Genomic DNA, 57,671 nt, shown 5'->3' with positions numbered 1-57,671 from the left:
TTTTAGTTATTTTTAGGATTTAAAAATAGCAATAAATAGTGACTTCAGCTCAACTCTACGACGAATTAAATTTTGTCAACCATTCCCGCGAAAAGCGCTTGTACTATGCCAATTTGGTAATCTCTACCCCTACACTTATTCCTAAATTATTGGATATTTTGTTTATGGTGGATGACAAGGTTTCGTGTAGGGCCGCTTGGGTATTGGAGTTTGTAGGTGGAGAAGATTTGGAGGCTTTGATTCCATTCCTAGATAGGTTCACGGAAGATATGGGCAAAGTGCATCTGGATTCGGCTGTAAGGCCTGTAGCCAAAGTATGTGAATACCTGATTAAAGCCTATTACGACAAAACTCCAAACCGTATCCAAACCGAATTGTCCCCAACCCATAGGGAACGCATTATTGAAGTCTGTTTTGACTACATGATCAATGATCAAAAAATTGCGCCAAAGGCCTATGCCATGCATACCCTTTTTATGTTAGGCAAGGATTACGATTGGATCCATCCGGAACTTGCCATGATCTTGGAGCGTGATTTTCAATTGCAAAGTGCAGGATATAAGGCCCGAGCACGGCATATTCTCAAAAAAATAAAATCTTAGATTTTGTAAAGAAAAGTCGCCCCAATTCTTCCAAAAACTTCATAATCTGCACTTCGGTCTTACACCTAAAAAGATTATCTTTGCAACTTCTAAAAAAACATACATCATGTCTTTATCACCATTAAATGCCATCTCTCCAATTGATGGGAGATACCGAAGTAAAGCAGAGGCGCTTGCTCCATATTTTTCTGAAGAAGCGCTTATTAAATATCGCGTTCAGGTAGAAATTGAATATTTTATCGCACTTTGCGAAATCCCGCTACCCCAACTTGCCGATTTTGACGCCACGCTATTTGATAAGTTAAGAGCTATTTACCTAAATTTCTCATCGGAAGATGCTCTTAAAATTAAAGACATTGAAAGTATTACCAATCACGACGTTAAGGCTGTTGAATATTTTATCAAAGAACAGTTTGACGCTCTTGACATTGCCAAATACAAGGAGTTTATCCACTTTGGATTGACTTCTCAAGATATCAACAACACAGCTATTCCTTTAAGCATTAAGGAAGCCATGAACGATGTTTACGTTCCTGAATATTTTAGTGTTGTAAACAAATTAAAAGAACTTGTAGAGGAATGGGCAGAAATCCCAATGTTGGCAAGAACACACGGTCAACCAGCTTCTCCTACACGCTTAGGTAAGGAAATTAATGTATTTGTAGTACGTCTTGAAGAACAATTGGCTTTGTTGAACGACATCCCAAGTGCTGCTAAATTTGGTGGGGCTACAGGAAACTACAATGCTCACAAAGTAGCTTACCCAAAAATTGATTGGAAAGAATTTGGAGGACAGTTTGTACAGAAAAAATTAGGATTGTACCACTCCTTCCCTACTACACAAATTGAGCATTACGATCACATGGCGGCCCTTTTTGATACCTTGAAAAGAATCAACAACATCTTGATTGATTTGGACAGAGACGTCTGGACTTATGTATCTATGGACTATTTCAAGCAAAAAATCAAAAAAGGAGAAGTTGGAAGTAGCGCAATGCCACATAAAGTTAACCCAATTGATTTTGAAAACTCTGAAGGAAACTTAGGAATTGCTAATGCTATTTTTGAGCACTTGGCTGCTAAATTACCAATCTCTCGTCTACAAAGAGACTTGACCGACAGTACGGTTTTACGTAATGTGGGAGTTCCTTTTGGACATACCATCATTGGATTTAAGGCTACGCTGAAAGGATTGAACAAACTATTGTTAAACGATGCTAAATTTGCTCAAGACCTAGAAAACAACTGGGCGGTAGTTGCTGAAGCTATTCAAACTATTTTGAGAAGAGAAGGTTATCCTAATCCTTACGAAGCGTTAAAGGGACTTACCAGAACCAATGAAAAGATTACTCAATCCTCTATTTCAAATTTTATTGATACCTTAGAGGTGTCTGAAGAAATCAAGGACGAATTAAAAGTAATCACACCATCTAATTATACTGGTATTTAATTTGACTTAACAGATTATGAGCAGAAATGTCCTATCCGTAATTTTTACAGCTGTGATTGCTGCTGGATTTTTTATCTCGGGGCTTTTTGACATTTTGGACAATTTCATGATCAAACTATTATTGTTTATCAGTTTTGGAGCATTCATCGCCTATTTCTGTGTGATGATTCTTTCTGATAAACAATCAAAATAAAATAGTATTACATCTATAAATAAAAAATCACCTTGGAATCAAGGTGATTTTTTTTATGTGTTATTTATTATTCTTCTACTTGAACATTTCGGCAAACTTCCCGATTTCGGCTTCTCCCAAATCTGCATTTTCCAACACCGATGACAATTTCATGATTTTGTTAATGTTCATGTTATCGCCCAAAACCCTGATAATAGCAAATCCTTTGTCGTTGGAATCTCCAAAAAGCACCAATTCATCGATATTGGTTTCCTCTCCAAGATACTTTACTACAAAATGTCCGTCTGTAGAATTTCCTCCTCTAATAAGTTCTTGGTATTTAGGATCCTTTAAGATGGTCTTTACCTTTGCTACCTCAGTTTCATATTCCGTTCTATTGGAATCGGATACTACAAAAGCCAACATATTCAATTTATCAACCGACTCATAGGCTTCTTTCTGCTCTTCGGTTAACGACGTTTCTTCTATATTCAAAAAACTAGTTGGAACATCTATAGAGGTAAAACCTGGTTTAAGTTCGTTATCTACATAATAGGTTTGCAACGTTGGTCCTTGGCTACAGCTTAATAAAGCTATAACCAAGGCTACCAACCAGATGCTATTTTTGATTGATGGTATCATAATCTTAATTTTTCTTACCTGCTTTTTCTAAATGCTCGCCTCCAGGGACGTTCATGCTATTAGTCATTTTGGAGATTTGACGTAAGTCAATATCTCCCGTCAAAGACAACAACACTGTTTCCACTTCACGCTTCTCACCATTTATAGTGATATCCGCGTCTTTAGTGTATTCTGTAAGTCCGTTAATAAACATCAGCAACTCCTTAACGTGGTTTTCATCCTTTCCTTCCTTCACGTAGAATTTTACAGTTTGGTCCCCATCTTTAATTCTCATTAGTTCTTGCAAACTGGAACTTTTAAGATAACTATTTACTGTTGCATTCATATCTTTGGAAACCTCCATATTATCTGTAGTAAATACTTTTAGACCTGTAATTCTTTTGGCCATATCCATAAATTGTTGAGCTTCTGGATCGTCCAAATCTACATTGACACTAGCCAACATGCTGAACATTTTTTGGTTGATAATGACAGAAGTAACCCCATCTTGATCTTCGTATTTATCGAAAATACTCTGACCGAATGACAGCACTGGCAATAATACCAAGGCTACCATTATAATTAAACTCTTGCCCATAGTATGTGTTTGGTTTACGTATGTGCTAAAACGCGCTAATTTTTTCATAATCTTGTTTCTTTTTCTAATTACTTAGGTTAAAAATCTTGTTTGTTGTTTCTGAAAACTCTCCTACGTAGTTCATAGACTCCACACCTTTTTCCAAATTTTGGGAGACAAGGCTCAAAGCGTTTAAACTACTTGCTCCTTTGTTAAACTTTGTAGACACTAGGTTGAGAGCTTCCACTGTTTGGTTGTAGGCCATTAGCTCATCATGGCTAAGACTCTCCAACCCTTGTTTTGTATCGGTAAGTAAATACACCGACACCATAAGAACTGCTACTGCCGCGACTGAAATCCATCTATACAATTGATATTTCTTAGGTTTTAATGGAACGTCCTTGGTAAACTGCTCTTGTTTTGTAGCGTCAAAATACTGGAACATTACCTTGTACGACTCTAAATGTGGTGGCACATCCTCTTGAGCAAAATAGGCCTTTAACTGCGCTTCTTCTCTCAAGCTGGTCTCACCATTATCGTACTTTTCCAGCAACCGCTCTATACTATTTAATACCATAACTGTGCGTATGTGTTAATTTTTCTCTTATTGTTTTCCTTGCCCTAGACAATGCCACTCTAATGGCGGTTTCGTTCATGTCTACTACTTTGGCAATCTCACTAAATTCATACCCCTCAATATCTCTAAGCTGTATGATAATTTGTTGTTGTTCTGGCAATTCTTCCATGATTTTGGATACCCAACTCATGCTATCCCTTACTTCAACTTCCCTTTGCAACGCCACATTATGATCTTGATAATTGCTATGAACAATTTTTAGGTTTTGTGCCTGTTTGGACTTTAAACGATCCAAGCAAAAGTTTTTGGTCATGGTCATAGAAAATGCCTCAATATTTTTATACTCCGCCATTTTCTGTTTGTTGTTCCACAACTTCACAAAAATCTCTTGAGTGGCATCTTCGGCTTCTTCCCGAGATACCAACAAGCGCTTTGCCAGTCTAAAAACCTTATCCTTTAAAGGCATTACAATATGTACAAAATCACTCTGTGTCATTGTTTGGTTTGGTCAGTCGAAAACGTTCTATTATCGCTTTCTATCCTTACGACGATATACCTTATTTTTTGTTACGGCGTAAAAACATATTTTTTATTGAATACCGTAATCTCTTGTGTTTATTGACGTTCAGAAATTAAAACACGTTATAAATTATTTTTTTAATTCACCATAATGTAAGTAAATTTAGAGCTTATTAACCTACTTTGAAGCTTATTTAATAAGCGACATCAAAAAAATAACCTATGAAGTTTTTAAAATTGAGCCTTTTGGCATTGGTCCTTTTTACAGCCACAAGCTGTTTTGACGATATGGATGACACCATTAGTTCTTCTACAACTAATGTCAAAGATTTCGTTTGGAAAGGCATGAACTTTTGGTATCTCTATAAAAGTGAAATCCCTGATCTTGCAGACAACCGCTTTGCTTCCAATGAAGAATACAGTAATTATCTCAACGGTTTTTTGACGCCCGAAGAATTGTTTGAAAGCTTGATTTACCAACGTGAAACCGTTGATAGATTTAGTGTTATTGTGGATGATTATATTGCTTTGGAACAAAGTTTTGATGGCACTTCCTATAGCAACGGGCTTAAGTATACCCTTTATGAATTCCCAGAAAACTCTTCAAATGTCATTGGAATCATTAAAATGGTTTTAAATGACAGTGAAGCTTCAGCTGCGGGTGTACAGAGAGGGCAAATATTTAATTCGGTTGATGGAACGGTTTTGAATATAGATAATTACGGTCAACTTTTAAATCAACAAAGTTACACTTTGGGCTTTGTAGACTATAATGATAATGGCACTCCCGAAAATGAGGATGACTTTGTAGAATCTAATGGACAGACCACAAGCTTAACCAAAGTAGTTTATAATGAAAACCCTGTTTATATTTCCAGTATTTTGGAAGTGAATGGAGAAAATGTGGGCTACTTAATGTACAATCGATTTAACAATAATTACGATAGCCACCTAAACAATGCTTTTGCCGAATTTCAAGCTAGCAATGTGCAACACCTAATTATGGATTTCCGTTACAATCCAGGTGGTTCTGTAAATACAGCTTCGCTTTTGGGAAGCATGGTGACAGGACAGTTTACGGGCGAAAACTTCTCAAAACTTATTTACAACAGCGATCTTCAATCTCAAAATTCAACTTACGAATTTAAAGATAGTTTTAATGGTATTGCAATTAACCATCTTAACTTGAGTAAAGTGTACATTATCACTTCTGCTCGTACAGCTTCGGCAAGTGAGTTGGTCATTAATAGTTTAAATCCTTATATCGATGTTGTTGTGGTGGGAGACGAAACTGTTGGAAAAAGTCAAGCCTCTATTACAGTGTACGATTCACCAAACTTTACGGCTCAAAATAGAAATCCTACACATACTTATGCTCTACAGCCTTTGGTTGCACAATCTATCAATTCACTTGATGAAGCAGTGCCTTCCAGCGGATTGGTTCCTGATATTGAAGTCATTGAAAGCGCTTTAAACCTAGGTGTTTTAGGAGACGTAAACGAACCGCTTTTGGCGGCTGCTTTGGCTGACATCCAAGGAAGTTCAGGAAGATTTGCGCCTTCGATTGAAAAGCCTTTCTTAAAACCAATCGATTCTGACGTAGACAAGAATCCTTTTGAAGACTTTATGTATTTGGATGACGATCACTCTCCTTTTAAATAAAAAAATGGCCGCTAAATAGCGGCCATTTTTTTATACAATATTATCTTTTTTAGTTGAAGTAAACCTTAGAAGCCGCAAGACCAACTTCGATGGTATTGGTTAAGTTCCCTGTGGCCAAGTCATAAATTAACAAATCACTCAAAGAAGCATAGTCTTTAGCATCCGTTATATAGGCCATTCCGTCTTTCACATTAAATCCGTAGGGTGACATTGCGGTTATATCTACAATTGCGGTTGTAGGTAACGCAGTATCATTTTCCGACATTTCAAAAATTTGCCCTCCCATTTGGAAGTAAATAGTCCCATTGGCATAGCTCATCAAGTTTGGACTGCTGCCTTCTTCAAAAGGAATCTCAGAAACTACTGAATTGTTTGCAGGATCTATTCTTGTGATTGCACCTTGAGTATACCCTACTACTGTCCAACTCTCATCATAAATTGTAGCACCTTCCGAAAGGACAATTAAATCTCCTGAATCACTCATTAGGATTTCATCTGGAGTATCATAAACTTCAATAGTTTCCACAGAATTATCAGCAGTATCTATCACCGACACAATGTTATTTATGGAATATCCCCCTTTATGAGTCACAAACAATTTATCTCCAACAGCAATAATTTGCTCTGGACCTTCACCTACAGGAATCGTGGTTTCTACAGAATTTGTGGCCAAATCAATAACGGCTACAAAATCATCATCACCAATGAATCCGTCTCCCCAATTGGTTACATACCCCTTACCATTAGCAAAAGCAATAAAACGAGGCAATGACAATCCTGAAGTTATGGTCACGTCTTTTTCAAACGTAAATCTATCTACAACATTAATAGTGTTGTTATCCGTTACAATATACCCTTTACCGTCGTGGAAACCCATTGATTGTACATAAACGCCTAATTCCAGATTATTAACAGAGTAAAAAATGCTATTTTCTGAATAACTGTAATCGTTCGCCACAAAGGAAACCGATCCAGAAAGACTTCCTCCTTCAGCCAATACCAAGATCCCATTTTCATATTGTCCTTCTTCAACAGGCAGCGTAACGGAATCATCATTATCGCTGCTACATGAGGTAAAAAATAGCCCTACAGATAAAGACAGAGCTAAAAACTGAAATATATTTTTCATGATTTAAAAATTAAAGTTTATGTATAAGTTATAGTTGATACCAGGCATGCAGCGATTGGCCACACTTTGGTAATTTTTGTTCATTATGTTTTTAACTTGTATTCCAACAACCCAGGATTGGGAGTTTCCAAATCCGTATTCCAACCCTGTATTATGTAACCAATAACTATCCACAACATACCTAGGATTGTTGTCAGAAAGTATAAACACCTCACCGGTAAATACAGATTGCAAGTAAGCACTTAGTGCCTTATATTGATAGCCTACTCCTCCAAATGCTTTATGGTATGGTACATAAGTCAACTGTTTTTTGGTTTCCTGATCTTCCGATTTTATATAGGAATAATTAGCATTGAATGAAAATTCATGATCCCTAATAACCCTTTGGTATTCCAATCTAGTCTCCAATCCATAAGCCTCTACATGGTCTGTATTGATAGGCTTCCAATTGGAACCATTAGGCAACCATCTGATCATATCGCTTATATCATTATAAAATCCAATGACTGAAAACGAACCATTTTTAAAGGAGATATTGTTCCCAATTTCGAATTGATAAGAAGTTTCAGGATTCAAATTAGGATTGGCACTTCCTGCCCAATACAAATCGTTATAAGTAGGGATTCTATAATTTTTGGAAGCGTTCAGATTAAGTGTGTATACCTTGTTGAACTCGTATTGAAGTCCCAAACTAAATAACAGGGGACTGTCGTAATTTTGAGTGATTTCCTTCCTTAAAGTAGCTTCATAAAAGAACTTTTTAATAGCCTGCTTCCACAATAAACTTCCGCCTGTAATGGTGCGCTCATTTTCATAAATGCTGGAGCCTTCTCCATTGGTATGAGTGACATCCAACACGCCTTGTAGATACGTTTCCTTGGCAATTCTATATCCCAACTGGTACTTTCCGATAAGGGATTTCGCTTCACCAAAAGTATAGGAATCCGAAGCTATATTTCCAAAATACTTAAACCGCTCTGTGATATAGGCCAGCTTTACATTAGACCTAAAACCTCCAAAGAACACATCCCATTCCAACATATTTCGGGTATTGAAATCTTTGTATTTCGTTGGAGTTTCTGAAGGACTCTGCAAAGAAAAATGTCTATCACCATCAAACACATAGCTATAAAACTTCAAAAAGCTTTTGTAACTCAATTTATAGCCTATGGTTGCAGAAAAACTAGTGTTGTAAAACTCTCCATTCAAGTTAGACTTTTCACTATCCACAAAGTCATAATTATTTTCAGAACTTGTTCTACTCAATGAGGCATTTACACTCATTCGGTCATTGGAATATCCAGAATGATAAGCCAAATCCAATGTTTCAAAGCTTCCATAACGAGCAAACAATCTATTGCTAAATCCTTCATTGAAATGCAGCACATTGTTCAAGTGAATAGAACCACCTATGGCACCACTCCCGTAAAGCACACTTCCTCCCCCACTTCGCACATCAATTTCATCAAAATTTCTAATGTTGATGGTATTAAAATCCGTCTGCCCGTTAAACTGAGAATTGATATTGATGCCATTCCAAACTACTGCCGTTTGCTGCGCCGTAGTTCCCCTAAATGCCGCGGAAGACACCATTCCCAGCCCATTTTCCTTGAAGTAAATGGAACTATTGAAATTTAAAGCATCGGATAAAGACGAAGCACTTCGCATTAAAACACTGTCCTTAAGGGTAGACACCGATTGTGTATTGGAAAATGTTTTCAAATAAGTATCGGTCTTTACTACTATTTCATCCAATTGTTGCAAAGAGTCCAATGACGTTTGTGTTTGGCCAGTGTAAACTGCCAAGAGAACCGCGATGTATGTAAAAACCTGTTTCATAGTGTTAAAACTTTTTTTCCCGAAAAGTTTTATATCTAGTTATGAAATTGGCAGGTCTCCTGACTCGCATTTTACTGTTTTACCTTCCCAGTTTTCACCAGTGGTTATGAAGTGAACAGTAACTCTTTTTCAAAAGAGATGCCCAATAAAAGTTGGACACTATGCTTACAGTTGCGGGAACAGCTCTGGACTTACACCAGATTCCCTTTTAATCCGTACAATTAAGTTTAACGGAACCAAAATTCTCTGCAAAAGTAAACAATTCCCCGAATGTTTTACTATAAAGCACAAATAATCCTATTTTTGACATGTGAAAAAATTGAAGCTTGTGAGACCTCTGTTTCTATTACTATTTTGTTTGGGCTTGTTTGGCTGTAAACAAGACAAACAAACCATTCCAACCCAAAAAATGGATGGAAGTCGCTCGCAATTCAAATATGCCAAAGGGTTTTCAATTGTTCACAACGAAAACTTCAAGGTACTCACTATTACAGATCCTTGGCCTAATGCCAGTAAGCAATACAGATATGCCTTAGTGCATAGAAATCTCCTGCCAAGTATCACCTTTGATGCTAATTTGTTCGATGCCATTATCCCGATTCCTATAGAGCGTATGGTAGTAACTTCTACTACGCATATTCCTGCTTTGGAATTATTGGAAGAGGAAACTTCTCTTATTGGGTTTCCCGGTACGGAATATATTTCTTCCCCTAAAACTCGAAAACTTATTGATGAAGGCAACATTAGGGAACTTGGAAAAAACGAAAACCTGAACACCGAAATTTTATTGGAACTACAGCCAGATGTGGTGATTGGTTTTGGTATTGACGGTAACAACAAAACATTTGAAACCATTAAAAAAGCGGGTATTCCTGTTATTTACAATGGCGATTGGGTTGAAAGTTCTCCTTTGGCCAAAGCCGAATGGATCAAATTTTTCGGAGTGCTCTACAACAAATCAAAAGCAGCCGACTCTATCTTCAATCAAATAGAATCAGACTACTTGAAGGCAAAAGAACTTGCAGCCAACGTTAAGGAACAACCTAGCGTTTTAAGCGGTGCCATGTATAAGGATGTTTGGTATTTACCTAGCGGAACGAGTCCAGAAGCCCAATTGCTGAATGATGCCAATGTTGATTATTTATGGAAAGACACTCAAACTAGTGGAAGCCTGGCCCTAAGTTTTGAATCGGTATTTTCAAAAGGAAAATCAGCCGATATTTGGTTGAGCCCTTCCTATTACAACTCCATGGAAGCCTTAAAGGGAGCCAATCCACATTACACCGAATTTGATGCTTATATCAATAAAAAAGTATACTCATTCGTGAACACAACAGGACCAACTGGAGGTGTTACTTATTACGAATTGGGTACAGCAAGACCCGACCTTGTTTTAAAAGATCTCGTAAAAATTTGCCACCCAGAGTTGCTAGAAGACTATCAACCTCATTTTTTTAAACCTCTTGAATAACACTTCTAGTTCATATAAACTTCCGTTTACAATTTTGGTTCTATTATTAGCCATATGTTTTGTGGTAAACATTACTTTGGGATCGGTTTCAATTCCCTTAAAGGAGATTTTCAATAGCCTTTTTGGAAACATCGAAAATCAATCTTGGCAATACATTATTCTCAATTTTAGATTACCCAAAGCCATCACAGCTATATTGGTGGGATCTGGTTTGGGTATCTCAGGCTTGTTGATGCAAACCCTGTTTAGAAACCCTTTGGCAGGTCCATTCGTACTGGGAATAAGTTCTGGAGCAAGCTTGGGAGTTGCCCTTGTTATATTGGGAGCTGGGACTTTCGGGGGCTTTCTCTCGACGTTTTTAATTTCTAAATGGAGTGTTGTTATTGCTGCAAGTTTAGGAAGTTTATTGGTGCTTTTAGCGGTATTGGCCATGTCCGTAAAAGTACGGGATACCATGGCCATTTTAATTATAGGATTGATGTTTGGAAGCATTACCGCAGCAGTTGTAAGCGTGCTTTCCTATTTTAGTTCTGCAGAGAAATTACAACAGTATGTCTTTTGGGGTTTTGGTAGTTTAGGAAATCTTTCTTGGAATGAACTCCTAGTATTTTTCTGTATTTATGCTTTGGGTCTGCTATTAAGTGTTACCTCTATAAAAGCTTTAAACACGCTGTTATTGGGAGAAAACTATGCCAAAAGCTTAGGACTAAACATCAAACAAAGTAGATTGGTCATTATTTTTGCCACAAGTCTTTTGGCGGGTACCATTACAGCTTTCGCAGGCCCTATCGCTTTTATAGGACTGGCAATTCCACATATGGTACGTCAAGTTTTCAATACTTCGAACCATAAAATATTATTGCCTGCCGTATTTTTGCTGGGAGCTATTATCATGCTTATCTGCGATAGTATTGCACAATTGCCGCATAGTGATTTTTCCCTTCCAATTAATGCCATCACTTCTTTAATTGGGGCGCCTGTGGTAATTTGGCTCTTGGTGAGAAAACGAAAAATGATGTTCTAATTTAATACAATAAGTGGCCTTAGATACGCAACATATCATTCTTTCTACAGACAACCTCTCCATTGGATATAGTTCCAAAAAGACCCAGCATGTTGTGAGATCAGGAATCAATTTGGAATTGAAGAAAGGCCAACTTATTGGTCTGGTGGGCGCCAATGGAATTGGGAAATCCACTTTATTAAGAACACTCACCAAGGTTCAGAAACCCTTATCTGGGCAAATTCTGCTTAATGGAAAAAATCTATCTCATTATACGCCTGTAGATTTGGCCAAAACCCTAAGTTTGGTACTCACCGAGAAAATTGCTTCCAAGAACCTTTCAGTTTTTGAACTGGTAGCATTGGGTAGACATCCCTATACCGATTGGATTGGGAACTTGAATGAAACTGATATTGCCATCATCAATAAAAGTCTCTCTCAAATTAATATAGCAGACCTTAAAGATAAAAAGTGTTTTGAACTGAGCGATGGCCAATTTCAAAAAGCCATGATTGCCAGAGCCCTTTCCCAAGACACCGATTTAATCATTCTGGATGAGCCCACTACCCATTTGGACATGTACCACAAAGCCTATATCCTGAAATTATTGCAGAGATTGGTAAAAGAAACCCAAAAGACCATTCTGTTTTCTTCTCATGAAATCGACCTTGCCATTCAGCTTTGTGACTCCATGATTGTCATGACCAATTCTGAGGTTACATTGGACGCTCCAAAAAACTTAATTTCGAAAGGAATCTTTAACGAACTGTTCCCAAAAGATTTAATCACCTTCGATCTTGAAAGCGGAAGTTTTAGGGTGAAGAAATAAAAATCTTTCATTATTCTTATAATTTCATTACATTTAGAAAACTATAAACCAACGTTTTAAATCTGCCTTATTAATTTTCATCTACTTGTTTGGGTAAATTCTTTGCATCTAATTTTTATCCTCAATAGTCATGAAAACTAAATTAATTTTGTTGGTGTTTTCTTCCCTAGCCCTTATTATTACCTTTTTCTATTTCAACAACACCGAAGAAACATACAACTACCCTGACCGAGTTGGCCTTAACGCCATAAGTTGTACCCCTGCCAATTTTATGCTGGAAGATGTCGATTTCAGTAAACCTATTTCTCCGCTTTTTGAAAATTTAGGGGACCATACCTATACCGTAAGTACCAAAAACGACTTGGCCCAAAAGTTCTTCAATCAAGGATTGCGTCTTACCTATGGTTTTAATCATGCTGAAGCCCATCGTTCGTTCTTGGAAGCCTCCCGTCTAGATCCCAATTTAGCAATGGCTTATTGGGGACAGGCATATGTTTTAGGCCCCAACATCAATGACCCCGCTCCAGATGATGACAGAAAAACCAAAGCCAATGAGGCTATTGCAAAAGCCGTTGAACTTTCTGGAAACAGCACCCAAAAAGAACAAGATTTAATCAACGCTTTAAATCACCGTTACACTACGGATCTCTCTACAGAGGTTGAGGATTTAAATATCGCCTATATGGATGCCATGTCCAAAGTGTCCAAAACCTACCCAAATGATGCGGATATACAAACACTGTATGCCGCATCGGTAATGAATACAACTCCTTGGAATTATTGGGATAAATCCGGAAAACCTTCGGCCAATATTCCTGAAGCAAAGGCCGCTTTGGAAAAAGCCATCCAACTAGACCCTGACAACCCTGGAGCCCATCATTATTACATCCATATGGTTGAATTGCCAAATCCTGATTTAGCTGTTCCCAGCGCAGAAAAACTAGGGTCCCTAATGCCTTCTGCTGGACATATTGTACACATGCCATCTCATATTTACATTAGGGTTGGACGTTATAAAGATGCTGTAACCACAAACCAAAAAGCAATTTTAGCAGATGAAGACTATATTTCCCAATGCTACGCCCAAGGAATGTACCCCTTAGGATATTACCCCCATAACATTCACTTTTTATGGTCGGCTTCAAGTTTATTGGGTGCAAGTGAAATTGCCATTGATGCCGCAAAAAAAACAGCAGAAAAAGTCCCGGTTGGCGAAATGAAAGACCTTCAATTTCTACAGAATTTTGCTTCCACACCACTATTGGCCTACACTAGATTTGGCAAATGGAATGATATCTTAACGACTCCAAAACCAAATGACAACATCAAACACTTATCCCTTATATGGCATTATTCCCGGGGCATTGCCTTCATTAAAAAACATAACATTGAAGAAGCCCAAGAAGAATTGGACGCTATTTCCTTATTGATCAAAGATCCAGAAATGGAAACCAATCTCGCTACCGGATTTGACTCTGGGACTACCATAGCAAAACTAGCCTACGAGGTAGTTGCAGGCGAATTGGAAGCTGAAAAAGGGGACATGGATAAAGCCATCTCTCATTTAGAAAAGGCTGTGGAAATGGAAGATAATTTGGTTTACAACGAACCTTCCGAATGGCATATCCCGCCACGCCAAAATCTAGGTGCCGTTTTAATGAAAGCTAAAAAATATAAAGAAGCTGAAAAGGTTTACAAAAAAGACCTCGAAATTCTACGTCAAAATGGCTGGTCATTAATGGGACTGCACCAAAGCCTATTAGCCCAAGGAAAAATTGAAGAAGCTCAAACCATTTTAAATGAATTCAACCAAGCTTGGAGCGAGGCCGATATAAGAATAACCACATCTGTATTGTAAGTTTGAGATCAAGATTTCTTTAAGGAGGAAATACAATCTTCCAAGTAAAAATTTATCTTTGGACAAACTTCAATTTTAAATGAACGACAATCTAACTCTCATTCTAGCCATTGCGGGATCGGCTGGAATTGGCACTTATGTTGGCATGACCTTTACCAAATTGAAAAGTAAAGGAGAAAAAAGCACCCTAGAAGAGCGCAATGCCAACCTTGTTCAGCAATTACAGGATATCAAATTATTATCAGAAACTGAGCTCCAAAAACAATCGGAGCAATTTAGTGTACAACTGAATGAACTAAAAACCACCGTTTCTAAAATAGAAGAAGAGCGTGAAGACATTCGTCGTGAAAAGGAATTCCTGAATACGGAATTGGCTAGAAGAAATTCGGAATACGAAAATCTTCAGGGACTCAACCTTAAGCGAGAAGAAGAACTTGAAGAACGCCAACAACAACTCCGCAAAGATTTTGAACTGTTGGCCACTAAAATATTGGATGAAAAATCCGAAAAGTTCACCATTCAGAATAAGGAAAACATCAAGAATATCTTGAATCCACTACAAGAAAAAATACATCTTTTTGAAAAGAAAGTTGAGGACACCCAAAAGGAAAGTATCAGTATGCACTCTGCCCTTAAAGAGCAGTTGTTAGGATTAAAAGATCTTAATCAACAAATGACAAAAGAGGCTACCAACCTTACAAAAGCCCTGAAAGGGGACAGTAAAATGCAAGGAAATTGGGGGGAATTGGTTTTGGAACGCGTTCTAGAAAAGTCTGGTTTGGAAAAGGATCGAGAGTATTTTGTTCAGCAAAATTTCACAAGAGAAGATGGCACCAGAGTACTTCCGGATGTGGTATTGCATTTACCGGACAATAAACGCATGATTATTGACAGCAAGGTATCTTTAACAGATTATGAGCGTTTTGTAAATGCCGATGAGGAACACCGTCCGCAATTCTTAAAAGCCCACGTAAATTCTATCAGACGCCACGTAGATCAGCTTTCTGAGAAGAACTATCATGACTTGTACGACATGGAATCACCAGACTTTGTACTTCTGTTTATTCCTATTGAACCCGCTTTTGCCGTGGCCATCAACGACGATAATTCCCTTTATAACAAAGCCTTTGAAAAAAATATTGTCATTGTAACACCTTCTACCCTGTTGGCCACATTACGAACCATTGACACCATGTGGAACAATGAGAAACAACAACAAAACGCTATTGAAATTGCAAGGCAGGCTGGAGCACTTTATGATAAGTTTGAAGGTTTGGTAAAAGACCTTACCGGAGTTGGGAAAAAATTAGACGATGCCAAGAAAGACTATTCTTCGGCCATGAATAAATTGGTGGATGGACGAGGCAATTTAATTACCAGCGTTGAAAAATTGAAAAAATTGGGAGCCAAAGCAAAAAAAGCACTTCCTGAAGCTATTATTAAGAGAGCCATTTCGGATGATGAATAGAAGTTTTGATTTTTAATTAGGTCTCCGTTTCCAAAATATCATAACAAAAAAGCCACCTTTTAGGTGGCTTTTTACTTGGACTAAAATAGTCCTTTATTGTTTTACAAACCTTCTGGTCTGTTTGAAATTGTCTGTTGAAACCTTTACAAGGTACACACCACTATTCCATTTTGAAACATCAATTGAAGCGGTCAACGAATTCAATTCTTGACTGTACACTTTTTTTCCCAACACATCAAAAATACTCACTTGGGCGTTTTGCAAGCCCTTTGGCAAGCGAATATTCAATTTTGTAGATGCAGGATTCGGGGAAATCGTGAACTCCAAATTGTCATCCTGCAGCGCATTTAAAACTAGCATACTTTCAGATGTAAACTCATCTGACACAGCTACTTCAAAATTGCTTGCATTATGTGCTTCAACACGATAAAACGTTAGTAGTGTGAGACATAATATTTTAAAACCTAGTAATTTTATTCTCATAATCTCATCCTATGTTCATACTAAATTACTAATTTTTTGAATACACCTACTTACCTTTCATCGAAAAAATGGTGAATTATTTACTCAAGTACATTTTTCTTCTTGAATATAGATTGTAGAATTCATCATCCTTCAAGCTATCGATAAACAAGATGCTTTCTCCTGTACTCTTCATTTCTGGTCCCAATTTTTTATTCACCTTAGGGAATTTGTTGAAAGAGAATACCGGTTGTTTGATGGCATATCCTTCCAATTGTGGATTGAAATCAAAATCAGTTACCTTTTTCTCACCCAACATTACTTTGGTTGCAAAGTTTACATATGGTTCACCATAAGCCTTTGCAATAAATGGTACCGTACGCGATGCTCTTGGGTTCGCTTCAATGATGTATACCGTATCATCCTTAATCGCAAATTGAATGTTGATCAATCCAACTGTATTCAAGGCCAAAGCAATCTTCTTGGTATGATCCTTAATTTGTTGCATTACAAATTCACCAAGGTTAAACGGCGGCAAGGTAGCATTACTGTCTCCTGAGTGAATTCCACAAGGCTCAATATGCTCCATGATACCAATGATGTATACATTTTCACCGTCACAAATGGCATCTGCTTCAGCTTCGATTGCACCATCTAGATAATGATCCAACAACAGTTTGTTGTCTGGCATGGTACGTAATAAATCTACCACATGCTCTTCCAACTCATTTCTGTTGATTACAATCTTCATCCCTTGTCCTCCAAGTACGTAAGAAGGTCTTACCAAGATTGGGAAATCCAACACATCTGAAATAGCAAGTGCTTCGTCAGCTGTTGTGGCCACATCAAATTGTGGATAAGGAATGTTATTTTCTTTTAACAAGGTTGAGAAACTACCTCTGTCTTCAGCCAAATCCAAAGATTTAAAGCTTGTCCCAATAATTTTGATACCGTAACGGTCTAATTTCTCTGCCAACTTCAAGGCCGTCTGACCTCCTAACTGTACAATTACACCTTCTGGTTTTTCATGTTGAATGATATCATAGATATGCTCCCAGAATACTGGTTCAAAATATAATTTGTCTGCAATATCGAAATCTGTTGAAACCGTTTCAGGGTTACAGTTGATCATGATGGTTTCATACCCACACTCGGCACTTGCCAAAACACCATGCACACAACAGTAATCAAACTCAATTCCTTGTCCAATTCTGTTTGGTCCAGATCCTAAAACAATTACCTTCTTCTTATCTGAAACAACACTTTCATTTTCTGAATATACATTTCCGTCAGTAGTTTCTACACTATTCTCAAAAGTTGAGTAGTAGTAAGGTGTTTGCGCTTTAAACTCTGCCGCACAAGTATCTACTAACTTGTAAACACGCTTGATATTCAATTCTTCTCTACGAGCATGAACTTCACTTTCCAAACACTTCAACATATGGGCTATTTGACGGTCTCCATATCCTTTTTGCTTGGCTTCAAGAAGCAAATCTCTTTCAATAGTATCAATCGTGTAGTTTGAGATTTCTTTTTCTAGGTGATATAATTCTTCATACTGCTTTAAGAACCACATGTCGATCTTGGTAATCTCATGTATTCTGCTCAATGGTATTCCTAATTGAATAGCATCGTAAATTACAAATACACGGTCCCAACTAGCATGTGTAAGCTTGTCGATAATTTGGTCATAGTTTTTATAACCCTTTCCATCTGCTCCCAGTCCATTTCTCTTGATTTCCAATGATTGGGTCGCTTTATGAAGTGCTTCTTGGAATGAACGTCCAATGGCCATTACCTCTCCTACAGCTTTCATCTGTAACCCCAAGGTACGGTCGCTTCCTTCAAATTTGTCGAAGTTCCAACGAGGTATCTTAACAACCACATAATCCAATGTTGGCTCAAACAATGCCGAAGTTGATTTTGTAATTTGGTTGCTCAATTCATCCAAGGTATAACCAATTGCCAACTTAGAAGCTACTTTAGCAATAGGATATCCAGTTGCCTTACTAGCCAAAGCCGAAGAGCGAGATACACGAGGGTTAATTTCAATTGCAATAATGTCCTCTTTCTCATCTGGACTTACTGCAAACTGCACATTACATCCTCCTGCGAAGTCTCCAATACTTCTCATCATGTGGATGGCCATATCCCTCATACGTTGGAATGCCGTATCTGATAATGTCATGGCTGGTGCAACTGTGATGGAATCTCCTGTATGGATTCCCATAGGATCCATATTTTCAATGGTACAGATAATAACAACATTGTCATTTTTATCTCGCAACAACTCCAACTCGTACTCTTTCCAACCTAATAGAGCTTTATCAATCATCACCTCATGAATAGGTGAAATTTCAAGTCCGCGGCTTAACAACTCATCAAAATCTGCTTCATCATATACAATAGCTGCTCCTGCTCCACCTAATGTAAACGACGAGCGAATACATAATGGAAAGCCAAATTCTTGCGCTATTTCTTTTCCTTTTAAAAATGAAGTTGCAGTAGCTTGAGGCGCCATTGGCACACCAATTTTAGCCATTAAGTCTCTAAACTGCTCTCTATCTTCTGTGATATTGATGGCGTCGATATCCACACCAATCAATTCCACATTGTATTCTTCCCAAATTCCTTTTTCATCGGCCTCAATACATAAGTTCAAAGCGGTTTGCCCTCCCATGGTTGGCAAAACGGCATCGATTTGAGGGTGCTCTTCCAAAATCTTTATGATTGATTTTGTAGTTAACGGCAATAGGTACACGTGATCCGCCATTGTAGGATCCGTCATAATGGTTGCCGGGTTCGAATTGATCAAAATCGTTTCTATTCCATCTTCTCTTAGAGATCTAAGCGCCTGCGTCCCAGAGTAATCAAATTCACATGCTTGACCAATCACGATTGGTCCCGACCCTATGATAAGTACAGAATTAATGTTTTTATTTTTTGGCATTTTTATGAGAGAATATATTTATTTACAAAAATAGTTATCAAAATGATATAAAAAAAGGCGTTGCACCTAAGCAACACCTTAATATATTAACAATTGTCAATCATTATTTCTTATGTCTTGGCTCAGAAGATACAGACAATTTTTTTCTTCCTTTAGCTCTTCTACGAGCAAGTACCTTTCTGCCATTAGCAGAAGCCATTCTTTCTCTGAAACCGTGTTTGTTTCTTCTCTTTCTTTTTGACGGTTGAAACGTTCTTTTACTCATTGTCTTATATCTTTAAAATCTTCTTTGCTTATTACTGTAACTAAGTTTTATAGCCGTTCTAAAAACTGCGTGCAAATATACAAAGACTTTTTACTTTGGCAAACCAAAAGTGAAAAATATTTTCAATAGTTTTTATTAACTTTGCAAACTTAAATTTAATTAGGTAATGTACAATAAAAATATCAAACTACTCATAGCTGCTTCAATATTTGGCTATGCCATCTATCAATTTACCGAAGGTTACATAGGAAACGGCATCATGTTGATCCTTCTTTCTCTAGTATTTGTGTTCTTTTACTTTAAGAACGAATTCATACTTTTGGCCTTCCTTAAATTAAGAAAGCAAGACTTTGAGGGTGCTAAAAATTGGCTCAATAAAATAAAGAACCCATCTAGCGCCTTGGTAAAAAAGCAAGAAGGCTACTACAATTACCTTCACGGCATCATGGTTTCCCAAACCAATATGAACGAAGCCGAGAAATATTTCAAAAAAGCGGTGAGCCTTGGATTAGCCATGGACCATGATATGGCAATGGCGAAACTAAATTTGGCTGGTATTGCGTTTAGCAAACGCAGAGCACAGGAAGCCAAAATACTTTTAGGTGAAGCTCAAAAATTGGACAAACGCGGTATGTTGACCGAGCAAATAAAAATGATGAAGGACAGCATGAAAAAAGCACAAATGCCAAACCAACATTACGGTTCTATGCGACACGGCAGAAGACGTTAAGCCTTTAAGCCAAACCTTATAAATGTAAAAAAGCACTGTAATTACAGTGCTTTTTTTGTTCTTAATAGTTTCTAAATAGCTAATTAACAATATGTTTAAACGAATAACTTTTGGTTTTATTGTATGGTTTTGTAACTTTAGGTAACAGCTCAATAATTAAATATTGTTGCATATGGTTAGAATGTTTACAATATTATTGCTTGCCTCTTCTTTATTAACCTACGCCCAGGATGATAAAGTCTACTTCAACGATGCCCTTTCCCAACATTTGAAACCCTATATAAAACAGAGCGATTTGGCCTTTGAAAACAAAGATTATGAATTGGCCGAAACTCTTTTCGATTCCCTTCTACAAAACCATTTATTGAATACTTACATACCAAATTTAAGCCTTCCCAAACTTTCGGGAGGGGTTTTGGAAACTGACGAAATAGAGAATCCGTTTTTGCTAATTACCAAAACCACTTGGGATTTCCCCAATGAAAAAGAAATTGAAGCCATTAACACCATCGCGCATGCCTATCGCAACCAAGTAGAAATAATCGTATTGTATTGGGGACCTCGCAAAAAAGTAAAAGACGTTACAGGCAACTACAACAAAAATGTAACACTCGCCTACATTGATGAAACAGAAAACCTATCCAACTCCATCATCAAAACCTACAAGCATTCCTTCGGTGCTCCCGCTTGCTTTTTTGTGTCCAGCACAAAACAATTAATGGCTTTGGATAAAAAATTCTCTTTGTTTTCTTTTGATCTAGATCAGTCCAAAGAAGCCTATGTCATGGCAGAAAACCATATTAAGGAGCTAATTTTCCTATTTGAAGAATTCAAAAAAAGTCTCCTTACAGACAGACAATAAAAAAACTATTATAACAAAGGTGACCATAGCCTACAATAAGCCTCCTTCGCCCTTTGATGAAACGGCCGAGTCTTCCATCTCTCAAAATCAACCCGCTCGGCATCCTTTAAATCTTCCATAAATTGATTCTCCAACTGCCTGCTCAACTCTTTATTATAAATAAGTGCATTAATTTCAAAATTAATATTGAAACTTCTGTAGTCCATATTAGAAGTTCCTATGGAAGAAAACACACCGTCCACAGTAATAGTTTTAGCGTGAATGATCCCTTTGGTATAGCGATACACTTTTACATCGGCCTCCATCAAAGTTTCCAAATAGGAATTACTAGCGTATTTAGCCGTCCATGAATCGGATATTTTAGGAATCAACAGCCTTACATCTACCCCGCTTTTGGCCGCTACCTGCAAAGCGGTTATAATTTGTTCATTGGGAATAAAATAAGGTGTAGTAATATAGACATACTCATCAGCCGTATTGATGGCTGTAAAAATTGCCTCCATGATATTGGCCCAATCGGTATCTGGACCACTGGCCGCAATTTGTACGGCAACTTCTCCATTGGTAGCCACAGCTTCTGGAAACAAGTTCTTGGAAACCTTAAAGGTTTGGCCTGAAACAAATTCCCAATTGGTCAAAAAATGCACCTGAAGAGGCTTTACAGATTCTCCCGTTAATTTAATATGAGTATCCCTCCAAAAATGTTTGTTTTCTTTTCGGTTGTTCAAGTAATTATCTGCTACATTAATTCCTCCTAGATACCCAACCTTTCCATCGATAATGGCAATTTTCCGATGGTCTCTATAGTTCATTTTACTGGTAAATTTCTTAAAAAGTACTGGCATAAAAGGATAAAACTCAACTCCGCTTTCTCTCAACTTCTTTCGGGTGACGCGAGATAATTTACTTCCAACGGAATCAAAACTAAACCTAACGGACAATCCTTTATTGGCCTTTTCACAAAGAATATCAATGATTTCAGAACCAATATCATCATCATTAAAAATGTAGTACTCCAAGTGAATATGGTCTTCGGCAGCTTTTAAATCCTTCAACAAATAATCAAACGTCACATCTCCATTAATAAGAAGTTCAACATCATTTTTTAAGGTCAGTGGCGAGTTTTCACTCTTTTTCAAGAGATTCACCAATTTGATTTTATCACCCAAAAAATGATCTAATTTAATCCTCTGCCCAAAATCCAATTCAAAATCCCGTTCTAAGGATTTAATGATATTTTGATTGAGAATATGCTTTCTGTTGAAGATTTTGTTCTTGCGGTACTCCTGACCAAAAAAGTAATAAACAATCAATCCTAAAAAAGGAAAAAAAACCAAGGTCAAAATATATGAGATGGTTTTGGTTGGATTGATATTTTTGGACAAAATTGTGGCTGCCGCAGAGGCAGCCAACAGGTAGTTTAGAACTAAGATTATTGTCCAAAAATTGTCCTTTACAATTTCTATCATTCAGGTTTTGACGTCTTGTAATAGCCTTCCTTAGGGATTTCTATAAAATATTCCTTTCTTGACTTATTGTTTAAAAATGGTTCCCTAAGCCAAGGATTGTGAATTTTTAAAATTTTGTAATTGATTCCAAAATCCTTAGCGAATTTTGAAAAGTCGGTTACGGCTGTGTCCACTTTTACCTTATACGTGGGCACTTCGGTATACAAATCACTTTCCTTGAAGTTGAAACCATACTGGCTTGGGTGGTTTAAAATCTCCTTAAGCGCCACGATTCTAAACAAATAACGTCCTGTTTCCTCTCCTAACAATAAATCGTAATAGTCATTAACCCCCTGTTCTTCCAACCTTTTGGCAACACCGTTAACACCTGCGTTATATGAAGCAGCAGCCAAAGTCCAAGAGCCAAACTGCTCCTTAGCATTCAAAAGGTATTTGCATGCAACTTCGGTAGCCATTTCCAAATGATATCTTTCATCCACATTGTCATTAACCTCCAGTCCATTTTCACGACCTGTAGCTTGCATAATTTGCCAGACCCCTCTTGCGCCAGCTGGCGATACAGCATTGGTCAATCCACTTTCAATAACTGCCAAATATTTAAAATCGTCCGGAACACCATTCTTCTTTAGAATAGGCTCTATAATTGGAAAATATTTATGGGCACGTTTAAACAATAACAAGCCATTAGACTGCCAATAGGTATTTACCAACAACTCCCTGTCCATACGTTCATAAATATCTGGATTTTCCAAAGGCACCAATTCCCCAGCAAAATTTAGATTTTCAGGCACACTCAAAGCATATACGTTGTAATCTTTGGTATACCTCGAAGGTTCTGTTAAAAGTTTATCTGAAGTTGATGTTTGTGTTGCGAAAATAAATAGCCCCGACACACAAATTAAACCAAAACCTGCTAAAATATTTCTCAAAGTCCTCATAATCCTGTTTTTATATAAATTTAAAAAATTTCCTTCACTCTTTATTTGTTAGCCCAAAATTAGTTTGGGCAAATGCTCATTGAACCAACGGTACCTGTTAACGATCATTATATGGGTTCCTCCTTTTACAACAATACAGTTACCATTGCATGAATGTGGAAAAATCCCATCCTTATCTCCATGAATGTAAATAGCATTAGGATGTGCTTCCTTTTGCTCCCATGAAATCACTTGCTTAATGGCCCAATCCCAATAACGCTTATCCGTAACCGAAAGATACTTTTTGTACAACTCTACCCTTTTGGCCATGGTTTTGCCAACTGTATATTTACTTAAGGCTTCCACATGACTCACCAATTGCGTTGGCAAAAATTTATAGGCATTTGTAAACTTTGCCAACTTCATCCTTTTTGGCAGCTCATGTTTACTCTTAACGCTAGAAACTACAATTATTTTCCTTACGGGAATAAATTTACTCATCTCCTGCACCAAAATCCCTCCAAAGGACACTCCCAATAACACCACATTGGTATGTTTTATTTTGGCCACCATACGCTGCGCATAATGCGACAAACTTTCATTATCCTCTGGCAACATCCATTCCAACCAATGGATTTGAAACTGCTCCTTTGGTAATTTAATATTTTCAAAAATTGTTGAATTTGCTGCCATGCCTGGCATCATGTATACGTGTATAATCTCCTCGTTCATTCCTTGTAATTCCAATCTCAAGAGTTCAACAATAAAACCTAGTTACACACCAAAAAAACCCTCAAAAAACCTAAAGTTTTATCTCCTAAACACTTAACCTTAACAGGGCTTTAATATATGCAATAAATTTTGTAAATTTGCACTGCAAAACTACAGAAATGTTTTTTGTTTCCCCACTGACCCTTTAAAATAAATAATTAACTATGATTGATGCAGCTGAATTAATTGACAACGATTTTTTACGTCAATATGAACTAAAAATCGACAACGAACTTGCTAAGATTGAGTATTCGCTTCAAGACCGTAAAATTTTCTTGACCAAGCTTATCATTCCGGAAACGGTAGAATCTGATGAGTTTGCCGAGGACTTTTTAAAATTGGTTTTTGCGGATATCCAAGATCGAAACATTAGCGTAGTTCCAACTAGTCCAGAAATTGCGAAATTCATAAGAAGACACAGACAATACAAAAAAATGCTACCGGTAGGTATCAGGATATAACAAAAAAACCGAAGTCTTATTACAAGGCTTCGGTTTTTTGTTTGTGCTTTTCTTTATTACTGTTTGGTATACACTTTAGTTAAATCTTTTGTTGCTACTACTTCAGTAAGCTCTGTATTGTATATTTCTATCGCATTTCCATAAATTATAGTCAGCTCTCCTCCATTCAATGTGGCAACTGTATTTTCTCCCATTTGAACAGTTCCATTGGCCCTATCATATGCATAATCCATAGCAAAACCAATAATCCCTTCGGCACATTCTACTTGAACCACATAAGCGTTGGCCCCTCCTCCATTCACTTCTGAAAACATTACCATTGGATTGAATGTATCTTCGGATGAGACTATGCCATGTACATCGAAACTTAAAGTTTCCTTATTTGAACAGGTAGTTTCCTTTAAAAGATTAACGTTTGCTAGACCATCATTATTTAAGTCCATAGGCACTTCTGCTGACCAAGAGGTCAATTTCCACTTTCCTACTAAAGCATTTTTGGAAGAACTGTCTTCAGAACAAGCCACAGACAACTGTAGTATACAAATTAGGGAAATTACGGCACCAAATTGTTTCATCAAATTACAAGCAATTTTAAAATTTTTAAAAATACCGCTGAAAAAATTCCCAAGATTAAAAAATTGGATAAACTGTGAGAAAAACAGATAAAATGAAGATTCTCCTTAAACAACTAAAGCCTTAACAAACTCAAACCTTACAATACCGTCTTCTCCAATCTCCGTAAGGTTCACTTTATGCAGTGTATTGACCAATTCAGGGTTCCAAGGCGCTTTCACCTTAACATAATTATCGGTGAAGCCATGAATATAGCCTTCCTTATTTTCTCCTTCAAACAATACAGTTCTAGTAGCCCCAATCTGACTCTCATAAAAAGCTCTTCTCTTTTTAACAGATAGGCCTCTTAACATTTTACTACGTTTTCCCCTAACATTTCTAGAAACTACACCATCCATCAAAGCCGCTTCCGTATTGTCACGCTCAGAATAGGTAAAAACATGCAGATAGGAAACATCCAATTCATTCAAGAAATTGTAGGTCTCCAAAAAGTGTTCGTCAGTTTCCCCTGGAAAACCAACTATCACATCAACACCAATACAGGCGTGTGGCATCACTTCTTTTATCTTATTAACTCTGTCCACATACAACTCGCGCATATAGCGACGCTTCATCTTTTTCAAAATGTCGTTGCTTCCACTTTGCAAAGGCACATGGAAATGAGGTACAAAGGCTCTGGATTTTGAGACCAACTCAATGGTTTCATTTTTAAGAAGATTGGGCTCTATAGAAGAAATACGCAAACGCTCAATCCCCTCCACCTGGTCCAATTGGGTTACCAAGTCCAGAAATGTATGTTCGTGACGTTTATTTCCAAACTCCCCTTTGCCATAATCCCCAATATTCACACCTGTCAAGACAATCTCCTTGATGTCCTTTTCAGAAATTTCCCGTGCATTTTTTAGTACATTTTCCATGGTATCACTTCTGGAAATACCTCGAGCCAACGGAATGGTACAATAGGTACATTTATAATCGCATCCATCCTGCACTTTCAAAAATGCTCTGGTTCTATCCCCAATGGAATAACTTCCTACATAAAAATCGGCTTCTTCTATTTCACAGGAATGTACTTCTCCAAAATCGTTTTTGGTAAGATCGTTTAAATAGTCGGTGATTTTAAACTTTTCGGTGGCACCCAAGACCAAATCTACGCCTTCCACGTCAGCAAGTTCTTGAGGTTTCAATTGTGCGTAACACCCAACAGCCGCCACAAAAGCTTCTGGATTGACTTTTTGAGCTTGCTTTACAATGCTTTTAAATCGCTTGTCGGCATTTTCCGTCACCGAACAGGTATTGATAACGTAGATATCTGCTTTCTCAGAAAAATCAACGCGATCAAATCCTTCATCGGAAAAACTTCTAGCAATAGTAGACGTTTCCGAGAAATTAAGTTTGCATCCTAATGTGTAAAAAGCGACTTTTTTATTCATCTTCCTAAACTCTTGAAAAGGAGTGCAAAAATACAAAAAAAGAGCGCTTTATCTAATTAAGCGCTCTCTTTTTTAATCTACTGACATTGAAACTCCTATTTCAAAAAACTCATTAAATTCCGAACCAACAAAGCCCCTTTACAAACATGAACTTAACTCACATAAAAGGGACTATTTATTTAATCTTTGAAAATTTTAGATGAAAATTAAAAAAGTATATTCAATATACAGTCCAAACTAAAACCCTTTGTAATTTTTTTTCATATTTTTATTTTTTAAGATTTCACACAATACCAAATCAGCATTATCATTCATTACCAAATGAAATTCCCTTCTATTTTTTACTTATTCCTTTTTACCTTATTATTTAATTGCCAGAAAAAAGAGAGCAACAACAACTCTGTTTTCCGCTATAACGAAAGTAATATTATAGGTTCCTTAGACCCTGCATTTTCCCGAAATGTTGGAGAAACCTGGTTAGCCAATCAACTTTTTAATGGTCTTGTGCAAACAGATGACAGTTTGAACATCCTTCCATGTATTGCCAAAAATTGGATTATTTCAGAAGATGGCTTGACCTACACTTTCAATGTAAGAAACGACATCTACTTTCATAAAAGCCCTCTCTTTGGAAAAGACTCAACCAGAATCGTTACGGCCGAAGATTTTGTGTATAGCTTCAATAGACTTAGAGATAAATCTATTGCTTCACCAGGAAGTTGGGTTTTGAACAAAGTCAACGACTTTAAAGCGATTAGTGACACTATTTTCGAAATCCAACTCAATACCAGATTTCCTGCCTTTTTAGGTCTTATGACCATGAAATACTGTTCAGTAGTCCCTCATGAAGTCGTAGATCATTATGGTAACGAGTTCAGGTCTCACCCAATTGGCACAGGACCATTTTCATTTAAACGATGGGAGGAAAATATCAAACTGGTTTTAAGGCGTAACAACGCTTATTTTGAATATGATGAAAATGGACAGCAATTACCCTATTTGGAAGCTGTTTCCATAACTTTTCTTCCAGACAAACAAAGTGAATTTTTACAATTCGCCCAAGGAAAACTTGATTTCCTGAACAGTCTTGACGCTTCTTACAAAGACGAAATACTAACAGCAAAAGGGGAATTAAGACCCAATTATGCAAAAGATGTCAATATGCTTCGAGGCCCTTATTTAAACACAGAATATTTAGGCTTTTATCTAGATGCAGACATTCCAGAAATACAATCTGAGACCTTAAGAAAAGCGGTTAATTATGGTTTCGACAGAACTAAAATGATGATTTATCTGCGAAATGATGTGGGCGTACCGGCCCATGGCGGCATGATTCCCAAAGGACTTCCCGGTTACAAAGCAGATATCGGTTTTTCCTATCAACCCGAAAAAGCCAAACAATTAGTAGAGCAGTTCAGAAAAGAGACCAACATCCAAAATCCGGAAATCACCATATCCACCACCAGCAACTATTTAAATTTTTGCGAATATATTCAAAGGGAATTAGGCAAGATTGGCATTTTGGTCAATGTGGATGTATTACCTTCCGCCACTTTAAGAGATGCAAGAAACAACGGAAAATTAGGCTTGTTTAGAGCTTCATGGGTAGCCGACTATCTGGATGCTGAAAATTATTTGAGTTTATTCTACAGCAAAACCTTATCTCCAAACGGTTCCAACTACACACACTTTAAAAGCACCGCTTTTGATAGCCTTTATAATGCTTCCTTTGCAATCAATGATATTGAAAAACGAAAAGCACTTTACACCCAAATGGACAGTTTGGTGATGCAACAAGCCCCCATTGTCCCTTTGTATTATGACGAAGTTATTAGGTTTACACAAAAAAACGTTTCGGGATTGGGTATTAATCCCGTAAACCAATTGGATTTAAGAACAGTGAAAAAGAATTAAAACGATTTTCTGTATTTCTGAGTCATCTCAAATATATGCTCCAAAATAGCAGCGTCTTGTTCCGTAAATTCAATATTACGTCTTGACATCACAACATTAGCCACCTCAAATGCTTTTTTGGTTACAAATGTTGTAAATCCTGAACTCCCTCCCCATGCAAAACTAGGAATGAAATTTCTTGGGTATCCACTACCAAAAACATTTGCACTCACCCCAACAACCGTTCCAGTGTTAAACATGGTATTGATACCAGACTTGCTATGATCCCCCATCATCAATCCACAAAACTGTAAGCCTGTTCTAGCAAAACCTTCAGTTTCATAGTTCCAAAGACGGACTTCGGCATAGTTATTTTTTAAATTGGAATTATTGGTATCGGCTCCAAGATTACACCATTCTCCTAACACCGAATTCCCTAAAAAGCCATCATGCCCCTTGTTGGAATAGGCAAATAGCACCGAATTATTGATTTCCCCTCCAACCTTACTATAAGGCCCAACCGTGGTAGGTCCATAAATTTTAGCACCCATTTTTACCGTAGCCCCTTCACATAAGGCAAACGGCCCACGAATGATAGAACCTTCCATAATCTCCGCATCCTTTCCAATATAAATTGGCCCGTTGGTAGCATTTAGGGTTACAAATTCTAATTTAGCGCCTTCTTCAATAAAAATTCTATTGGCGTGAATAGTATTGTTTGAAGATGGAATTGGCTGAGATTCCTTTCCTTTGGTCAACAATTCAAAATCTTCGGCAATAGCGTCCCCGTTTTTAGCAAAAATATCCCAAGTATGTTCTATTTTCAAGACGTCATCTTCAAACTCAATGGCTTCATACGTTTCAAAATCTACTTCTTCTTGAGTATCTGTGGTAAAAAATGCCAACACATCTTCACCCTTAAAAATGGCTTGGTTTTCTTTCAAGCTTTTCACCATCTCAACTAATTCCGCATTTGGCAGATAGGACGCATTGATCATGACATTCTCCTCCATTTCTACCATTGGAAATTTATCAGAAAGATATTCTTCTGTCAAAGTTGTGGTGGTGTACCCCAAAAATGTTTCCCATTTTTCACGAATGGTTAAAATACCAACCCGAATATCGGCCACCGGACGCGTATAGGTAAATGGCAACAAATTGTTGCGAAAAGGACCATCAAAAAGAATATAGTTCATTTGGAATGAGTTAAAGATTAATAAGGCGAAAGCGCAAAGATGTCATAGAGAATCCGCCCAATAGCCACCTCAAAAGTACCATATTTAGTCAAAACAAAAAAGCCTTTGGGACATTCCCAAAGGCTTTAAATGTATATAAAGACGCTTTAAATTACTTTTTGAATTTTGCGTATTTGTTTTTGAATTTATCAATACGTCCAGCGGTATCAACCAATTTGGATTTACCTGTATAAAATGGGTGAGACGTTCTTGAAATCTCTAACTTAATCAATGGATACTCAACCCCATCCACTTCTAAAGTTTCGTTAGTAACTGCCGTTGACTTTGTTAAAAATACGTCCTCGTTAGACATATCTTTAAATGCTACAAGTCTATAATTTTCTGGATGTATACCTTTTTTCATCGCTAAAGCTATTTTATCGTTTCATTTTTTCGAGCTGCAAATTTAAGCATTTTTTACTTATGTACAATGTTTTTTTAATTTTTATTGCAGTAAATTTATGTAACGATTTAGTATATTTGATTACTAACCCTAGTGTAAACTAAAAAAATCATCATTATAATGGAAAAATCTATTAAGGCCTCTGCCCTAAATTACGGACTTTACCTTGGCGCTACGCTTGTATTGGTAACCGTGCTTTCTTATGCTATTAACCTTGAACTTTTGACTAAATGGTGGCTAGGTATCATTTTATTTTTAGTTATTTTGGTTTTTGGAATTGTATCCACTGCAAGATCCAAAGGCTTGTTAAAAGGGTTTATCTCTTTTAAGGAAGCGTTCTCCTCCTATTTCATTACCATAGCTGTAGGCTTTGTAATTAGTACGCTTGTTAGTATTGTACTCTTTAATGTTATTGATCCGGAAGCTTCTGAAATCCTAAAGGAAAATGTTATGGAAAGCTCTCGCCAAATGATGGAAAATTTTGGAGCTCCACAATCTGAAATTGATAAAGCAATGCTGCAAATGGAAGGCGAAAATCAATTTGCAATGAGCAACCAATTAAAATCGGTAGCGTTTCAATTGGTATTCTATTCAATCATCGGGCTTATCGTAGCATTGGCCATGAAACGCAATGATCCTAACGCAGCTTAAATAATTTCTTTACTTTTGGACGTAGAATTTTGAATAACACTCCATGGATATATCAGTAGTTATACCACTACTTAACGAACAAGAGTCTTTAACAGAACTTCATGATTGGATTGCACGCGTTATGCAATCCAATCATTTTTCATATGAAATCCTTTTTATCGACGATGGTAGTACAGACCAGTCCTGGCAAACCATTGTTGGTCTCTCAAAAAAAGATCCTAATGTAAAAGGAATTCGTTTTTTGAAGAATTTTGGCAAATCCCAGGCACTACACGCCGGTTTTTCTAAGGCTGAAGGAAACGTGATCATCACCATGGATGCTGACCTGCAAGACAATCCTGAGGAAATCCCCGAACTCTACCAAATGATTGTTCAGGACGACTACGATATGGTATCTGGATGGAAAAAGAAACGCTACGATTCCGTCCTTACCAAAAACATGCCTTCCAAACTCTTTAACTGGGCGGCAAGAAAAACCTCGGGTGTCAGCTTAAATGATTTCAACTGTGGTTTGAAAGCCTACAACATAAATGTGGTAAAAAACATTGATGTAAAGGGTGAAATGCACCGTTACATTCCTGTTTTGGCAAAAAATGCCGGCTTTTTGAAAATTGGCGAAAAGGTGGTGCAGCACCAAGCAAGAAAATATGGCACCACCAAATTTGGCATGGACCGTTTTATTCACGGCTTTTTAGACTTAATAACCATTTGGTTCATTTCCCGATTTGCGCGACGCCCAATGCACCTTTTTGGCGCTCTAGGGGTTATCATGGTTACTATTGGATTTATCTTTGCACTTTATTTGGGTATCGACAAGCTCTTTATCCACCCACAAGGCAGATTGATTACCGAACGTCCTCAATTTTACATCTCCCTAACCACCATGATTATGGGAGCCCAATTTTTTGTAGCAGGTTTCTTGGGCGAAACCATCCTTCAAACTAAAGAAGATAAAAAACGCTATTTAATTAAAAGCGAACTCAACCTATAGAAAGAAAGCAATTTAACTTTCTTAAAACCATTTCATCAACTCAAAAGCATCTCATAAAATGTATGAAATGCTTATTTTTGTGATATAATATTAGCTTATGAACACTTTAGAACCTCAATTACAGGAACGCATCCAAATGTGGTTAACTTCAACCTTTGATGCCGATACCCAGGAACATATCAAATCTTTAATGGACAGCAACCCCAACGAACTTAAGGAATCCTTTTATAAGGATCTTGAATTTGGCACCGGAGGTATGCGTGGTATTATGGGCGTTGGTACCAACCGTATTAACAAGTATACCCTTGGAAAAAATACGCAAGGATTGAGCAACTACCTGTACAAATGCTTCCCTAATCAGCCTATTAAAGTGGTTATTGCCTACGACTGTAGACATAACAGTAAAACTTTGGCAAAAGTGGTTGCAGATGTGTTCTCTGCCAATAATATTGAAGTATATCTGTTTGAAGATTTACGTCCTACTCCAGAGCTTTCCTTTGCTGTGAAACACCTAGGATGCCAATGTGGAATTGTTTTAACAGCATCACACAACCCTCCTGAATATAACGGCTACAAAGTATATTGGGAAGATGGAGGTCAATTAGTTCCTCCTCAAGACCATGAAACTATCGAAGAAATCAATGCATTGGATTACTCTGAGGTTAAATTCAATGCCAACGAAGATTTAATTCATTATATCGGAAAAGATATTGACAATGCCTTTGTAGATGCAGCGGTTGCCAATGCTAGTTTTACCAGTCAGGAAGCCAAAGACAATTTATCGATTGTATTTACGCCATTACATGGAACGTCCATTACCACAATCCCGGAGACTTTAAAACGTGCTGGCTTTAAAAATGTTCACATTGTGGAAGCTCAAAGCGAACCAAACGGAGACTTCCCTACGGTAGCCTCCCCTAACCCGGAAGAACCTGAAGCCTTAAAAATGGCCTTGGAATTGGCTGAGAAAGTTAATGCGGATATCGTAATAGGAACCGACCCCGATAGTGACCGTTTAGGAGTTGCCGTGAGGGATTTGGAAGGCAATATGGTATTATTGAATGGAAACCAGACCATGATCATGATGACCGAGTTTCTATTGAAACAATGGCATGACAAAGACCTTATCAAAGGAAAGGAATTTATAGGTTCCACGATTGTATCAACCCCTATGATGCAAAACCTGGCCGATGCTTTTGGAGTTTCGTATAAAGTAGGACTTACAGGTTTTAAATGGATCGCCAAAATGATCGTCGATTTCCCTGAACTGAAATTTATTGGTGGTGGAGAAGAAAGTTTCGGATTTATGGTTGGGGATTTTGTTCGAGATAAAGATGCAGTGACCTCTACCCTACTAGCTTGTGAAATTGCCGCGTATACCAAAGCTCAAGGCGGTTCATTCTACCAAGGTTTAATTGAAGCCTACGTGAAATATGGGTTCTTTAAAGAACGCTTGATCTCTTTAACTAAAAAAGGGATTTCCGGTGCTGAAGAAATCAAACAAATGATGGTTGATGCTCGTGAAAATCCATTGAAAGAAGTGAATGGTTCAAAAGTAGTGACTGTGGACGATTACCAATTATCCACTTCAAAAGATTTAATACAAGGAACTGAAAGCCCTATAGAAATTCCAAAATCCAATGTATTGATCTACACTACCGAAGACGGTAGCAGAATAGCCCTAAGACCTAGTGGTACAGAGCCTAAAATCAAATTTTACATTAGCGTAAACACGACGTTAGACAATGTGTCAGAATTCAAAGCTGTGGAACAAAAATTGGAATCGAAAATCGATGCCATTTTAAAGGCCATGAAACTCAATTAATGGAATACCTAAAAAAACTGTCGCAATTCATACTTCCCTACAAGAAGTATGGGTACCTCAATATTTTCTTCAATGTGCTTTACGCACTGTTCAGTACACTGGCCATGGTGTCTTTAATGCCCATGATCAATGTATTATTTGGAGAAACTAAAAAACTCACCGTAAAACCTGTGTATCAAGGTATCAAGCATTTAAAATCTTACGGTGAGGATTACCTGAATTACTTTGTAACAACAACCAATGCCAATGAAGGGCCAGAGCGCACTTTATTGTATATGATTATTTTGATCATTAGCTTGTTCTTACTTAAAAACCTGTTTAATTATCTAGCCTTGTTCTCTATAACATTTCTTAGAAATGGGGTCCTGAAGGACTTAAGGAATGCCATTTACGACAAAGTAATCACCTTGCCTATTTCTTTCTATTCTGAAAAGAAAAAGGGGGATATCATTGCACGTATTTCAGGAGATGTAAATGAAGTAAAAAACTCACTATTGGCCGTATTGGAACTTATTATAAAGGAACCTTTAACCATTGTGTTTGCAATTATCACCATGTTTACTATTTCCACAAAACTCACTGTTTTTGTGTTTTTGTTCATTCCAGTAGCAGGCTTGATTATTTCTAGAATTGGAAAAAGTTTAAAACGCAAATCCAATAAAGTACAAACCGAACAGGGTGTATTCCTGTCAACCCTTGAGGAAACTCTAAGTGGACTTAAAGTCATCAAAGGATTTAATGCCGAGAAACGCTTTAATGACAAATTTCAAGACTCTACAAATCGCTTTTATCATTTTTCAAACACCTTACTGAATCGCCAAAACTTGGCCTCTCCTACGAGTGAATTTCTAGGAATCGTTACGATAGCAGCATTGTTATGGTATGGAGGTAGTATGGTTCTTATAGAAAACACTCTCTCCGGAGGTGCTTTTATCACCTATATGGCTTTGGCCTATCAAATTTTGACACCAGCGAAAGACATTAGTAAAGCAAGCTACAAAGTAAAGGCCGGAAATGCCGCCGCCGATCGTGTGTTGGAAATCTTGAATACAGAATCGCCTTTACAGGATAAGCCAAATGCCAAAGTTAAAAATGAATTCACTACGGCAATCGACATTAACAATATCTCCTTTAAATATGAAGATGACTGGGTTTTGAAAGACTTTTCAATTACTGTGCCTAAAGGAAAAACTGTGGCATTGGTAGGACAGTCTGGAAGTGGAAAAAGTACCATTGCCAATTTGGTGACCAGATTTTATGATGTCAACAAAGGTAGTATTACCATAGATTGTGATGATATTCGCGACCTTAGCAAGCATTCATTAAGAGGCTTGATTGGATTGGTTACCCAAGACTCTATCCTTTTCAATGATTCTATTAAAAACAACATGCTTATTGGTAAAGAAGACGCCACTGATGAAGAGATTATCGAGGCCTTAAAAATTGCCAATGCTTGGGAATTTGTAAGCACACTTCCAAACGGTATTGAAACCAATATTGGAGATTCTGGGAACAAACTTTCAGGAGGACAAAAACAACGTCTTAGCATCGCTAGGGCCGTTCTAAAAAATCCTCCAATTATGATTTTGGACGAAGCCACTTCAGCATTGGATACTGAAAGCGAACGTTTGGTACAGGACGCTTTGGAAAAAATGATGATGCACCGTACTTCCATTGTCATAGCTCATAGGTTATCTACCATTCAAAATGCCGATGAAATTATTGTGATGCAAAAAGGACAAATTGTAGAGCAAGGTTCTCACGAAGAATTGCTTGCCAAACAAGGCGCTTATAAAAAGCTTGTGGAAATGCAGAGCTTTGATTAACAAACAATAACCTTAAAAAGCCAGAAAAGGATGCAACAGTTGTCGCATCCTTTTCATTTTTATTACCAAATTTGGGGACATTGGTAACAGGTTTATAGGTTAGGCTGATGTAAACTTAGAACATTTTTACATACAATGCAAGAAAAAAATGCGTTTTATCGTGTTTTATTGCATTTCATCGATTCATTTGTGACGTAAATAATTAAAATTCAACCAATTACACAAATACCGCATTTTACCAAAATTCCATTAAACTTTTCCTAATTTGTGATGTCTAAGCAATAAACAACAGGTGATAAGCGAACAAGACCTCATAGTTCAATTAAAATCAGAACGCACCAAGGAACAGGCATTTAAGGAATTACTGTCTCAATACAAGGAACGTTTGTACTGGCACATCAGGAAAATTGTCATTTCCCATGATGATGCCGACGATGTCTTGCAAAACACCTTTATTAAAGTTTACAAAAACATTCATAACTTTAAAGGAGAAAGCCAATTGTTTTCATGGATGTACCGTATTGCCACCAATGAATCTATTACCTTTCTCAACCGAAAAGCAAAGTTTTTAAAAGCTTCCAGTGAAGAAATTCAGCAACAGGCCATAAACAATCTAAAAGCCGATGTGTATTTTGAAGGTGACGAAATCCAGTTGAAATTGCAAAAAGCCATAGCCTTGCTACCACAAAAGCAACAGCTCATCTTCAACATGAAATATTTTGATGACATTACTTATAGGGAAATGGCAGACATTTTAGAAACTAGTGAAGGTGCCCTGAAAGCATCCTATCATATTGCTGTGAAGAAAATAGAAAAATACCTAAGCTCAAATTAAACCTTTTTGGTATAATTTAGTCAAATTAACAATGAAAGACAACAAATTACATCTTAATAAATCTGCGGGACACCAAGTTCCTGAAGGCTATTTTGATAAGGTCGAAGACGCTATTTGGGATCAAGCAAATTTGTCTAGCAAAATAACTACTCCCGGATTTGAAGTACCCTCTAATTATTTTGAGTCTTTTGATGCCAAAATTTTAAGAAAAGTCCAGACCCAAGAGTTCGCTAACCCTAAAATTACACCATTTTGGACACGGCAAACCACTTTTTATGCAGCCGGAATTGCGGCCACCATCATCTTACTTTTGGGTTTATTCTTGAATTCCAAAGACAGTCTGGATTTTAATGACCTAGAAACAGTTTCCATTGAAAGCTATTTATCTGAAGAAGAATTTACAGATCAAGACCTAGCAGCTTTGACCACTGAGGACTATCTGCTTTTTGATGGGTTTAACGAAACCAACATCCCAGATGCAACCATAGAAAATTATCTTATAGAACATTCGTCACTGGACGATTTGGAATACATATCAGAACCATGAGACAATTCACTTTAACAGTACTTCTCTTTTGCCTGAGCTTTGGCATCCAAGCCCAAGAACCAGACAGAGAGAAAATCAAGACCTTAAAAATTGCCTTCCTAACAGAACGTTTGAACCTCACCAAAAAAGAGGCTCAAGAATTTTGGCCAGTTTACAACACTTTTGAAGAGAGCAACAACCAGCTTAGGCATGAAGCATTCACTAAACGTAGAAATGCCAATTTGGAAAGTTTAACGGAATCCCAGGCCAAAGCCCTACTAAATGAAATTGCAACTATTGAAGACCAACGCCACCAGTTGAAGACAAAATTTCTCAATGATTTACAGGAAATTTTATCTGCCAAGAAAATTTTGCTGCTCAAACAATCTGAAGATGATTTCAAACATCAAATGTTTGAGGAATTCAAAAAACGTCGTCGTGAACAACATGGGAAACCATGATAAAAAGGAAGCCTAAATGGCTTCTTTTTTTATTTAGAACATTACACAGCACCAGGAATGTGTTTTACTTAAAATTCTTATGACAATTCGTAGCTTTTAAACTACCTTTGCATGTTTTTATTTTTTAAATCCGGCAACTGTTAAACTATTGCATTAAAACCAATTAGCCAACAGGGCCTTGAACATTACAATATGCGCTTACACAGAAACCTATGTTTTGCAACCGTAGATGGTTTATTACAGATATTCAATGAGGGACTTTATGCCGATAAAGTAATCCAGCAGCTTTTAAAACGCGACAAGCGTTGGGGAAGCCGTGACCGTGCCTTTGTGGCCGAAACCACTTACGATATTGTACGTTGGAAGCGCCTGTATGCCGAAATCGCCAATGTAAAAGAACCATTTGACAGAGATGATATTTGGCGTCTGTTTGCTGTTTGGGCTACCTTGAAAGGTATTAGATTGCCAGATTGGAAATATTTTGAAAACACCCCACAGCGAAAAATCAAAGGACGTTTTGATGAACTTTCCAAAATTAGAAAGTTCCGCGACTCCATTCCTGATTGGATGGACGAACTTGGTGTTCAGGAATTAGGCGAAGTAGTTTGGACCAAAGAAATTTCAAAACAAAACGAACAGGCCGATGTAATTTTAAGAGTGAACACTTTAAAAACGAACAAGAAAGACCTTCAACTTCGCCTTCAGTCTGAAAATATAGAGACTGAGTTTTTATCAGACTACCCTTCTGCCTTAAGGCTTAAGGAACGTGCCAATGTTTTTAAAACCGAGGCTTTTAAAGATGGATGGTTTGAAGTTCAGGATGCTTCTTCTCAATTGGTTGCGCCATATCTAGATGTTGCCCCTGGCATGAAAGTTGTTGATACCTGTGCAGGAGCTGGTGGAAAAACGTTGCACATTGCTTCCCTTATGGAAAACAAAGGCCAAATAGTTGCCATGGACATTTACGAAAGTAAATTGAAAAAGCTCAAGGTTAGAGCAAAACGCAACGGTGTGCACAATTTGGATTTAAAAGTTTTGGATTCTACCAAGCCTATCAAAAAGCTTTACGGAAAAGCTGATAGAGTATTAATTGATGCGCCGTGTTCTGGTCTAGGAGTAATGAGAAGAAATCCAGATTCCAAGTGGAAATTGGAACCTGAATTCATTAAAAACATCAAAGTGACCCAACAGGAAGTATTGCAACAATATTCCAAAATGGTAAAACCAGGAGGAAAATTGGTATATGCCACCTGTTCTGTACTACCATCGGAAAACCAAAACCAAGTGGCTGCTTTTTTGAAGTCGGAAAACGGTAAAGATTTCAAATTGGTAAAAGACAAAAAGATTTTGGCCTACGAATCTGGATTTGATGGTTTTTATATGGCTCAATTAGAGAAAAACAAATAATAACAGAAACGTGCGTTTATGAAACATAACTACCTACTGCTTTTATTTTTCATGACTTTCCGTTTGTTTGCTCAGATTCCTGAAGGATATTATGATGCAGCCGAAGGGCTCGAGGGGTATACTCTTAAAACAGCACTTAAAACCATTATTGATGATATTGACGATAGTAACGGCCAAGCCTTTCATGATACTTCCGTAACCTACAGTCAACTTTGGACTTTGTACCAAACCTCAGATGTGAGAACAGACGGCAAGGTTTGGGATATTTATAGCGATTGTAATTTTGAATTTGGCACCGACCAAGACAATGGCACAGGCGGTACAGTAGAATGTGATAAATACAACCGTGAACATACCTTTCCTCGAAGTTGGTTTGGCAACAACCAAAACCATCCCATATTTGCCGATGCGTTTCATATTCTACCAACTGATAAAAAGGTAAATGCTGAACGCGGTAATTTGGCTTTTGGTGAAGTTTCTTCGGCAAGCTACACGTCTCTAAACGGTAGTCAAAGAGGCAGCACTGACCTTTCGGGACCTGTAGGAGAAGTTTTTGAACCTGTAGACGATTATAAAGGGGATATTGCACGTGGTCTATTTTATATTGCTGTTCGTTACCAGGAAGATGTGGCTTCCTGGGAAACCAATGACACAAATGGTAACAGCATGCTTGACGGCACAAGCGATAAAGTATTTGAACAATGGGCTTTAGACCTGCTTTACAGTTGGCATATCAACGACCCTGTAAGCACCAAGGAAATAGATAGAAACAATGCCATTTTTGAGCATCAAGACAATAGGAACCCATTTATTGACCACCCAGAATATGTAAGTGCTATTTGGCAGGAAGAATTATCAGTTAGTGAGTACCAAACTAACTTGGAACCTACCTTCTACCCCAACCCAGTAAATGGCAATACACTTTATATAGATACTTCTTTTGATTTGGAAGTTCAGATTTATAATGTTTTAGGAAAACTAGCTTTGGAAAAACAGGTTTCCAACACTGAAAATAAATTGGATATTTCCAAGCTAAACAGCGGCATCTATCTGGTTAAATTACAGTACCAAAATCAGTCAGTCACCAAAAAGCTTATCAAACAATAGCTTTCATAAGAATTTGTAATTTTAAGGTCATCTATCAACAGATGACCTTTTTTATTGCATGGAAACCAATATCATCACCTACCTATCAGAACAATTAAATGAATCCATTTTAGACTTTCAATCCATTTCAGGAGGTGATATTTCTCAGGCTTATTTATTAAGAACCAGGGACAATTCCTATTTCCTAAAAGCCAACAAGAGTCCCAAAGCTCTCGATATGTTTCAAAAGGAAGCCTTGGGACTGAAGCACATTGCAGAAACCAATACCATTTCCACTCCAGACGTAATACATTGTAATAAACTTGAAGACACTTCTCTTCTACTCATGGAATATATACCTGCAAAAACTCCTTATTCCAAAGATTTTAAAACGCTGGGAGAACAATTAGGAAACTTACATAAGATATCCAGTAACTCTTTTGGATTTGATAGCGACAATTATATAGGAAGTTTGCATCAAAGTAACAAACCAACTGACACTTGGATCGAATTCTACGTAAATGAACGACTGTTTCCACAATTACAACTCGCTATTCAAAACCAATTACTTTTAGAGTCAGAATGTCCTTCAAAAGAACAAATGATAGCAAAACTTGCTCCCTTCTTCCAAAATGTAGTTCCCTCACTTTTACATGGCGATTTATGGAGCGGGAATTACCTAATTTCTCTAGAAGGCACTCCCTATCTTATAGACCCTGCTTCCTACTATGGACACCATGAAGTAGACATTGCAATGAGCAAATTATTTGGTGGCTTTGGCCCCGAATTCTACAAGGCTTACGACAAACAATATCCCGAAACTTCCCATACCCAAGACAGAATTTCTATTTACCAACTCTATTACTTATTGGTTCACCTCAATTTGTTCGGAAAGAGCTACTATAGTTCTGTTAGCCATATCTTGGAAAAGTACTTTTAAGCACTACTTATTCACCCTTTGAAAATAGGAATAAGCTTTCCTGAAAAATGCCACTTAAATGACTAAAAAAGTGTATTTTTGCATTTTTAAATTACAACCTAATACATCAACAATGATTCATTTCTTTGGAAACGTAAACAGTAAGGTTTTTGCTGTTCAAACAACAAAAGAATTATCAACAGAAACCATTTCTAAATTAACATGGTTATTTGGCAACCAGCCTAAAATAGAGCAAGCATCGTTGGATGCTTTTTTTGTTGGGCCAAGAGCAGCTATGATTACGCCTTGGAGTACCAATGCAGTGGAAATCACTCAAAACATGGGGATTTCAGACATCATTCGAATTGAGGAATTTGAAGCTGTTTCTGAAGATTTCAAAGGGTATGATCCTATGATTTCTGAAAAATTCAACGGATTACACCAAGAATCATTCACAATAGATATCAAGCCAGAACCTATTCTTGATATTGAAGATATTGCAGCTTATAACATTCAGGAAGGGCTTTCTTTAAGTGATGAAGAAGTGGCTTACTTAGAAGGTGTTTCTGAAAAAATTGGTCGCCCGTTAACCGATTCTGAAGTATTCGGTTTCTCACAAGTAAACAGTGAGCACTGTCGTCACAAAATTTTCAACGGAACATTTGTAATTGATGGTGAAGAAAAACCGACGTCATTATTTAAAATGATTCGTAAAACATCTGAAACCAATCCTAACGATATCGTTTCTGCATATAAAGACAATGTTGCTTTTGTAAAGGGACCTGTTGTTGAGCAATTCGCTCCTAAAACAGCTGATAAACCAGATTTTTACGAAACTAAAGAATTCGAATCTGTTATTTCATTAAAAGCAGAAACCCACAACTTCCCTACAACCGTAGAGCCATTTAATGGTGCTGCTACAGGTTCAGGAGGAGAAATTCGTGACCGTTTAGCTGGAGGAAAAGGATCTTTACCTTTAGCAGGTACTGCGGTTTATATGACGTCTTATTCGCGTCTGGAAGAAAACCGTCCTTGGGAACAGGCTATGGATGAGCGTAAGTGGTTATACCAAACACCAATGGATATCTTAATTAAAGCCTCTAACGGTGCTTCAGATTTTGGTAACAAGTTTGGTCAGCCATTAATCTGTGGTTCGGTGTTAACGTTTGAGCACGAAGAAGATGCCAGAAAACTAGGTTTCGATAAAGTGATTATGCAAGCTGGAGGTATCGGGTATGGTAAAGCTGAACAAGCTTTAAAAGACACCCCTAAAACTGGTGATAAAGTGGTTATCCTTGGTGGTGAAAACTATCGTATTGGTATGGGGGGTGCTGCGGTATCAAGTGCTGATACTGGAGAATTTGAATCAGGTATCGAATTAAACGCCGTACAACGTTCTAATCCAGAAATGCAAAAACGTGCTGCTAACGCGGTTCGTGGTATGGTTGAAAGCGATGAAAACTACATTGTTTCTATTCACGATCACGGTGCTGGTGGACACTTAAACTGTCTTTCGGAATTAGTTGAAGAAACTGGTGGACACATCGATTTAGATAAATTACCTGTAGGAGACCCTACATTATCAGATAAAGAAATTATCGGTAACGAATCTCAGGAACGTATGGGATTAGTTATTGCCGAAAAACATATTGAAACATTACAAAAAATTGCCGATCGTGAGCGTTCACCAATGTATACCGTTGGAGACGTAACCGGTAATCACCGTTTCACCTTTGAATCTAAAACCAACGGACACAAACCAATGGATTTAGCCATGGATGATATGTTTGGTAGCTCACCAAAAACATACATGCATGACAAAAAAGTAGCTCGCAATTATGCCGATGTTGCTTACAACAAAGAAAACTTCTACGATTATTTAGACCAGTTATTACAATTAGAAGCTGTAGCTTCTAAAGACTGGTTAACCAATAAAGTAGACCGTTGTGTTGGTGGAAGAGTAGCCAAACAACAATGTGTTGGACCATTACAAATTCCATTAAACAACGTTGGAGTGATGGCCTTAGATTACAAAGGAAAAGAAGGTATTGCAACATCTATCGGGCACTCACCTATTTCTGGATTAATCAATCCGGTGGCTGGAAGTAGAAACTCAATTACTGAAGCTTTAACTAACATTATCTGGGCGCCTTTAAAAGACGGATTACAAAATGTGTCTTTATCGGCAAACTGGATGTGGCCTTGTAAAAATGAAGGTGAAGATGCGCGTTTATACGAAGCTGTTGAAGCCGTTTCAGAATTTGCAATTGATTTAGGCATCAACGTGCCAACCGGAAAAGATTCGTTATCGATGAAGCAAAAATACCCTAACGAAGAGGTTATTGCTCCAGGTACTGTAATCATTTCGGCAGCTGCAAACTGTACAGACATTAATAAAGTGGTTGAACCTGTATTCCAAAAAGGAGCAGGAAACGTTTATTACATCAATCTGTCTCAAGACAACTTTAAATTAGGTGGAAGTTCATTTGCTCAGGTGGTTAACAAAATTGGTAACGATACACCAAATGTTCAATCTGCCGCATACGTTAAAACCGTATTCAACACGATTCAACAACTCATTCTTGACGGACAAATTGTTGCTGGACATGATGTGGCTTCTGGTGGATTAATCACTACCTTATTAGAATTATGTTTTGCTGATAACAATTTAGGAGCTGAATTAGATATTACCGCTTTAGCTGAAAACGATTCATTTAAAGTATTATTTGCTGAAAATGCTGGTTTAGTAATTCAGTCGAAAGATACTTCTATCGAAACTGTTTTATTTGCTGCTAATATTGATTTCTTCAACATTGGTAAAGTAACAGAGTCTGATGTATTAAGCATCATTAACGGAACGGATGTATTTACCATGACGGTATCTCGTTTACGTGATATGTGGTACAAAACATCATTCTTGTTAGACCAAAAGCAAACAGCTAACGGTTTTGCACAAGACCGTTACGACAACTATAAAAATCAACCATTACAGTACACGTTCCCAAGTCACTTTACAGGGAAACTTCCTGTAATAGATGCGAGTAAGCCAAGACCGAAAGCAGCGATTTTACGTGAAAAAGGAAGTAACTCCGAGCGTGAAATGGCAAACGCGATGTACTTAGCCGGATTTGATGTGAAAGACGTTCACATGACCGATTTAATTTCTGGTCGTGAAACCCTTGAAGACATTCAGTTCTTAGGTGCTGTTGGTGGATTCTCTAACTCTGACGTTTTAGGTTCTGCTAAAGGTTGGGCCGGAGCCATCAAATACAACGAAAAAGCGAATGAAGTGATTAAAAATTTCTTCAAACGTGAAGATACGTTATCTGTTGGTATTTGTAACGGTTGTCAGTTATGGATGGAATTAGAATTGATTAACCCTGAGCACGATGTTCACGGGAAAATGGTTCACAACAATTCTCATAAACACGAAAGCTCGTTTACTTCAGTGAAAATTCAGGAAAATAACTCGGTAATGCTTTCTAGCTTAGCTGGAAGTACTTTAGGGGTTTGGATTTCTCACGGTGAAGGTAAATTTAACTTACCAGAATCTGAAGATCAATACAATATTGTTGGTAAATACGCTTATTCGGAATACCCACACAATCCAAATGGTTCAGATTACAACACAGCGATGATGTGTGATACAACAGGGCGTCACTTAGTAACGATGCCGCACATTGAGCGTTCTACATTCCAATGGAACTGGGCGCACTACCCTAGCAACAGACAGGATGAAGTTTCGCCATGGGTAGAAGCTTTTGTTAATGCTAGAGAGTGGGTGGAAAAACATCAATAAGAATTACAATTTTTCATAAATAAAGCGGTCAAGAATACATCCTTGACCGCTTTCCATTTAATTAAAAACCAATATTAAATTTATTAAACAAATCTACTTAAACATTTATGCTGATTTAATGGCAGCTTGAGCCGCAACCAATCTTGCTATTGGCACTCTAAATGGCGAACAACTTACGTAGTTCATTCCAGTGTTGTAGCAGAACTCTACAGAGCTTGGTTCTCCACCGTGCTCACCACAGATACCCACTTTTAATTGTGGTTTTACGCTACGACCTCTTTCAGTTCCTAGTTGAACTAGCTGTCCTACTCCTTCTTGATCCAAGACTTCAAAAGGATCTACTTTCAAAATTCCTTTTTCAATGTAGATTGGCAAGAACTTACCAGCATCGTCACGAGAATACCCAAAGGTCATCTGAGTCAAGTCGTTGGTTCCAAAGGAGAAGAAATCGGCATGCTCGGCAATTTTATCGGCCATCAAGGCTGCTCTAGGCACTTCTATCATGGTACCGATTAAATAGTCTACTTTATCATTACGTTCTTCAAAAATGGCGTTAGCCGTATTTCTGATGATGTTTTCCTGTGCGACAAACTCTTCAACTGTTCCAATTAAAGGCACCATAATTTCAGGTTGACAAATAATGCCACGTTCTTTCAAGTTCAACGCTGCTTCAATTATGGCACGGGTTTGCATTTCGGTAATCTCTGGATAAGTGTTTCCTAATCTACATCCTCTATGTCCAAGCATTGGGTTGAACTCTTCCAATTCAGCTACTTTGTTCTTAACTGCGGTTAACGAAATGTGCATTTCTTCAGCCAATTCTTTTTGGGTCGCCAATTGGTGAGGTACAAACTCGTGTAATGGCGGATCCAATAAACGGATGGTTACAGGAAGACCTTCCATTGCTTCAAAAATTCCTTCAAAATCCTCACGTTGCATTGGTAACAGTTCTTGTAGCGCTTGCTTTCTACCTTTTACGGTATCGGCCAAAATCATTTCACGCATGGCTTTGATTCTGTCCACTTCAAAGAACATATGCTCGGTTCTGGTAAGTCCGATACCTTCTGCTCCGAAACCTCTCGCTATTTTAGCATCTTTTGGTGTATCAGCATTGGTACGCACTTTCATTTTGGCATATTTGTCGGTAAGGCTCATCAATTCTGCAAATTCCCCACTCAATTCAGGTTCTACAGTTTCTACTTTACCTTCAATGATATTACCTGTTGAACCGTTTAGAGAGATCCAATCCCCTTCATGGTATTCATGACCATCAACAGTTAAGGTTCTTGTTTTGTAATTGATTTTTAAAGCGCCTGCTCCTGAAATACAACATTTACCCATACCACGGGCTACCACTGCCGCATGTGAAGTCATCCCTCCGCGAGCCGTTAAAATACCTTTGGCAATGTGCATTCCTTCCAAATCTTCCGGAGAGGTTTCAATACGCACCAAAATACTGTTTTTGAACTTGGCTGCTTCATCGGCAAAGAACACTATTTTTCCAGTAGCCGCTCCAGGAGATGCTGGCAACCCTTGTGCAATTACATGAGCACTTTTTAAAGCTTTAGGATCGAATACTGGGTGCAGTAATTCATCCAATTTGTTTGGCTCTATATGAAGTAACGCTTCTTTTTCATTGATTAAGCCCTCTTTCAATAAGTCCATAGCAATTTTCACCATTCCAGCTCCAGTACGTTTTCCGTTTCTGGTCTGTAAAATCCATAACTTGCCTTCCTGGATGGTGAATTCCATATCCTGCATGTCTCTATAATGCTGTTCCAATACTTCTTGGTAACCATCGAGTTCTGCAAAAATACTTGGCATCACTTCTTCCAAAGACGGATATTTTTCTGCTCGTTCTTCTTCTGTAATTTGAGCTAATTCTGCCCAACGTTTAGATCCTAATAAGGTAATTTGCTGTGGTGTTCTAACACCTGCCACTACATCTTCTCCTTGGGCATTGATAAGATATTCACCATTGAAGACATTTTCACCGGTACCAGCATCACGGGTAAAGCACACACCTGTTCCAGAGTTGTTCCCCATGTTTCCATACACCATAGCCTGAACATTTACGGCAGTTCCCCAGTCGGCTGGATATCCGTGCATGTTTCTGTAGTAAACGGCTCTATCTCCATTCCAACTATTAAACACCGCTATAATGGCTCCCCAAAGTTGTTCCCATGGATTGGTTGGGAAACTGTGCCCTGTTTGTTTTCTTACGGCATCTTTAAAGTCGTATACCAAATCCTTTAAATCCTGAACGGTAAACTCTGTATCCAATTGAATACCGCGTTTTTCCTTAAGGTTTTCCATGATTTCCTCAAACGGATCGATATCTTCCTTAGATACCGGTTTCATGCCTAAAACCACGCCTCCATACATTTGTATAAAACGACGGTAGGAATCCCATGCAAACTGTTCGTTATTGGTTTTTTTGGCCAATCCCAATACCACTTCGTCATTCAAACCTAAATTCAACACGGTATCCATCATCCCTGGCATGGATACTCTGGCACCAGAACGTACAGACACCAATAATGGGTTTTCCTTGTCTCCGAAGCCACTTCCCATTAAAGATTCAATATTAGCAATAGAAGCTTCTACCTCCTCCTTAATCATATCAACAACAGTATCCTTACCCAGTAAATTATACTCCGTACAAACTTCTGTGGTGATTGTAAAACCTGGCGGCACTGGAATACCAATAGCACTCATTTCTGCTAAATTGGCCCCCTTACCTCCTAAAAGGTTTTTCATTGTACTATTGCCATCTGCCGATTTATTTCCGAACCGGTAGACTCTAGTTTTTGTTGCTTCCATTATTTCCATAATATTAATCTTTAAGAAAATTTAACACTTCTTTGTGAGTATAAAAGTACTCATTACCAGTAGCTCAATAAATGATTTATATCATACAATGGAAGATATTAATTACTTATATCTATTTGAAAACAGTCTAATAATCAATATGAATCAAATTGATATTCCGTGAAAATATTTTTATTGTTAGGGTTTTATTTTTAAAGAAGAATAGGGTTTAGATACAATCAACTTCTAAGTGGGTATAAAATTCAGATTAAGTACTAAATATCATTTCAGATGAAATTATCAAACAAACACAATTTATTAACCTGAAAATCAAATAAGTATCACACATAATTCATTATCTTTAATCGCTGAACTACAAATTGGTTTCTCGTCCTTCATTAGGCTCATATTATTCCTGTAAACCATTATTAACAGCTATATTTAAGAACAAAACCAAACATAACACCAATACAAATAAGTACAAAATGACAAAAGTATCACTCCAACAAAAGGGATTTGAGAAGATAAAACTTGATTTCCAGTATCTATTGTCAGTCTTCAAAGAGATGTTGGCATCCATTGGCGAAACAGATTTAGTAGACATTTTACCTTTCGATAATTTAGATGCAGCTGCAAAAAAATATAGTTCAAATGAAAAGATGACCCAAGCTATTGGCATCTGTTTTGAACTATTAAACTTAGCTGAAGAAAATGCCGCCACTCAATACAGAAGAGAGTCTGAAACAAAATTCGGTATTGAAACAACACGCGGTTCTTGGGGAGAAACACTGCATCAATGGAAAACCGAAGGATTGAATGAGGAGAAAATTGCCAAAAAGTTACGAGAAATACTCGTCATGCCCGTTTTAACGGCCCACCCTACTGAGGCCAAACGCCTAACGGTATTGGACATCCACCGTGAGCTTTACCTGCTCTTGGTTAAAAGAGAAAATCCTAATTGGTCAACTTCGGAACAAGCCCAATTAAAACAGGAAATGATCAGTTTAATGGAGCGCTGGTGGTTTACGGGTGAAATCTATTTACAAAAACCACGCCTTGAAGATGAAAGAGGCAACCTAATGCACTATTTTGTAAATGTCTTCCCCGAAGCAGTTCGGTTAACAGACCAACGCCTGCAGCATGCGTGGACCACCATGGGGTATGCTCCAGAGCTACTGGAATGGCCAGAACATTTCCCAGTAATTAAGTTTGGTAGTTGGGTTGGTGGCGATCGTGACGGCCATCCTTTTGTAACCCCACAATTCACGGCCTCCACCTTAAGATTACATCGTCAAGCCATCCTTAAGGTCATCCAAGAACAGCTTTTTGATCTCGCGGCAGAACTGAGTATTTCCAGTTATATCACGTCCATTCCAAAGGGCTTTTTAAAGGATATAGAAACCATGGCCAAATTATTTGGTGAAGAAGGCCAAAAAGCGGTGGATAGAAACCCGTCTGAGCCTTTCCGTCAATATGTCAACTTATTATTGGTTCGCTTGAACCACACCACTATAGACAACCACGCCTTGGGAGAAGCAGGATATTTTAAATCTTCAAATGATTTGTTATCGGAACTTCAAAAACTGAGACAGGTATTAATAGATTTAGGAGCCAAACAAATGGCCAAGCAATGGTTATTTCCTATTGAACGTCTTATTCAATGTTTCGGTTTTCATTTGGCGAAGTTGGATATCAGACAAAACAGTACCTATCATGAAAAGGCTATCAGTCAGATGTTGGCAAGTTCAGGATATGAAAATTCCAACTATGGTGAATGGGATGAAGACAAACGTTTGGACTTTCTAAATAATGAGCTTACCAGCAACCGTCCTTTTTTGGTTAGTGGCACTTCTTGTGGTCTTGAAGCAGATAATGTTCTAGGCTACCTTCGGGAAGTAAAACTGTATGTAGACTTATATGGCACGGAAGGTATTGGTTCCATCATTGTGAGCATGACGCGGTCCTTAAGCGATTTACTTTTGGTTTATGTATTTCTGAGAGAAGTTGGGTTGAAAGATGCTGGACTTATGGTGGCGCCACTTTTGGAAACCATTGACGATTTAAATGCTGGACCCGACATTTTAACGGCCTACCTAAACCACCCTGTTGTGAAACAGCAACGTGATAATTCAGATAGTTTTACACAAGAAGTCATGTTGGGCTATAGTGACAGCAACAAAGATGGAGGAATCCTGACCAGCCGTTGGAACATTTACAAAGCCGAAGAAAATCTCACAAAAACGGCTGAAGCCTTAGGTGTAAAAGTCTGCTTCTTTCATGGTCGCGGTGGAACCATTAGTCGTGGTGGCGGAAAAGTCCACCGATTTTTAGACAGTATGCCTCCAGGATCCTTGAGCGATCACATTAAAATGACGGTGCAGGGAGAAACCATTGCCAATCAGTTCGCCAACCGCCTTACGGCAACCTATAATCTGGAAATGTTTATGGCGGGAACCGCCAGGCAAACCATGAAAACTGCTCCTAAAGCCAAAGACACCGAACTTTACAATATCATGGACACTTTGGCCGACATGAGCAGAATAAATTACAGAAAACTACTCGATCATCCTAAGTTCATGGACCTATATTCCCATGCCACACCTATTGATGTCTTGGAACTAAGCAAAATTGGCTCAAGACCTGCTCGTAGGACAGGGCAACGCACCTTGAATGACTTACGCTCCATTCCTTGGGTATTTAGTTGGAGCCAATCCAGATTCAATCTTAGTGGTTGGTTTGGATTAGGAGCTGCTTTGGATGAATTTCAACAAGAACACCCAAAAGATTATGAGCGATTGAAAAAACTTGCCGAAGACTGGCCATTTTGGAAATACCTTCTCATCCAGATTGAATCCAACCTAATGGATTCGGATATAGACATTATGAAAAAATTTGCGGAGCTCATTGAAGATGCGCAAACCAAAGAAGAGCTGATAGAACTTATTATCAACGACTACCATTCTTGTCTTCAGGAAATAGACGACATTTTGGGAGAGCCTGTAGCCACAAGACGAATCTCTAAAATGGAAGATATGAAATTAAGAAAGTTGGCCTTAAAATCTTTGAGCGAACTTCAAGTAGATTACCTCAAAAAATGGCGAACTATTCGCGAAACCGATGCAAAACAGTCCGATTACTACCTTGTACAGCTATTAATCTTGATTAATGCCCTTTCTACAGGCTTGAAAGGAACAGGTTAAATTGATTTTTAGTTGCACATAGGCACTAGCTAAAGTATATTGCCAATATCAAACTTAACAATATAAAAAATGACCGATACTTGGTTACAACTTTGGAATGACCGATACAGAGATCCTGTCTACGCCTATGGCACCAACCCAAATGAATTTCTAAAGCTTCAACTACAAAAACTAGAACCGGGAAACATCCTTTTTGGAGCTGAAGGAGAAGGCCGAAATTCGGTTTATGCAGCAACACTTGGTTGGAAGGCCCATACCTTTGATATTAGTATTGAAGGCAAACAGAAAGCCCTAAAACTGGCCGAAGAAAATCATGTTTCCATAGACTACCAAGTTGGACTTTTACCTGAATTAGACTTCCCAAATGAACACTTTGATGCCATTGCTTTGGTGTATGCCCATTTTCCAACAAATATAAGATCGGAGTACCACCAACTACTTGACAAAAAGTTGAAAAAAGGAGGGTATATTATTATGGAAGCCTTTAGTAAAAACCACTTGGAATATCGTAACAGAAACCCAAAAATTGGTGGCCCTGGGGATTTGGCATTATTGTTTTCTAAAGAAGAATTGAAATCGGATTTCCCTAACTATGAAATTTTAGAATTGGAAGAAACAGAAGTAACGCTACATGAAGGGCTTTACCACAACGGTATCGGTTCTGTGATACGGTTTGTTGGCAGAAAAAAATAGCTCTCAAAACCTAAGATATTTCTTCATTAGTTCTCCTTCATAAGGGTATCATTATTTTGTGGATTGAAACTAGTTTCATTCTTATGAATAAAGTAAGGAATAACCTATTTTTGTTGCATGAACCACAACTTGAAAAACCTTTACGCAACTGCATTTTGGGCAAGCGTTTTAGGAATGTTTGCCTTTCTTTTTGACTTCGGTTTCCAAAAAGCTACTCTTACACAACAAATTATAGATGCTTTTTACTTTATTGTCATTGCCTTAGGCGTGGTTTCAACCTCAGCAAGGTACTTTGAAAACCCACTCTTGTTCAAGCGTAAAGTTGCCATTTTCGATGTGATTTCTGTCGCTTTCAGTCTTTACATTTTTTACATGTACCTCTTTGTTGGGGAAGCGTTTAAAACAGATTTAATTTTAGAAAACCCCCTTTGGGTAGTTTTGGCGGTAATTTTATCCTTTATCAGGGAATTTTCGGAACAAAAGCTAAACCTCTCCAGAACCTTTTTCAACCCAGCACAATTATTCATCCTAAGCTTTTTAACCATCATTCTCTTGGGTGCCCTGCTTCTCATGTTACCCAAAGCCACTTATAACGGCATCTCATACATAGATGCCCTGTTTACTTCCACAAGTGCGGTTTGTGTTACGGGATTGATTGTGGTAGATACAGGGACCTACTTTACACATTTTGGACAGTCCATCATTCTATTTTTAATACAAGTTGGCGGGTTGGGAATCCTAACATTTGCCAGTTATTTCAATTACTTTTTTAAAGGTGGTAGTACTTATGAAAATCAGTTAACGCTTAGTGAGATGACCAATTCCCAAAAAATTGGGGATGTATTCAGTACCTTGAAAAATATTATCGTCATTACCACAATTGTGGAATTGGCTGCGGCTATACTTATCTTTTTCTCTTTGGACAAATCCTTGTTCGATCGATTTTCAGATCGCGCCTTTTTCTCAATATTCCATGCTATTTCCGCTTTTTGCAATGCGGGTTTTTCAACTTTGAGCAACAGTATTTACGATACCGGTTTTAGATTTAATTACAGTCTACAATTAGTGCTTATCGCTACGTTTGTGTTGGGAGGATTGGGATTCCCTATTGTGGTGAACATTGTTAATTTAATCAAGCATAAAATCATCAACCTGTTCAGTTTCAATTCCAAAGTCAAAACCTACAAGCCTTGGGTTCTAAACATCAACAGTAGAATTACCTTGGTTACAACCATGTCTCTTACCCTGGTTGCCTTTGTGTTGTTTTTCATTTTGGAATACCACCATACTTTGGCAGAACATTCCCTATACGGAAAACTGGTGAATGCCCTATTTGGCGCAACTACTCCAAGAACTGCAGGATTTAATGCCGTAGACATGAAGGCCTTGGCCTTTCCAACAGTGATGATCACCTTTTTACTGATGTGGATTGGAGCTTCCCCCGCCTCTACGGGTGGTGGTATTAAAACCAGCACTTTTGCTATTGCCACACTTAATATTTTGAGTTTAGCCAAAGGAAAACAGCGTATTGAAGTCTATAGAAGGGAAATTGCAGATATTTCCGTAAAAAGAGCCTTTGCTACCATTGCCCTATCCTTAATTGTGATTGGTACAGGCATCATGCTCATTACGGTCTTCGACCCAGAAAAAGGTCTGTTGAATATTGCTTTTGAAAGCTTTTCGGCCTACAGTACTGTTGGTTTAAGTTTGGGCATTACCGGAAGTTTGAGTACTCCTAGCAAACTTATTGTTGTTGCCATTATGTTTATTGGTAGGGTTAGTATGCTCTCCATTATTGTGGCCGTTTTCAAAAAAATCAAACATAAAAACTATCGCTACCCAAGCGAAGAAATTACAATTAACTAAATAGTGTAGTCATGAAATATATTGTTGTAGGCTTAGGAAATTTTGGGGCGTCATTGGCCGAAAAATTAACTTCTCAAGGCAATGAGGTCATTGGCATTGACAGCCGAATGACCAAAGTAGACTTGTTCAAAGAACGAATTTCCCATACCATTTGCATGGATGCTACAGACGAGTCCACCGTATCGGGGCTTCCGCTTAAAGATACCGATGTGGTGATTATTGCCATTGGTGAGGACCAAGGCGCCAATGTCATGGCTACCGCTTTATTCAAGAACTATCAAGTGAAGCGTTTAATTAGTCGCGCCATTGACCCTTTACATGAAAAAGTACTCATTGCCATTGGTGTGGATGAAATTGTTCACCCAGAAGAAGAAACCGCCGAACGTTGGGCCAAAAAATTATGTTTGACCAATGTGGTAGACTCCTTTGAATTGAGCCAGGATTTTAGCATCATTGAAATTGAAGTCCCTAATAAGTATGTTGGAAAAACCATCAAAGAAATTGGGCTGCGCTCTAAATACAATATTTTGGCTTTAACAACCATCAAAAAAACAGAGGTTAAAAGTGTGGTTGGAAAAACACGAAACGAAGATAGGGTTCAAGGGGTTGCTTCTCCAGATACTGTTTTAGGTGAACATGATATTTTAGTGATCTATGGAGCCAATAGGGATTTGAGAAACTTTACCAATCAATAACAATGCTGTTTGTATTGAGCCTATTATATAAAGTTTTGATATGTATTTAGTTTCTCCAATTTCATCCAAAACTTTTATTAATTTTAAAGAACTTAAAGCACTCCTATTCTCACTAAATGAATAATGACGCCATAGAACACATCTTTAAATTAAAGAAGGAACTTAGAAGAATACGACTTTTATTAATCCTTTTCACCCTAGTTCACATAGGCTACGTCATTCTAATGTTTTTAAACGTTAATCAAAATATACTTACCCCAATCATCTTAATTATCAATATTGCATTCTATTCAATTTTTATAAGCTTTATTTGGAGAAGAATGCCGATAAGTAATTTTTCAAAACTAACAGAAACTGTGCTCATTTGTATTTTTGGAATATTTGAACTTTGGCTTTGGCTACAATTTGATATAACCGTAAAAAAAATAAATACAGTAGCCAGTCATACATCCTTATAAAGCTAATTTAGCCTCATTCCTATCACTTCCTCATAACCTACTACTATAAGCCTCAAACTTTGCTTTTCTGCTTTTCTTGACTTAATTTCATAGTATTGTTAATCAACTAGGAGCCTTGCCCTCCATTTCGTCTATGGTTGCTATAGAAAACATCAAACATTGGATAGCGGAACACCCTAGCTTATCTAGTTTCCTGAAATTTTTCCTTTGGATTACGGCCATCTTTCTATTAATGCATTGGGCACGCATCTTTTTAAAGAAAAACCTTCCCGATAATTCTGTAAAGTACAAATCGCAAAAAGGCATCGAAATTATCGGCTACATTCTTATTGGCATTCTCGCCATTTCCTACTTTACGGGCAACATTAAAGATTTCGGTTTGGCCGTTGGGCTCCTTACAGCAGGGATTACCATTACCCTGCAAGAGCTTATTTTGAGTATTGCTGGCTCTTTTTACATCTTTTTTGTACGCGTTTACAAACCGGGAGATCGTATAGAAATACACAGTATCAAAGGCGATGTCATTGACATTGACAGCATTTACACCACCATGATGGAAATTGGTGAATGGGTTTCGAGCGACAACTATAGTGGACGGATTGTTAAATTGAGTAATGCCTTTGTTTTTAAAGGCCCCGTGTATAACTATTCTAGAGATTTTCCTTTTGTTTGGGATGAATTCAACCTGCCCATTAAATATGGATCGGATATTGAATTGGCCAAACAACTAGTAATTTCCGTGGCCCAAGACCTACTTTCCGAATATGTCTCAGCCTCCAAATCCAACTGGAAACAGGTGGTTGGCAAATATTATATTGAGGATGCACAAGTAGACCCCACTCTGGCCATTACCCTAACCGACAATTGGATTCAATTCAACCTTCGCTATATTGTGGATTACAAAAAACGACGTTCTACAATGCATCTCCTAAACAATGAAATCAACAACAGAATACTACAAACCAAAGGCAAAGTCCTTTTGTCATCCAGTACTATTGAAATAGTAAACATTCCAACTGTGAATATTTCTGACTCATCCAATAAACAATAGCCACTTTCCTTTAACAGAAAAGGAACAGGACATAACGAAATACCTTCGCCTTCCTATCTCAAAATTTCTTAACTTTATAACTCATTGTAAAACAAGAGAACTTCTCTTGTATCTAGACTCCTTTTGATTAACCATCATAAAAACGGATCACACATATGGATACCGAAATACTCGCTAGAATCCAATTTGCATTTACCATTGCGTTCCATTATATCTATCCTCCCCTCAGTATTGGTTTAGGTCTTTTATTAGTGATTTTTGAAAGTCTTTATGTGAAGACCAAACGTCCGGAATATCATATTTTGGCAAAATTTTGGACCAAGATTTTTGCCCTTACCTTTGGAATTGGAGTTGTTACCGGCATAGTAATGGAATTTGAATTTGGCACCAATTGGGCCGTCTATTCCAGATATGTTGGAGATGTGTTTGGTAGTGCCTTGGCTGCCGAAGGGATTTTTGCCTTTGCCTTGGAAAGTGGCTTCTTGGGAGTCCTCCTATTTGGTTGGAACCGCGTAAAACCATGGGTGCATTTGGTTGCTACCATAGGCGTATTTTTTGGCTCAATGTTTTCGGCAGTTTGGATTGTAGTAGCCAATAGTTGGCAGCAAACCCCTGCAGGATATCACATTGTTGGCGAAGGTTTGCATGCCCGCGCCGAAATCACCGATTTCTGGGCTATGGTATTCAATCCCTCCAGTGTGGATCGCTTAACCCATGTATGGTTGGGAGCCTTTTTGGCCGGGGCCTTTTTGGTATTAAGCGTACATGCCTATTACTTAATAAGAAGGCGTTATGTAGACATTTCCCGAAAAGCCTTTAGAATTGCCTTAGTGGTAGCCACTGTATTTTCATTGGGACAATTGTTTACAGGGCATAATTCGGCAGAAGGGGTTGCACACAACCAACCTGCAAAATTGGCCGCTTTGGAGGGACATTTTGAAGCCTCGGCCCCTGCCGATATGTACATTTTTGGATGGGTAGACAAAGAAGCTCAAAAAGTAAGCGGTCTAAAAGTTCCCGGAGGTCTTTCTTTTTTATTGGACTACGATTTCAAGACTCCCGTAAAAGGATTGAATGCCTTTCCCGAAGATGAACGACCTACGCAAGTGAATGCTGTGTTCCAGTTCTATCATATTATGGTGGCCATTGGCATGACCCTTATTGCCTTGACGCTTTATGCCTGCTTTTTATGGTGGAAGGGCAAGCTTTTTAGACGACGCTGGTTGCTTTGGGTATTTGTGTTTGCAGTATTCCTACCTCAAATAGCCAATCAAGTGGGGTGGTTTGCTGCCGAAATGGGCCGGCAACCTTGGGTAGTATATGGATTGCTTCGTACTTCCGATGCCTTTTCCCAATCGGTTACGGATAATCAAATTCTCTTTTCCTTGATTCTCTTTTTATTGGTATACACCCTATTGTTTATCCTGTTCCTTTACCTACTGAACAAAAAGATCAAACATGGTCCGTATGACGAATCAGAAACCGATGACCGTCCGCTGACCAAAGAAATTTCACAAGCAATAACCGGTTAAATCACTAACAATATGGACACATTTTTAGGCATAGATTATCCCACTTGGTGGTTCTTGGTTGTAGGAGGCTTGTTTTCTGGGTATGCTATTTTGGACGGTTTCGATTTTGGCGCGGGGGCTTGGCATCTCTTCTTCAAAAAAGAATTGGACCGAAGAGTGGCTCTCAATGCCGTTGGACCTGTTTGGGACGGCAACGAAGTTTGGTTGGTCATTGGCGGCGGTGCCCTTTTTGCTGGCTTCCCATTAATGTACGCGACCTTTTTCTCGTCGCTCTACATTCCATTTATGCTCTTTTTAGTGTTTATCATTTTTAGGGCTATTGCCATTGAATTTAGAGGAAAAGAACATATGAAATGGTGGAAAACCCTTTGGGATACTTGTTATAGCATTTCCAGTATTATGTTGGCTTTTTTATTGGGAGTGGTTTTAGGCAATGTACTTCAAGGCATTCAAATAGGAGAAGATTATCTTTATCAAGGAGATGGCCTTTTGGAATTCCTGAATCCCTATGCCATCATGACCGGACTTACAACCTTATCATTGTTTATGGCACATGGAGCCATTTATCTATTATTAAAAACAGAAGGCAAGATGTTTGAGCAGCTCACAAAACTCCTAAAAAAAGGGATGATATTTTTTATGGTCTGTTTTGGTATTACCACTTTATACACCCTTATTTACATACCTCATCTTTCTGATGATTTCAAAAGTAATCCCAGTTTGTTCGTGGTGCCTTTAATGGTGTTTTTAAGCATTGCCAACCTACCTAGGTTAGCCTCAAAAAAGCGATATAAACTAGCCTTCTTTTTTTCGTCGTTGACCATTGCACTGTCTTTGG

49 protein-coding genes and 1 riboswitch (2 of these 50 cut by a window edge) are annotated in these 57,671 nt (G+C 37.9%); of the genes, 31 read left to right on the top strand and 18 right to left on the bottom strand.

Features of this window, described 5'->3' with window-relative positions; all coding sequences use genetic code 11:
* Position 1 carries a 1-nt sliver of a heme-binding domain-containing protein gene (locus tag ZA06_RS15205; RefSeq protein ID WP_053978351.1) on the bottom strand. The gene continues 476 nt to the left of window position 1, outside the view, so a 1-nt sliver of its 477-nt coding sequence is all that appears in the window; the start codon is cut by the window's left edge — 1 of its three bases falls inside, at position 1; its stop codon lies beyond the left edge, outside the window.
* A 37-nt stretch (positions 2-38) separates the two neighbouring features.
* Between ZA06_RS15205 and ZA06_RS15200 the strand changes: the two genes are divergently transcribed.
* The 3 genes from ZA06_RS15200 to ZA06_RS16960 all read left to right on the top strand — a co-directional run bounded on the left by ZA06_RS15200 (position 39) and on the right by ZA06_RS16960 (position 2,245).
* Positions 39-602, top strand: coding sequence for a hypothetical protein (locus ZA06_RS15200; protein WP_053978350.1), 564 nt, complete (start codon positions 39-41; stop codon positions 600-602).
* 106 nt (positions 603-708) lie between these two features.
* On the top strand, positions 709-2,052 hold the full coding sequence (purB, locus tag ZA06_RS15195; RefSeq protein WP_053978349.1) for an adenylosuccinate lyase: 1,344 nt from the start codon (positions 709-711) through the stop codon (positions 2,050-2,052).
* A 16-nt stretch (positions 2,053-2,068) separates the two neighbouring features.
* Positions 2,069-2,245, top strand: a complete 177-nt coding sequence (locus tag ZA06_RS16960; RefSeq protein ID WP_157503292.1) for a hypothetical protein — start codon at positions 2,069-2,071, stop codon at positions 2,243-2,245.
* Between the two features lie 75 nt (positions 2,246-2,320).
* Here the strand turns inward: ZA06_RS16960 and ZA06_RS15190 are convergent, their stop codons facing one another.
* The 4 genes from ZA06_RS15190 to ZA06_RS15175 all read right to left on the bottom strand — a co-directional run bounded on the left by ZA06_RS15190 (position 2,321) and on the right by ZA06_RS15175 (position 4,495).
* The gene (locus ZA06_RS15190; RefSeq protein WP_053978348.1) at positions 2,321-2,866 is read right to left on the bottom strand and encodes a DUF4252 domain-containing protein; all 546 of its coding nucleotides are present in this window, start codon (positions 2,864-2,866) and stop codon (positions 2,321-2,323) included.
* A 4-nt stretch (positions 2,867-2,870) separates the two neighbouring features.
* Positions 2,871-3,443, bottom strand: a complete 573-nt coding sequence (locus tag ZA06_RS15185; RefSeq protein WP_053978397.1) for a DUF4252 domain-containing protein — start codon at positions 3,441-3,443, stop codon at positions 2,871-2,873.
* Positions 3,444-3,507: 64 nt separating this feature from the next.
* A complete protein-coding gene (locus tag ZA06_RS15180) occupies positions 3,508-3,999 on the bottom strand; it encodes a hypothetical protein (protein WP_053978347.1) in 492 nt (163 codons plus the stop codon).
* Positions 3,986-4,495, bottom strand: coding sequence for an RNA polymerase sigma factor (locus ZA06_RS15175; protein WP_053978346.1), 510 nt, complete (start codon positions 4,493-4,495; stop codon positions 3,986-3,988). Before ZA06_RS15175 ends, ZA06_RS15180 begins: the two co-directional genes overlap by 14 nt.
* A 245-nt stretch (positions 4,496-4,740) precedes the next feature.
* Here ZA06_RS15175 and ZA06_RS15170 point away from each other — a divergent pair, with 245 nt between their 5' ends.
* Complete coding sequence (locus ZA06_RS15170; RefSeq protein WP_082332050.1) at positions 4,741-6,180, top strand: S41 family peptidase; 1,440 nt, start codon at positions 4,741-4,743, stop codon at positions 6,178-6,180.
* 49 nt (positions 6,181-6,229) lie between these two features.
* Here the strand turns inward: ZA06_RS15170 and ZA06_RS15165 are convergent, their stop codons facing one another.
* Both ZA06_RS15165 and ZA06_RS15160 read right to left on the bottom strand, forming a co-directional pair.
* The gene (locus ZA06_RS15165) at positions 6,230-7,309 is read right to left on the bottom strand and encodes a YncE family protein (RefSeq protein ID WP_053978345.1); all 1,080 of its coding nucleotides are present in this window, start codon (positions 7,307-7,309) and stop codon (positions 6,230-6,232) included.
* A gap of 3 nt (positions 7,310-7,312) precedes the next feature.
* Complete coding sequence (locus ZA06_RS15160) at positions 7,313-9,148, bottom strand: TonB-dependent receptor plug domain-containing protein (protein WP_053978344.1); 1,836 nt, start codon at positions 9,146-9,148, stop codon at positions 7,313-7,315.
* 32 nt (positions 9,149-9,180) lie between these two features.
* A riboswitch (cobalamin riboswitch) is annotated at positions 9,181-9,404 on the bottom strand.
* 72 nt (positions 9,405-9,476) lie between these two features.
* On the opposite strand from ZA06_RS15160, the gene ZA06_RS15155 reads away from it, so the two are divergent.
* The 5 genes from ZA06_RS15155 (at position 9,477) to ZA06_RS15135 (ending at position 15,777) form a co-directional block, all read left to right on the top strand.
* A complete protein-coding gene (locus ZA06_RS15155) occupies positions 9,477-10,619 on the top strand; it encodes an ABC transporter substrate-binding protein (protein WP_053978396.1) in 1,143 nt (380 codons plus the stop codon).
* A gap of 31 nt (positions 10,620-10,650) precedes the next feature.
* Complete coding sequence (locus ZA06_RS15150; RefSeq protein WP_240472317.1) at positions 10,651-11,643, top strand: FecCD family ABC transporter permease; 993 nt, start codon at positions 10,651-10,653, stop codon at positions 11,641-11,643.
* 13 nt (positions 11,644-11,656) lie between these two features.
* Positions 11,657-12,451 (top strand): ABC transporter ATP-binding protein, encoded by a 795-nt coding sequence (locus ZA06_RS15145; RefSeq protein ID WP_053978342.1) that lies wholly within the window; start codon positions 11,657-11,659, stop codon positions 12,449-12,451.
* Between the two features lie 130 nt (positions 12,452-12,581).
* Positions 12,582-14,309, top strand: coding sequence for a tetratricopeptide repeat protein (locus ZA06_RS15140; protein WP_053978341.1), 1,728 nt, complete (start codon positions 12,582-12,584; stop codon positions 14,307-14,309).
* 79 nt (positions 14,310-14,388) lie between these two features.
* Positions 14,389-15,777, top strand: a complete 1,389-nt coding sequence (locus ZA06_RS15135; RefSeq protein ID WP_053978340.1) for a DNA recombination protein RmuC — start codon at positions 14,389-14,391, stop codon at positions 15,775-15,777.
* Positions 15,778-15,870: 93 nt separating this feature from the next.
* On the opposite strand, the gene ZA06_RS15130 is transcribed toward ZA06_RS15135, so the two are convergent.
* The 3 genes from ZA06_RS15130 to rpmH form a co-directional block, all read right to left on the bottom strand.
* Positions 15,871-16,260, bottom strand: coding sequence for a T9SS type A sorting domain-containing protein (locus ZA06_RS15130; RefSeq protein ID WP_082332049.1), 390 nt, complete (start codon positions 16,258-16,260; stop codon positions 15,871-15,873).
* A gap of 76 nt (positions 16,261-16,336) precedes the next feature.
* On the bottom strand, positions 16,337-19,189 hold the full coding sequence (gene carB, locus ZA06_RS15125) for a carbamoyl-phosphate synthase large subunit (protein WP_053978338.1): 2,853 nt from the start codon (positions 19,187-19,189) through the stop codon (positions 16,337-16,339).
* A gap of 103 nt (positions 19,190-19,292) precedes the next feature.
* A complete protein-coding gene (gene rpmH, locus ZA06_RS16820) occupies positions 19,293-19,454 on the bottom strand; it encodes a 50S ribosomal protein L34 (protein WP_076663569.1) in 162 nt (53 codons plus the stop codon).
* A 166-nt stretch (positions 19,455-19,620) separates the two neighbouring features.
* Here rpmH and ZA06_RS15120 point away from each other — a divergent pair, with 166 nt between their 5' ends.
* Positions 19,621-20,184, top strand: coding sequence for a hypothetical protein (locus ZA06_RS15120; RefSeq protein ID WP_053978337.1), 564 nt, complete (start codon positions 19,621-19,623; stop codon positions 20,182-20,184).
* A gap of 181 nt (positions 20,185-20,365) precedes the next feature.
* Positions 20,366-21,046 (top strand): hypothetical protein, encoded by a 681-nt coding sequence (locus ZA06_RS15115; protein WP_053978336.1) that lies wholly within the window; start codon positions 20,366-20,368, stop codon positions 21,044-21,046.
* A gap of 8 nt (positions 21,047-21,054) precedes the next feature.
* Here ZA06_RS15115 and cls read toward each other — a convergent pair whose 3' ends face one another.
* From cls to ZA06_RS15100, 3 genes are read right to left on the bottom strand one after another with little or no spacing between them, the layout of a single operon-like run.
* Complete coding sequence (gene cls / locus ZA06_RS15110; protein WP_053978335.1) at positions 21,055-22,515, bottom strand: cardiolipin synthase; 1,461 nt, start codon at positions 22,513-22,515, stop codon at positions 21,055-21,057.
* Positions 22,512-23,453, bottom strand: coding sequence for a lytic transglycosylase domain-containing protein (locus tag ZA06_RS15105; protein WP_053978334.1), 942 nt, complete (start codon positions 23,451-23,453; stop codon positions 22,512-22,514). The genes cls and ZA06_RS15105 overlap by 4 nt, the downstream gene beginning before the upstream one ends.
* A 48-nt stretch (positions 23,454-23,501) precedes the next feature.
* A complete protein-coding gene (locus ZA06_RS15100; RefSeq protein ID WP_053978395.1) occupies positions 23,502-24,164 on the bottom strand; it encodes an alpha/beta hydrolase family protein in 663 nt (220 codons plus the stop codon).
* Between the two features lie 203 nt (positions 24,165-24,367).
* Between ZA06_RS15100 and ZA06_RS15095 the strand changes: the two genes are divergently transcribed.
* Positions 24,368-24,664 (top strand): GNAT family N-acetyltransferase, encoded by a 297-nt coding sequence (locus ZA06_RS15095; RefSeq protein WP_171971857.1) that lies wholly within the window; start codon positions 24,368-24,370, stop codon positions 24,662-24,664.
* Between the two features lie 56 nt (positions 24,665-24,720).
* On the opposite strand, the gene ZA06_RS15090 is transcribed toward ZA06_RS15095, so the two are convergent.
* Together ZA06_RS15090 and mtaB are read right to left on the bottom strand one after the other, a co-directional pair.
* Positions 24,721-25,242 (bottom strand): hypothetical protein, encoded by a 522-nt coding sequence (locus tag ZA06_RS15090; protein ID WP_157503290.1) that lies wholly within the window; start codon positions 25,240-25,242, stop codon positions 24,721-24,723.
* A gap of 102 nt (positions 25,243-25,344) precedes the next feature.
* Positions 25,345-26,670 (bottom strand): tRNA (N(6)-L-threonylcarbamoyladenosine(37)-C(2))-methylthiotransferase MtaB, encoded by a 1,326-nt coding sequence (gene mtaB / locus ZA06_RS15085; protein WP_053978332.1) that lies wholly within the window; start codon positions 26,668-26,670, stop codon positions 25,345-25,347.
* A 321-nt stretch (positions 26,671-26,991) separates the two neighbouring features.
* Here mtaB and ZA06_RS15080 point away from each other — a divergent pair, with 321 nt between their 5' ends.
* Complete coding sequence (locus tag ZA06_RS15080) at positions 26,992-28,584, top strand: ABC transporter substrate-binding protein (RefSeq protein WP_053978331.1); 1,593 nt, start codon at positions 26,992-26,994, stop codon at positions 28,582-28,584.
* On the opposite strand, the gene ZA06_RS15075 is transcribed toward ZA06_RS15080, so the two are convergent.
* Together ZA06_RS15075 and ZA06_RS15070 are read right to left on the bottom strand one after the other, a co-directional pair.
* Entirely contained in the window at positions 28,581-29,759 is a 1,179-nt protein-coding gene (locus ZA06_RS15075; RefSeq protein WP_053978330.1) for a GlmU family protein, read from the bottom strand. The two genes, ZA06_RS15080 and ZA06_RS15075, sit on opposite strands and share 4 nt — an antisense overlap.
* A gap of 151 nt (positions 29,760-29,910) precedes the next feature.
* The gene (locus ZA06_RS15070) at positions 29,911-30,162 is read right to left on the bottom strand and encodes a type B 50S ribosomal protein L31 (RefSeq protein WP_053978329.1); all 252 of its coding nucleotides are present in this window, start codon (positions 30,160-30,162) and stop codon (positions 29,911-29,913) included.
* 159 nt (positions 30,163-30,321) lie between these two features.
* Between ZA06_RS15070 and ZA06_RS15065 the strand changes: the two genes are divergently transcribed.
* The 11 genes from ZA06_RS15065 to purL all read left to right on the top strand — a co-directional run bounded on the left by ZA06_RS15065 (position 30,322) and on the right by purL (position 44,527).
* A complete protein-coding gene (locus tag ZA06_RS15065) occupies positions 30,322-30,852 on the top strand; it encodes a DUF4199 domain-containing protein (RefSeq protein WP_053978328.1) in 531 nt (176 codons plus the stop codon).
* Between the two features lie 43 nt (positions 30,853-30,895).
* On the top strand, positions 30,896-31,843 hold the full coding sequence (locus ZA06_RS15060; RefSeq protein WP_053978327.1) for a glycosyltransferase family 2 protein: 948 nt from the start codon (positions 30,896-30,898) through the stop codon (positions 31,841-31,843).
* A 97-nt stretch (positions 31,844-31,940) separates the two neighbouring features.
* On the top strand, positions 31,941-33,668 hold the full coding sequence (locus tag ZA06_RS15055) for a phospho-sugar mutase (RefSeq protein WP_053978326.1): 1,728 nt from the start codon (positions 31,941-31,943) through the stop codon (positions 33,666-33,668).
* Complete coding sequence (locus ZA06_RS15050; protein ID WP_053978325.1) at positions 33,668-35,494, top strand: ABC transporter ATP-binding protein; 1,827 nt, start codon at positions 33,668-33,670, stop codon at positions 35,492-35,494. Before ZA06_RS15055 ends, ZA06_RS15050 begins: the two co-directional genes overlap by 1 nt.
* Before the next feature lie 292 nt (positions 35,495-35,786).
* The gene (locus ZA06_RS15045; RefSeq protein WP_053978324.1) at positions 35,787-36,329 is read left to right on the top strand and encodes an RNA polymerase sigma factor; all 543 of its coding nucleotides are present in this window, start codon (positions 35,787-35,789) and stop codon (positions 36,327-36,329) included.
* Positions 36,330-36,360: 31 nt separating this feature from the next.
* Positions 36,361-36,876 (top strand): hypothetical protein, encoded by a 516-nt coding sequence (locus ZA06_RS15040; protein WP_053978323.1) that lies wholly within the window; start codon positions 36,361-36,363, stop codon positions 36,874-36,876.
* Positions 36,873-37,316: a hypothetical protein gene (locus ZA06_RS15035; protein ID WP_053978322.1), complete on the top strand. Its 444-nt coding sequence runs from the start codon at positions 36,873-36,875 to the stop codon at positions 37,314-37,316. Before ZA06_RS15040 ends, ZA06_RS15035 begins: the two co-directional genes overlap by 4 nt.
* A gap of 192 nt (positions 37,317-37,508) precedes the next feature.
* Entirely contained in the window at positions 37,509-38,723 is a 1,215-nt protein-coding gene (locus tag ZA06_RS15030) for an RsmB/NOP family class I SAM-dependent RNA methyltransferase (RefSeq protein ID WP_053978321.1), read from the top strand.
* Between the two features lie 18 nt (positions 38,724-38,741).
* A complete protein-coding gene (locus tag ZA06_RS15025; protein ID WP_082332048.1) occupies positions 38,742-39,830 on the top strand; it encodes an endonuclease in 1,089 nt (362 codons plus the stop codon).
* Between the two features lie 58 nt (positions 39,831-39,888).
* On the top strand, positions 39,889-40,749 hold the full coding sequence (locus ZA06_RS15020; protein ID WP_053978319.1) for a fructosamine kinase family protein: 861 nt from the start codon (positions 39,889-39,891) through the stop codon (positions 40,747-40,749).
* Positions 40,750-40,861: 112 nt separating this feature from the next.
* Positions 40,862-44,527 carry a phosphoribosylformylglycinamidine synthase gene (gene purL / locus ZA06_RS15015; protein WP_053978318.1) on the top strand — a complete coding sequence of 1,222 codons (3,666 nt, stop codon included), beginning with the start codon at positions 40,862-40,864 and terminating at the stop codon, positions 44,525-44,527.
* 105 nt (positions 44,528-44,632) lie between these two features.
* Here the strand turns inward: purL and ppdK are convergent, their stop codons facing one another.
* Positions 44,633-47,359 (bottom strand): pyruvate, phosphate dikinase, encoded by a 2,727-nt coding sequence (ppdK, locus tag ZA06_RS15010; RefSeq protein ID WP_053978317.1) that lies wholly within the window; start codon positions 47,357-47,359, stop codon positions 44,633-44,635.
* A gap of 464 nt (positions 47,360-47,823) precedes the next feature.
* Here ppdK and ZA06_RS15005 point away from each other — a divergent pair, with 464 nt between their 5' ends.
* The 7 genes from ZA06_RS15005 to cydB form a co-directional block, all read left to right on the top strand.
* Entirely contained in the window at positions 47,824-50,538 is a 2,715-nt protein-coding gene (locus tag ZA06_RS15005) for a phosphoenolpyruvate carboxylase (protein ID WP_053978393.1), read from the top strand.
* A gap of 69 nt (positions 50,539-50,607) precedes the next feature.
* Positions 50,608-51,231 (top strand): class I SAM-dependent methyltransferase, encoded by a 624-nt coding sequence (locus ZA06_RS15000; RefSeq protein WP_053978316.1) that lies wholly within the window; start codon positions 50,608-50,610, stop codon positions 51,229-51,231.
* 117 nt (positions 51,232-51,348) lie between these two features.
* Positions 51,349-53,097, top strand: a complete 1,749-nt coding sequence (locus ZA06_RS14995; RefSeq protein WP_053978315.1) for a TrkH family potassium uptake protein — start codon at positions 51,349-51,351, stop codon at positions 53,095-53,097.
* Positions 53,098-53,108: 11 nt separating this feature from the next.
* On the top strand, positions 53,109-53,792 hold the full coding sequence (locus ZA06_RS14990; RefSeq protein ID WP_053978314.1) for a potassium channel family protein: 684 nt from the start codon (positions 53,109-53,111) through the stop codon (positions 53,790-53,792).
* Positions 53,793-54,365: 573 nt separating this feature from the next.
* The gene (locus ZA06_RS14980; RefSeq protein ID WP_316931783.1) at positions 54,366-55,301 is read left to right on the top strand and encodes a mechanosensitive ion channel family protein; all 936 of its coding nucleotides are present in this window, start codon (positions 54,366-54,368) and stop codon (positions 55,299-55,301) included.
* Between the two features lie 155 nt (positions 55,302-55,456).
* Entirely contained in the window at positions 55,457-56,833 is a 1,377-nt protein-coding gene (locus tag ZA06_RS14975; protein ID WP_053978311.1) for a cytochrome ubiquinol oxidase subunit I, read from the top strand.
* Between the two features lie 12 nt (positions 56,834-56,845).
* A protein-coding gene (gene cydB / locus ZA06_RS14970) for a cytochrome d ubiquinol oxidase subunit II (RefSeq protein WP_053978310.1) crosses the window boundary here: on the top strand, positions 56,846-57,671 show its 5' portion. It continues 212 nt past the right edge of the window; the window shows 826 of its 1,038 coding nt (coding positions 1-826); the start codon lies at positions 56,846-56,848; the stop codon falls past the right edge of the window.

The organism is Mangrovimonas xylaniphaga, from assembly GCF_001280435.1.
Classification (GTDB): Bacteria; Bacteroidota; Bacteroidia; order Flavobacteriales; family Flavobacteriaceae; genus Mangrovimonas_A; species Mangrovimonas_A xylaniphaga.
Note: the sequence above shows the minus strand (reverse complement) of the source record. Positions and strands in the feature narration are given on the sequence as shown.

Bases quoted from the DNA above. Each gene is read 5' to 3' on its own strand.
- purB (WP_053978349.1), top strand. From the start codon at position 709: ATGTCTTTATCACCATTAAATGCCATCTCTCCAATTGATGGGAGATAC.
- ZA06_RS16960 (WP_157503292.1), top strand. From the start codon at position 2,069: ATGAGCAGAAATGTCCTATCCGTAATTTTTACAGCTGTGATTGCTGCT.
- ZA06_RS15190 (WP_053978348.1), bottom strand. From the start codon at position 2,866: ATGATACCATCAATCAAAAATAGCATCTGGTTGGTAGCCTTGGTTATA.
- ZA06_RS15185 (WP_053978397.1), bottom strand. From the start codon at position 3,443: ATGGGCAAGAGTTTAATTATAATGGTAGCCTTGGTATTATTGCCAGTG.
- ZA06_RS15180 (WP_053978347.1), bottom strand. From the start codon at position 3,999: ATGGTATTAAATAGTATAGAGCGGTTGCTGGAAAAGTACGATAATGGT.
- ZA06_RS15175 (WP_053978346.1), bottom strand. From the start codon at position 4,495: ATGACACAGAGTGATTTTGTACATATTGTAATGCCTTTAAAGGATAAG.
- ZA06_RS15170 (WP_082332050.1), top strand. From the start codon at position 4,741: ATGAAGTTTTTAAAATTGAGCCTTTTGGCATTGGTCCTTTTTACAGCC.
- ZA06_RS15165 (WP_053978345.1), bottom strand. From the start codon at position 7,309: ATGAAAAATATATTTCAGTTTTTAGCTCTGTCTTTATCTGTAGGGCTA.
- ZA06_RS15160 (WP_053978344.1), bottom strand. From the start codon at position 9,148: ATGAAACAGGTTTTTACATACATCGCGGTTCTCTTGGCAGTTTACACT.
- ZA06_RS15140 (WP_053978341.1), top strand. From the start codon at position 12,582: ATGAAAACTAAATTAATTTTGTTGGTGTTTTCTTCCCTAGCCCTTATT.
- ZA06_RS15135 (WP_053978340.1), top strand. From the start codon at position 14,389: ATGAACGACAATCTAACTCTCATTCTAGCCATTGCGGGATCGGCTGGA.
- ZA06_RS15130 (WP_082332049.1), bottom strand. From the start codon at position 16,260: ATGAGAATAAAATTACTAGGTTTTAAAATATTATGTCTCACACTACTA.
- carB (WP_053978338.1), bottom strand. From the start codon at position 19,189: ATGCCAAAAAATAAAAACATTAATTCTGTACTTATCATAGGGTCGGGA.
- rpmH (WP_076663569.1), bottom strand. From the start codon at position 19,454: ATGAGTAAAAGAACGTTTCAACCGTCAAAAAGAAAGAGAAGAAACAAA.
- ZA06_RS15120 (WP_053978337.1), top strand. From the start codon at position 19,621: ATGTACAATAAAAATATCAAACTACTCATAGCTGCTTCAATATTTGGC.
- ZA06_RS15115 (WP_053978336.1), top strand. From the start codon at position 20,366: ATGTTTACAATATTATTGCTTGCCTCTTCTTTATTAACCTACGCCCAG.
- cls (WP_053978335.1), bottom strand. From the start codon at position 22,515: ATGATAGAAATTGTAAAGGACAATTTTTGGACAATAATCTTAGTTCTA.
- ZA06_RS15105 (WP_053978334.1), bottom strand. From the start codon at position 23,453: ATGAGGACTTTGAGAAATATTTTAGCAGGTTTTGGTTTAATTTGTGTG.
- ZA06_RS15100 (WP_053978395.1), bottom strand. From the start codon at position 24,164: ATGAACGAGGAGATTATACACGTATACATGATGCCAGGCATGGCAGCA.
- ZA06_RS15095 (WP_171971857.1), top strand. From the start codon at position 24,368: ATGATTGATGCAGCTGAATTAATTGACAACGATTTTTTACGTCAATAT.
- mtaB (WP_053978332.1), bottom strand. From the start codon at position 26,670: ATGAATAAAAAAGTCGCTTTTTACACATTAGGATGCAAACTTAATTTC.
- ZA06_RS15080 (WP_053978331.1), top strand. From the start codon at position 26,992: ATGAAATTCCCTTCTATTTTTTACTTATTCCTTTTTACCTTATTATTT.
- ZA06_RS15075 (WP_053978330.1), bottom strand. From the start codon at position 29,759: ATGAACTATATTCTTTTTGATGGTCCTTTTCGCAACAATTTGTTGCCA.
- ZA06_RS15070 (WP_053978329.1), bottom strand. From the start codon at position 30,162: ATGAAAAAAGGTATACATCCAGAAAATTATAGACTTGTAGCATTTAAA.
- ZA06_RS15065 (WP_053978328.1), top strand. From the start codon at position 30,322: ATGGAAAAATCTATTAAGGCCTCTGCCCTAAATTACGGACTTTACCTT.
- ZA06_RS15060 (WP_053978327.1), top strand. From the start codon at position 30,896: ATGGATATATCAGTAGTTATACCACTACTTAACGAACAAGAGTCTTTA.
- ZA06_RS15055 (WP_053978326.1), top strand. From the start codon at position 31,941: ATGAACACTTTAGAACCTCAATTACAGGAACGCATCCAAATGTGGTTA.
- ZA06_RS15050 (WP_053978325.1), top strand. From the start codon at position 33,668: ATGGAATACCTAAAAAAACTGTCGCAATTCATACTTCCCTACAAGAAG.
- ZA06_RS15040 (WP_053978323.1), top strand. From the start codon at position 36,361: ATGAAAGACAACAAATTACATCTTAATAAATCTGCGGGACACCAAGTT.
- ZA06_RS15035 (WP_053978322.1), top strand. From the start codon at position 36,873: ATGAGACAATTCACTTTAACAGTACTTCTCTTTTGCCTGAGCTTTGGC.
- ZA06_RS15030 (WP_053978321.1), top strand. From the start codon at position 37,509: ATGCGCTTACACAGAAACCTATGTTTTGCAACCGTAGATGGTTTATTA.
- ZA06_RS15025 (WP_082332048.1), top strand. From the start codon at position 38,742: ATGAAACATAACTACCTACTGCTTTTATTTTTCATGACTTTCCGTTTG.
- ZA06_RS15020 (WP_053978319.1), top strand. From the start codon at position 39,889: ATGGAAACCAATATCATCACCTACCTATCAGAACAATTAAATGAATCC.
- purL (WP_053978318.1), top strand. From the start codon at position 40,862: ATGATTCATTTCTTTGGAAACGTAAACAGTAAGGTTTTTGCTGTTCAA.
- ppdK (WP_053978317.1), bottom strand. From the start codon at position 47,359: ATGGAAATAATGGAAGCAACAAAAACTAGAGTCTACCGGTTCGGAAAT.
- ZA06_RS15005 (WP_053978393.1), top strand. From the start codon at position 47,824: ATGACAAAAGTATCACTCCAACAAAAGGGATTTGAGAAGATAAAACTT.
- ZA06_RS15000 (WP_053978316.1), top strand. From the start codon at position 50,608: ATGACCGATACTTGGTTACAACTTTGGAATGACCGATACAGAGATCCT.
- ZA06_RS14995 (WP_053978315.1), top strand. From the start codon at position 51,349: ATGAACCACAACTTGAAAAACCTTTACGCAACTGCATTTTGGGCAAGC.
- ZA06_RS14990 (WP_053978314.1), top strand. From the start codon at position 53,109: ATGAAATATATTGTTGTAGGCTTAGGAAATTTTGGGGCGTCATTGGCC.
- ZA06_RS14975 (WP_053978311.1), top strand. From the start codon at position 55,457: ATGGATACCGAAATACTCGCTAGAATCCAATTTGCATTTACCATTGCG.